Raw genomic sequence first — 56,310 nt, 5'->3', positions numbered from 1 at the left:
CGGTGGCGTCGCGCAGGCCGCCGCGGGACTCCTTGAGGTCGGGTTCGAGCAGGTAGGACAGCTCGCCCTGGCGTTCGGCGCGCTCGGCGCACATCTCGTGCAGGGCGGGGAGCCGTTTCGGGGCCTGGTTGCGCCAGTCGGCGAGGACGGTGCTGCGCAGGCCGGCGGTGAGGGCGGTGTCCCCGGCGATGTGCCGGGCGTCCAGCAGGCCGAGGTGGACCTTCAGGTCGTCCGCGGCGGTGCCGCGGGCCTCCGCCGGGGTGCGTACGGAGTGGTCGAGGGCGAGGCCGAGGTCCCACACCGGGTACCAGAGGCGGTCGGCGAGGGCGGCGGCGGAGCGTGGGGACTCGTGCAGGAGCAGCAGGTCGAGGTCGCTGCGGGGGGACAGCTCGCCGCGGCCGTAGCCGCCGACGGCGACCAGCGCCCAGTCGGTGGCGCCGGTCTCGCGTGCGGCGTCGGTGGCCAGCGCGGCCAGCCACTGGTCGGTGAGGGTGGCGAGGGCGGCGCGGCGCGGCGGCCCGGACCGCCCCTCCTCGGTGAGGAGGCGCAGCCGGGCCGCCGCATAGCCGTGGCCTTCCGCTTCGACGCTGTCGGTCACTCGTGCTCCGCTGTGTCGTGGTCGGGCCGCGGCGCGAGGTGGCCGGGGCCTGCGGCCCGGGGTGCGGTCGGCGGCCGGCTGCCTGGCGCAGCCTGTCCCGCCCGGGGGGCCGGGCGCCGGGGAGCGCCGTGCCCGCCCGCCGCCGATCGCACCCGCGGGTCGTCAGAGCGCGTCGGGGCCGCGCTCGCCGGTGCGGACCCGGACGGCCGTGTCGACCGGCAGGCTCCACACCTTCCCGTCTCCGATCTTGCCCGTCCTGGCCGCCTTGACGACGACCTCGATGAGCTGTTCGGCGTCGGCGTCCTCGACGAGGACCTCGATCCGGATCTTCGGCACGAGGTCGACGGTGTACTCCGCGCCCCGGTAGACCTCGGTGTGGCCGCGCTGGCGGCCGTAGCCGCTGGCCTCGGTGACGGTCAGGCCCTGCACGCCGAACACCTGGAGGGCTTCCTTGATCTCGTCGAGCCGGTGCGGCTTCACGACGGCGGTGATGAGTTTCACGCGTCCACCTTCTTGGTCGCGGCGGCCTGGGTGCCCGCGGGGGCCGCGTGCGAGACGCTGCCGACGCCGGTGAAGTCGTAGGCGGTCTCGGCGTGCTCGGCCTGGTCGATGCCGCTGATCTCGACGTCCTCGGCGACCCGGAAGCCCATCGCCATGTCGATCAGCTTGGCGAGGATCGCGGAGCAGACCAGGGAGTAGCCCAGGACCGCGAAGACCCCGATGGCCTGGATGCCGAACTGGTGCCAGCCGCCGCCGTAGAAGACGCCCTTGACGTCCTGGCCGACGCCGCCGGTGGCCAGCAGGCCGATCAGCAGGGAGCCGACGATGCCGCCGACCATGTGGACGCCGACGACGTCGAGGGAGTCGTCGTAGTTGAAACGGTACTTCAGGCCGACCGCGGCGGCGCAGATGACGCCGGCGATGACGCCGACCGCGATCGCGCCGAGCGGGCTGACCGAGGCGCAGGAGGGGGTGATCGCGACCAGGCCGGCGACGGCGCCGGAGGCGGCGCCCAGGGTGGTGAAGGAGCCGTGGCGCAGCCGCTCGTAGGCCAGCCAGCCGATCATGGCGGCGGCGGTGGCGATCTGGGTGTTGATGAAGACGGTGGAGGCGACGCCGTCGGAGGTGATCTCCGAGCCGGCGTTGAAGCCGAACCAGCCGAACCACAGCAGGCCGGCGCCGAGCATCACCCAGGGCATGCTGTGCGGGCGCATCGGGTCGCGCTTGAAGCCGACCCGCTTGCCGATGACGAGGATCACGCCGAGGGCGGCCGCACCGGCGTTGATGTGCACCGCGGTGCCGCCGGCGAAGTCGATGACGCCCTTCTTGCCGAGCCAGCCGCCGCCCCACACCCAGTGCGCGACCGGGAAGTACACCACGGTCGCCCAGACGGCGATGAACAGCGACCAGGCGGTGAACTTCACCCGGTCGGCCAGGGCGCCGCTTATCAGGGCCGGGGTGATGACGGCGAACATCAGCTGGAACGCGGCGAACGCGAAGACCGGGGTGCCGGTGGCGCCCCACAGGTCGTCCGGTGCGATGTCGCGCAGGCCGAGCCAGCCGGTGCCGCCGAGGAATCCGCCGTGGTCGCCGTCGAACGCGAAACTGAATCCGTATCCGGTCCACAGCAGGGTGATGATCCCGAGGCTGATGAAACTCATCATCAGCATGTTCAGGGCACTCTTCACGCGGACCATTCCGCCGTAGAAGAACGCCAGCCCCGGGGTCATCAGCATCACGAGCGCGGAGCTCAGGAGCAGGAATGCGGTATTGCCGGTGTCGAGCTTGGGCGCGTCCGCGGCCAGTGTGATGATGGCTGGTGCCATCGGCGTCTCCTCGTCATCCGAACGGCCCGTGCGGGCGGTGCAGGGGTGGGCCGGTATGGGCCTAGAGGTTGGCCGAGGCGGGTTTCACCCGATGCCATAGGATGTTTCACCGCAGTGACGAAGAAGTCACCCGTGTTACGCGGAGATGAACCATCCGGGTGTTCGGTGAAGGATGTATACGGGTGGGGAAGCGGATTACGCGGACTCGGCGACTTCCGGGAGTTCCTCGGAAAGCCGCTCGGCGAGCTGAGCCACTTCGGGTACGTCGCCGAAGTCGCGGACGGCGGCATGGGTGGTCTTGCGGATACGGGTGTTCACGCGCTCGGAGCGGACCCGCTTGGCGACGGCGATCGCCTGGTCGGTGTAGTGCGCGGCCTGCTCGGGGTCGCGCATCAGCAGCTGCACGGTGCCCATGCCGACCAGGTTCAGCGCGTAGGCGCGCTGGTGGACGGGGTCGGTGCGGAAGCCCTCTACGGCCTGGCGCATCTCGGGCTGGGCGAGGGAGGCGTACGTCGGGCTGCGGCCGGCGACGTAGGCGAGGTCGCGGTAGGAGTGCGCGTTCTCCGCGTGCAGTTCGGCCTCGGTGAAGAAGCTGATCCAGGCGGGCTCCTCGCCGGGGCGGGCGTCGGTGAAGGTGTCCTCGGCCATCCGGACCGCGCGGTGGCACTTGTTGACCTGGCCCATGTTGGCGTAGGCGCGGGCCTCCAGCGCGTAGAGCATCGACTGGGTGGCGGCGCCGGCCGAGTCGCGGCTGCCGTACTGCGCGAGGTGGATGAGTTCCAGGGCGTCGTCGGGGCGCTCCAGGTGGATCATCTGGCGGCTCATCGAGGACAGCACGAACGCGCCGAGCGGGCGGTCGCCGGCCTCCTTGGCCGCGTGGAGCGCGAGCACCAGGTACTTCTGGGCGATCGGTTGCAGCCCCACGTCGTAGCTCATCCAGCCGGCGAGGGCGGCCAGGTCGGCGGTGACGCGGTAGAGCCGGCGGGTGACGGGCTCGGGGTGCGGCTCCTGGAGGAGGTCGGTCACTTCGTGCAGCTGGCCGACGACGGCCTTGCGGCGCAGTCCGCCGCCGCACTGGCTGTCCCAGTCGCGGAACATCGCCGCGGTGGACTCCAGGAGTTGCAGCTCCTGCTCGGACAGCCGGGCCACCCGGCCGCCGCTCAGGCCCGCGGCCGCTGCGGGCGGGCGGGGCGCGGTGGAGGCCGGTACCAGCCAGCGCTGCATGGATTCGAGCAGGGCGGGTCCCGCGGACAGTGCGAGGGAGGCGCCGAGGAAGCCGCGGCGGCCGAGCATGAGGTCGCTGCGGGAGAACTCGTTGATCAGCTGGACGGTCTGCGGGCCGGCCCAGGGCAGGTCGATGTCGCCGCCGGAGGGCGGCTGCTGGGCCGAGCGCAGCCCGAGGTCCTCGACGGGGACGACGCAACCGAAGCGTTCGGAGAACAGCTCGGACAGGATGCGCGGGATGGGTTCGCGGGGCTGCTCGCCGTCCAGCCACCGGCGAACCCTTGACGTGTCGGTGCTGACGTGGTGGGCGCCCAACTGCCGTGCCCTGCGGTTGACTTGGCGCGCCAGCTCACCCTTGGACCAGCCGCTGCGCACGAACCACGAGGTCAACTGCGCGTTGGGCTGCTTGTCCGCTGTCCCGGTCACCGGCCGCGCCCCCATCCCGCTTCTGCTTCATACGTAACGTATCCCCCGGCCATATGCCGCGGGACCGCAATTGCGGAAACGCCACCATTCGCCACCCCATCGGATGAACTCCGGGGCGTCTGCGAGCGATTCACTTGACACATGCCGCCGGGACCGCCGCCTTGCGCGTGCGTAACCAACGGCCGGCGCGATCCGTTGGAGGGGTCATGGTGTTCACGATCGGCAGCATGCGCGAGACGCGGGAGCAGCGGGCCGTCGTGCGGCACGCCGCACGGGCGGCGGCGCTCCCCGGCGGGTGGAGTGCCGTACGCCGCAGGGCGCGTGCGGCGGTGTGCGGCACCGTCGCCGAGTACACCGGGCTGTGCGGCTGGGCGGTGGCGCCGGGGGCGCGGGCGGGGCGCGGCGGCGAGGTGTGCTCCTGCGGGGACGTGCGGTGCAAGGAGCCGGGCGCGCACCCGCTGGACCCGATGGCCGAGGTCCCGGCCGGGGCGGGGCTCCAGGCGGCCGAGCGGATGTGGCAGCGGATGCCGGGCGCCTCGGTGCTGCTGCCGGTCGGGCGAACCTTCGACATCCTCGACGTGGCCGAACTGCCGGGCCGCCGGGCGCTGGTGCGGCTGGAGCGGATGGGGCTGCACCTGGGGCCGGTGCTGCTGACGCCCACCGGGCGGGCGCGGTTCTTCGTGGCGCCGGGCGCGGCGGCCGAACTGCCGCAGCTGCTGTACCGGATGGGCTGGGACGACGCGCGGCTGGACCTGCGCTGCCTGGGCCCGGGCGACCATGTGGTGGCTCCCCCGTCGGACTTCGGCGGGCTGGGGCCGGTGCGGTGGCTGCGCGAGCCGCGGCTGGACTCGCTGCCGCAGCCGCCGGAGGCCCGCCTCGTGCTGGGCACGCTGGCGTACGTGGCGCACCGCACGCGGGACTGCGGGTAGCCGCGATCGGCCGCGTACGCGGCAGCCGCCCGTCATGTGTAAGGGGCGCCCCTCAGCAGGGGCGCCCCTTACGCGTGCGCCGGGTGGGGTTCCGGCGTCACCATGGCTCGGCTACTCGCCGATCAGCGCGTCGACGAACGCCTCCGGCTCGAAGGGCGCGAGGTCGTCGGCGCCCTCGCCGAGCCCGATGAGCTTGACCGGGACGCCCAGTTCGCGCTGGACCGCGACCACGATGCCGCCCTTGGCGGTGCCGTCGAGCTTGGTGAGCACGATGCCGGTGATGTCCACCACCTCGGCGAAGACACGGGCCTGCACCAGGCCGTTCTGCCCGGTGGTGGCGTCGAGCACGAGCAGCACCTCGTCGACCGGGCCGTGCTTCTCGACCACGCGCTTGACCTTGCCCAGCTCGTCCATCAGGCCGGTCTTGGTGTGCAGCCGCCCGGCGGTGTCGATCAGGACGGTGTCGGCGCTCTCGGCGATGCCCTCCTTGACCGCGTCGAAGGCGACCGACGCGGGGTCGCCGCCCTCGGGGCCGCGGACGGTGCGGGCACCGACGCGCTCGCCCCAGGTCTGGAGCTGGTCGGCGGCCGCGGCCCGGAAGGTGTCGGCCGCGCCCAGCACCACGCTGCGGCCGTCGGCGACCAGCACCCGGGCGAGCTTGCCGGTGGTGGTGGTCTTGCCGGTGCCGTTGACGCCGACGACCAGCACGACGGCCGGGGACTCCTCGTGGCTGTCGGTGTGCAGGGTGCGGTCCAGGGACGGGTCGACCAGCGCGACCAGCTCCTCGCGCAGCAGGGTGCGCAGTTCCTCGGGGGTGCGGGTGCCCAGCACGCGCACCCGGGTGCGCAGCCGCTCGACGAGTTCCTGGGTCGGGGTCACGCCGACGTCGGCGGTGATGAGGGTGTCCTCGACCTCCTCCCAGGTGTCGTCGTCCAGCCGCTCCCGCGACAGCAGGGTGAGCAGGCCCTTGCCGAGCGAGTTCTGCGAGCGGGACAGGCGCGAGCGCAGCCGTACCAGCCGGCCCGCGGTCGGCTCGGGCCGCTCGATGACGACCTCTTCGGGGAGCTGCACCTCCTCGGGGGCCTCGGGCGCGGCGGTCGCGCCGGGGAGCGGGACCTCCTCGATGGTCCGGCGGGGCTCCTCCCGCGGGGGCGCGGCCTCATCCCCGACGTGCGGTTCGGCGGGAGGCTTGGTGATTGTCGGGGTGCTCGGGGGGGACGGCGGCAGCTGCTTCTTCTTGCGGCGGCTGCCGACCACCAGCCCACCGGCCCCGAGGACCACGACCAGGGCAATGACGACGACAAGGATGACGGTTTCCATAGCCCCCCCAGTATCCCTACTCCCGGGTCGCCGCCGTCCCAACCGGCGCGACCCGCGCCGTGGCGGCCCGCAGTCCCTGGTCGGCGAAGGCGATCAGCCACTCGAAGCTCTCGTCGATGTCGGCGCTCCACTGGAAGCCGCCGGCCGCCTGGAGGGTGGCGAAGCCGTGGCAGAGGCTGCGCAGGGTGCGCAGCGCGTGGTCCACGTCCTTCGGCGCGACCGCGTAGCCGCGCAGCACCGCCATGAAGGAGTCGAGCAGCCGCCGCCCCTCGGCGGCCAGCGGGTCGTCCGGGCCGGCGGGTTCCACGCCGACGGTCGCGGCGTACCGACCGGGGTGCGCCACGACGAACGCGCGGAAGGCGCGTGCCGCGGCGGCCAGCGCGTCGCGGCCCGCGTACCCCGAAGCCGCGCTCCCGACGGCGTCCGCGGCCTGGGCCAGCGCCAGGACCGCGATCCGGCGGTTGAGGTCGTCCTGCCCGGCGACGTGCTTGTACAGCGAGGGGGTGCGCACGCCGAGCCGTTCGGCGAGCGAGCCCATGGTCAGCCGGGCCAGGCCCACCTCGTCGGCGAGGTCGGCGCCGGCGGCGACCACGGCCGCCCGGTCCAGTCCGGCCCTAGGCACGGGCGGCCTGCGTCCGCAGGAAGTCCAGCACCAGGGCGGCGACCTGGTCGGGGTACTGGTCGTGCAGGTAGTGCCCGCCGCCCTCGACCATCTCCAGCCGGCCGATCCCGTCCGGCAGTCCGGCCACGATCGCGGCGCCCTCGGCGTGCGGGTCGGCCCAGTCCGGGTCGAGCGTGCCCATGACCACCAGGACGGGCCGGGTGACGTGGGCGAGCTGCTCGCCGGCGTCCGCCGGGGCGGCGCGGCCCATGAGCTGCATCGCCTTCATCCGGCCCGGCTCGCGCATGGTCGCGTCGATCCGGCCGATCCGCTGCTGCCAGTCGGCGGGCTTGGTGGGGGTGGCCAGGTCGAGGTACGCCTTCCACAGCCGCACGCTGCCGAACAGCGCGGCCCCGGCCAGCCGCAGCAGGCCCTGCCGGTAGCGCTTCACCCGCAGGTCGCCCAGTGCGAACGACTGCTTGCGCGTGAACGGCCCCAGTTCGACCACCGCGCTGACCAGCGCGGGCTCCCGCGCGGCGGCGATGGTGGCGGCGCCACCGGAGATCGAGTGCCCGACGATGACGGCCGGGCCGCCCAGGTGCCGGATCAGCGCGAGCAGGTCCCCCGCGATCGCCGCACGGCTCCACTCCGGCCACCGCGTGCTGGACTCGCCGCAGCCGCGCAGGTCCACCGCGGCCACCCGGTAGCCCGCGTCCACCAGCGCGGGAACCACCGCGCGGTACGAGGCGCGGCTGTCCCCCATCCCGTGCGCCAGCACGACCAGCGGGCCGGTTCCGCTCAGCTCGTACGCGATCGTGCCGTCCCCGACGGCGAGGTACTCGGTCATGGCGTCTCCTCCGGCCCAGCGCGGCTAACTCCGTTAGCTAAAAGCTAATCTCATTAACCGAGCTTGTCAACGGCTCCGCCCGGCCGAGCGGGCCCGCGCGGTCAGCCCATCTCCTCCAGGGACTTGCCCTTGGTCTCCTTGACGAAGAGCAGGACGAAGGGGATGGAGACCAGGGCGAAGCAGGTGTAGATGACGTAGGTGCCCGACAGGTTCCAGTCGGCGAGGCTGGGGAAGCTCGCGGTGATGGCCCAGTTGGCGATCCACTGCGCGGCGGCGGCGACGCCCAGGGCCGCGGCGCGGATCTTGTTGGGGAACATCTCGCCGAGGAAGACCCAGACGACGACGCCCCAGGACAGCGCGAAGAACAGCACGAAGCAGTGCGCGGCGACCAGGGCGACGGTGCCTTCGGCGGTGGGGAGGGTCGCGCCGTGCTTGGAGGAGAACGCCCAGGCTTCCAGGGCGAGGGCGACGGTCATGCCGGCGGAGCCGATCAGGGCCAGCGGGCGGCGGCCGATCCGGTCCACGAAGATCATGGCGATCACCGTGCCGATGATGTTCACGATCGAGGTGGTGAAGGAGTACAGGAACGAGCTGCTCGGGTCGATGCCGACGGACTGCCAGAGCGTGGCGGAGTAGTAGAACGCCACGTTGATGCCCACGAGTTGCTGGAACGCCGACAGCCCGATGCCGATCCAGACGATGGGCAGGAAGTTGGGCATCCGGCCGGACCTGGGGTTGAGCAGGTCGCGGAAGCTCGCCTTGTGCTCGCGGCGCATGGCGGTGCGGATCTCGGTGACGCGCGCGTCGAGGTCGGTGTCCTTGCCCTCGACGTCGGCGAGCACCGCGCGGGCCTCCCGGTCCCGGCCGACCGACAGCAGGAACCGCGGCGACTCGGGGATGGCGAAGGACAGCAGCCCGTAGATGACCGCGGGGATGACCATCACCCCGAGCATGACCTGCCACGCCTCCAGGCCGAGCACCGTGCCGCGCTGGTCGCCGTTGGCGGACTGCAGGATGCCGTAGTTGACGAGCTGGGAGATGGCGATGCCCAGCACGATGGCGCCCTGCTGGAAGGACGCGAGCCGGCCGCGGTAGGCCGGCGGCGAGACCTCGGCGATGTAGGCGGGGCCGATCACCGAGGCCATGCCGATCGCGAAGCCGCCGACGATCCGCCAGAACGCCAGGTCCCACAGGGCGAACGGCAGCGCGGAGCCGACCGCGCTGATGGTGAAGAGCACCGAGGAGATCTGCATGCAGCGGATGCGGCCGATGCGGTCGGCGATCCGGCCCGCGGTGGCGGCCCCGATCGCGCAGCCGATCAGGGCGATCGCGATGACCTGGGCGAGGGCCGCGGACCCGATGCCGTACCTGGACCGGATCGCCTCGACCGCGCCGTTGATCACCGAGCTGTCGTAGCCGAAGAGGAAGCCGCCCATCGCGGCGGCGGCGGTGATGAAGATGACGTGGCCGAGGTGTTCGGTCGGCGGCGGGACCCGGCCAGAGGTGCCGGCCGCTGATGCGGTGCTGGTCAAGTTGCGCTCCTGGGGCTCGGCGGCGAGCCCTCACATGAGGGTTCGGATCTTCCAGTGTTGGCCGCCGTTGGAGCGGCCACCACTCGGACGTATAGGCAAACGCTCAGAGATTATGCATACAACTTTCGAACACAAGAAATCAGAAGAGGGCGCAATCGTGCGCACGTTAGCTATCTCACCTGGGAAACCCAGGTGAGATCGGCAAGACGAGTTCAGGTTGTGAAGGTTCAGTCGGCCTTGGCGGCCGTCCGCTTGCCGTCCCGCAGCCGCTGGCTGATCACCTTGGACACCCCGTCGCCCTGCATCGATACTCCGTACAGGGCATCGGCGACCTCCATCGTCCGCTTCTGGTGCGTGATGACGATCAGCTGCGAACTCTCCTGGAGCTCCTCCATGATCCGGATCAGCCGCTGCAGGTTGGTGTCGTCCAGCGCCGCCTCGACCTCGTCCATCACGTAGAACGGGCTCGGCCGCGCCTTGAAGATCGACACCAGCATCGCCACCGCGGTCAGCGAGCGCTCACCGCCCGACAGCAGCGACAACCGCTTCACCTTCTTCCCCGGCGGCCGTGCCTCAACCTCCACCCCTGTGGTGAGCATGTTGTCCGGGTCGGTCAGCACCAACCGCCCCTCGCCGCCCGGGAAGAGCCGGGAGAAGACGCCCTCGAACTCCCGCGCGGTGTCGTGGAAGGCCGCGGTGAAGACCTGCTCCACCCGCTCGTCCACGTCCTTGACCACCTGGAGCAGGTCGGCGCGGGTCTTGCGGAGGTCCTCCAGCTGCTCGGTGAGGAACTTGTGCCGCTCCTCCAGGGCCGCGAACTCCTCCAGCGCCAGCGGGTTGACCTTGCCGAGCTGCGCGTACGCCTTCTCCGCCGCCCGCAGCCGCTTCTCCTGCTCGGCGCGGACGTAGGGCACCGGCTGGTTGCGCGGGTGCGCCGGGTCCTCGGGCAGCACCTCGCCCTCGGCGGGCGGCGACGGCGGCACCGGCAGCCCCGGCCCGTACTCGGCCACGAGCCCGGCCGGCTCCATGCCGTGCTCCTCCAGCGCCTTCGCCTCCAACTGCTCGATCCGCAGCCGCTTCTCGGCGCCCAGCACCTCGCCCTTGTGCACATCCCCGGTCAGCCGGTCCAGCTCCGACTTCAGCTCCCGGCCACGCCGCCGCTCCGCGCCGAGCTCCGCCTCCCGCTCGGCCCTGGCCTGCTCGGCGGCGACCCGCTCGGCCTCCGCCCGGCCCAGCGACACCTGAACGCACGCCAGCAGCCCGCGCGCGCCGGCCAGGACGGCCGCCGCCACCGACGCCTCGTACGCCAGCCGGGCCCGCCGCCGCTCGGCCCGCGCCCGGGTCTCCCGCTCGGCGCGGGCCGCCCGGTACAGCCCGTCGGCCCGCCCGGCCAGACTCCTGACCCGTTCCTCGTGGGTACGCACCTGCAGGCGCGCCTCCATCTCGGTCTGCCGCGCGTTCGCACCGTCGGCCGCAAGCCGGTCCCGGGCGAAGGTGTCCGGCTCCTCCTCGCCCGGCTCCTCCTGCGCCTCGCCCAGCCGGTAGGACAGCTCCTCCAGCTCCTCGCGCGCCGCGGCGAGCGACTCCTGCGCCCGGACCACGGCCGCCGCCGCGCGCTCCGCCTCCCCGGCCGCCGCCCGCGCCTGCCCGCCGTACCGGCCCAACTGCTGCGCCACCGACGACTTCGCCTTCTCCGCCGCCCGGCGCCGCTGCCCCAGCTCGTCGACCTCGCGCGCCGCGGCCGCCCGGCGGTCCCTGGCCGCCTGCTGGCGCTCGGCCAGCTCCGCGCACTGACCCGCCAGCCGCTCCAGCTCCGCGTCCGCCTCGTCGACCTGCGCCTGCACCTCCAGGACGCTGGGCGCCTTCGCCGAACCGCCCTGCGCCATGTGCGCGGCCAGCACGTCGCCCTCGGCGGTCACCGCGGTCAGCTCCGGGTGCGCGGCGACCAGTTCCTGCGCGTCCTCCAGCGTCGGCACCACCACGAAACCGTCCAGCAGCCGCCGTACCGAGGGCAGCAGGCCGGCGTCCCCGGCGACCAGCTCCACCGCGGGCCGCGCCTGCCCGGGCAGCCCCGCCCCCTCCGGCCGCGGCGCCGGCACCCCCGAGCCCGCGACGGCCGCCGCCGTACGCTCCCGGTCGGCATACGGCGCGGCGCCCGGCCGGCCCGGGTCCGCGCGGTTCCCGGCCGCACCGCCGTACGGGGGCGCGCCGGCCGCGGGTGCGGCGGGCCCCGGCCCCGGCCCGTGCTCCGGCCGGGTACGGTCCCCCGCGCTCTGCCCGGGCAGGACCGGATCGGCGCCGCCGGACGGCAGGGCCAGCAGCAGCGCGGCGCGGCCGCCGTCCTCCTTGCGCAGCAGCCGCAGCGCGTCCGCGGCCGCGGCCGGGCCGGTGACGGCGACCGCGTCGGCGGCCGCGCCGAGGGCCGCGGCGAGCGGGACCTCGTACCCCGGGGCGACGTGCAGCAGTTCGGCGGCCGAGCCGAGGACGCCGTCCAGCCCGTCCGGTGTCCCGGCCCGCGCCAGCAGCGCGCCGGTGCCGTCCTTGCGCCGCAGCGAAGGGGCGAGCGCGTCGCGGCGGGCGGCGACGGCGGCGCGGCGGCGCTCCGCGGCGGTGGCCGCCTCCCGGGCGGCGCTGAACTCCTCGTCGGCGGCGGCCTGCGCGGCGCGGGCGGCCTCGAAGCGGGCTTCGAGTTCGCTGTCGTCGGCGTCCAGCCCCTCGACCTGGGCGCGCAGTTCCTCGTACTCGCCTTGCGCGGACTCGGCCCTCTCGCGGGCCTCGTCGCGGGCCGCGGCGAGCCGGCCGATCTCGGCCTCGGCCGAACCGGCCTTGGAGCGGGCCGCGTTGACCTGGGCGGTCAGCCGGGCCAGGCCCTCGCGGCGGTCGGCGATGGCGCGGGCGGCCTGGCGCAGCCGGTTCTCCTCCTCGGCGAGGCGGCGTTCGAGTTCGGCGCGGTGGCCGACGGTGTCCTCCAGGGCGCGTTCGGCCGCGTCGAGCGCTTCGGTGAGTTCGGCCTCCTGCTCCCGGATACGGGCGGCCTCTCGCTCCATGTCCTCCGGGTCGCGGCCGCGCCGCTCCTCGGCGGGCTGGCCGGTGGCGTGCCGGTGGCGCTGCTCGGCCAGCCCGATGGTGCCGCGCACCCGTTCGGTGAGCTGGGAGAGCGCGTACCAGGCGGCCTGCGCGTCGTTGACCCGCGGCGTCAGGGCCCGCACCTGCTCCTCCAGGCGGGCCTCGCGCTGCACCGCGGCGGCGAGTTCGGTCTCGACGGCGGCCCTGCGCTCCTTGAGCGCGGCCTCGTCGGCGACCTCGGCGCGCAGTGCCTCGCGCAGTGTCACCAGGTCGTCGGCGAGCAGTCGCAGCCGGGCGTCGCGCAGGTCGGCCTGGATGACGGCGGCGCGGCGGGCGACCTGCGCCTGCCGGCCGAGCGGTTTGAGCTGGCGGCGCAGTTCGCCGGTGAGGTCGGTGACGCGGGCGAGGTTGGCCTGCATCGCGTCGAGTTTCCGCAGCGCCTTCTCCTTGCGCTTGCGGTGCTTGAGGACGCCGGCCGCCTCCTCGATGAAGGCGCGGCGGCCCATCGGGTCGGCGTGCAGGACGGAGTCCAGCTGGCCCTGGCCGACGATGACATGCATCTCGCGGCCGATGCCGGAGTCGGAGAGCAGTTCCTGGATGTCCAGCAGCCGGCAGGTGTCGCCGTTGAGCTGGTACTCGCTGCCGCCGTTGCGGAACATGATCCGGGTGATGGTGACTTCGGCGTACTCGATCGGCAGCACGCCGTCGGTGTTGTCGATGGTCAGCGACACCTCGGCGCGGCCCAGCGGGGGGCGCCCGGTGGTGCCGGCGAAGATGACGTCCTCCATCTTGCCGCCGCGCAGTGACTTGGCCCCCTGCTCGCCCATCACCCACGACAGCGCGTCCACGACGTTGGACTTGCCGGAGCCGTTGGGCCCGACGACGCAGGTGATTCCGGGTTCGAAGCGCAGCGTCGTCGCGGAGGCGAACGACTTGAAGCCGCGCAGCGTGAGGCTCTTGAGATGCACGCCGGTCGACTCTACCCGGCAGGTGCGGTTTCACCGAGGAATCCGCAGGGCAGATCAGACGTAGAACCGGGGCAACGGGTGATCGTCGCGCATGTGAAGCAGTTGGGACAAAGAGGCGAGGGGCGGGCAGCAGGGCCGGAGGGACATCCCTCCGGGGAACCACGAAGGGACGCCGCACGGGCGTCCCTTGAAGTGCCGTGACCGCGTACTGCCGCGACGGCGCCGACCAGCGGCGCCGCTGCGGACCAGCATGAGTGAGCCAGGCATGGGTAAGTCAGGGCAGCCGCGGGAAGCAGACTGCCGAGGGGACGACGGGGACGGGAGTCCCTGGCCGCCGTCCGGCGACATCGGTGTGGGGGAAGGCCCCGCCACCCGCCGGATCAGGCGAGCGCGGGCTCCGCGCGAGTGACGTCGATGCTGCTGAGCAGCGACTCTTCACGCGATGCGACAGCCAGTGCGTCGTTCTCCGCCTGCATGCGGACGAGTTCGGACTCCAGGTCCTGAACGCGCTGCTGAAGCCTTCGCATCTCGGCGAGGAGTCGCGGGTCGGGGCCGCCGACGTAACCGAGAAGCGCCTTTGCCATGATGAATGGTCCTCCACGCTGAGTGACCGACCGGGGCGGGTGGGTCGTGGTTGAGGGGGGTCGCTCCCGCGCGACTGCCGAAATCGAGGCTGCCGTGCATTCAACGGTGCCACGATGCGCGGGGCTTCCAGCGTCTCACCAAAACGGGAACCGGTCAACACGATCACAGCCCAGCCGTCGGGTCCGCCTCGGAATACACGGCGCCGACCTGCGCCGCGGGCTGCCCGCGTGGTCATCCGCGAGGTCTGACGATCATCCTCGCCCGGGGGCAGCCTGACACGCCGATCGCCGGAAGGCAACGGGTTGTGGTCATCGGATCTCGAAACCCTCGTATCCGCCGCGGGTGACCCCCCAGATTTCGGTCACCCCGTCCACCCGCCCGGGCGTGTCGCCGTGCCGCAGCCACTCCAGCAGCCGCTCGCACCGCTCGAAGCCGCCTTCCGCGACCACCTGCACCCGCCCGTCGGCGAGATTGCCCGCGTAGCCGTCCAGGCCGCCGATCTCCAACGCGGTCGCCCGGGTCCACCAGCGGAAGCCGACGCCCTGCACACGGCCGCGCACCCACGCGGTGAGCCGGACCTCTTCGTTCATACCGGCACGCTATCCCGTCCGCCGCCGCGGGCCCGCCCGAGCGCCGCGGCCCGGCCGGTCCGGCCGCCTGACCACGCAACCTCGTCCGACCCACCCCGCATTCGCTACAGTCCCCCCTCAACAGCTTCACCCGTTCGGAGTAATTCAGGCGAGCAGTGCGAGCAGTGAGGAGTGCGGCGATGGGGCGTCACAGCCGACATGCCGAGCCCGCGGCCCCGCAGCCGGGGCCGCGCAGCCACCGCGGCCCGCGCAGGCACCACCCGGTACGGACCGGGCTGCTGGCGTCGTCGGCGGCGCTCGCGGTGGGCGCGGTCGCCGCGTCCTCCGGGCTGCTGGCGGACCTCGACGGCGAGCTGCGCCACCTCGACGGCGACGGCGCCAGCACCCAGGCGGACGGGACCGGGCCCACCGGCACCGGCTCGCCCTCGTCCCTGACCGGCACCAACACGCCCTCGTCCGACGGCGCCACCACCTCCGCGTCCGGCGCGCCCACCGCGACCGCGACCAGGAGCGCGCCCGCGACCACGGCCCGCGCCGCCACGCCGTCCCGCACGGCCACCACCAAGGCCGCCGCGCCCTCCCCCACCCGCACCACCGCCGCGCCCACCACCCCGGTGCGGACCACCGCCCCGAAGACCGCCGCGCCCACCACCGCGGCCACGACCACCACCGACGCGGTCACCTCCGCCCGGGCCCAGATCCTCACCATGGTCAACGCGCAGCGCGCCACCGCCGGCTGCCGGCCGCTCACCGCGAGCTCCGCCCTGGACACCCTCGCGCAGGACTTCAGCGACGACATGGCCGCCCGCGGCTTCTTCGACCACACCGACCCGGACGGCAACGACCCCTGGGACCGGGCGAAGAAGCTCGGCATCACCGACCTCGGCGGCGAGAACATCGCCATGGGCCAGGCCGACGCCCAGGCCGTGATGACCGCCTGGATGAACAGCCCCGGCCACCGCGCCAACATTCTCGACTGCGACTACAAGACCCTCGGCGTCGGCATCCACTTCGGCACCGGCGGCCCCTGGTGGACCCAGGACTTCGGCTACTGACCGGCCGCGGTTCGGACGCTACGCTGGGCTCATGAGCCAGGTGACGGAGCAGGTGGACGCGTTCGACGTGTTCTCGCGGGACTGCCCGTCACGGCCGACCCTGGAGCACGTCACCGGGCGCTGGGGCATCCTGACGCTGTCGGCGCTCGCCGAGGACACCCTGCGCTTCAACGCGCTGCGGCGCCGGGTGGACGGCGTGAGCGAGAAGATGCTCTCCCAGACGCTCCAGGCGCTGGAGCGCGACGGTCTGGTGATCCGCGACGCGCAGCCGGTCACCCCGCCGCACGTGGAGTACCGGCTCACCCCGCTCGGTCAGGAGACCGCGACCCGGCTGCTCGACCTGATCCACCTGGTCGAGGGCCGGATGCCGGAGGTGCTGGCGGCCCGCGGACGCTACGACGAGGCGCGCGGCGCCGGCTGGCAGCGCGGGCAGAAGTAGCTGGAGCGGTTCATCCACGCCCGGCGCCGGATCGGGGTGCCGCAGCGGCGGCAGGGCTCGTCCTCGCGGCCGTAGGCGTCCAGCGAGCGGGCGAAGTACCCCGACTCGCCGTTCACGTTGACGTACATGCTGTCGAAGCTGGTGCCGCCGGCGGCCAGCGCGTCGCCCATCACCTCCCGCACGTGGGTGAGGAGTTCGGCGGTGCGAGGGCGGGTCAGCGCGGTGGTCGGGCGGTCGTAGTGCAGCCGGGTGCGCCACAGCGTCTCGTCGGCGTAGATGTTGCCGACCCCGCTGATCAGGGTCTGGTCCAGCAGCGCCCGCTTGATCGTGGTCCGCTTGCGGCGCAGCGCCGCGTGGAAGGCGTCGTCGTCGAAGGCCGGGTCGAGCGGGTCGCGGGCGATGTGCGCCAGCGGCTGCGGCAGCTGCTCGGGGTCGCCGGGGACCGTGTCGTGCAGGGAGAGCCCGCCGAAGGTGCGCTGGTCGACGAAGCGGAGGTCGGTGCCCTCGGTGTCGTCGAAGGTGAGGCGGACCCGCAGGTGCTTCTCGGCGCTCGCCTCCTGCGGGCGGATCAGGAACTGGCCGCTCATGCCGAGGTGGGCGACCATCGCGGTGCCTTCCCCGACCGGCAGCCACAGGTACTTGCCGCGGCGGTGCGGGGCGGCGAGGGTGGCGCCGGTGAGGCGGTGGGTGAAGTCGTCCGGGCCGGCGGGGTGGCGGCGTACGGCACGGGGGTGCAGGACCTCGGCCGCGGCGATCGTCCGGTCGGCGGCCCACTTGGCGAGGCCGCGGCGGACGACCTCGACTTCCGGGAGTTCTGGCACGGTGGGGTCCTGACGGCCGGGCGGGATGGTTGCTTCGCCGGGTGCCGGGCCGCTCCCGGAAACGCCGGGCGGGCCGACGGTTCGGTCGGCGCGCCCGGCGTTCGGGAGGGGCTCAGCCCGCCGGCTGTGAGGTGGACGCTTCGCGGATGGAGCGCCAGGCTGCTTCCGCCGCCTGCTGCTCCGCCTCCTTCTTGCTGCGGCCGGTGCCGGTGCCGTACTCGACACCACCGACGCGGGCGGCAGCCGTGAAGGTCTTCTCGTGGTCGGGGCCGGACTCGGAGACGACGTACTCGGGGACGCCGAGCCCTTCGGCGGCGGTGAGCTCCTGGAGCGAGGTCTTCCAGTCCAGGCCGGCGCCGAGGTTGGAGGACTCCTCGATCAGCGGGTCGAAGAGCCGGTGGACGAGTGCCGAAGCCGCGTCGAGGCCCTGGTCGAGATAGACCGCGCCGATGACCGCTTCGAGGGTGTCCGCGAGGATCGATGCCTTGTCCCGCCCGCCGGTTCCCTCTTCACCGCGGCCGAGCCGGATGAACGCGCCCAGGTCGAGCCCGCGGCTGACCCCGGCCAGGGCCCGCGAGTTGACCACCGCGGCCCTGAGCTTGGCCAGTTGGCCCTCGGGCAGGTCGGGGTGGGTGCGGTAGAGGGTGTCGGTGACCACCAGGCCGAGCACGGAGTCCCCGAGGAACTCCAGCCGCTCGTTGGTGGGCAGCCCGCCGTTCTCGTACGCGTACGAGCGGTGGGTGAGCGCACGCACCAGAAGGGCGGGCTCGAGGTGGTACCCGAGCCGCCCTTCCAGAAGCGTGTGGGACGAGGCTTTGTCCGCGGCGGCCTTCTTCGACACCGGGGTGTCGGGCGTGGAGGACGTTGAGGACACTGGGCCTGTCACCTGCCGATCAGACCTCGAGGACCTGACGGCGGTTGTAGGTGCCGCAGCTCGGGCACGCGATGTGCTGGAGCTTCGGCTCGTGGCAGCGCTCGCAGGCCACCAGGCTCACGGGCGCAGCCTTCCACTGCGAACGGCGGTGGCGCGTGTTGCTGCGCGACATCTTCCGCTTCGGAACAGCCACGGCTACTTCTCCTGGTTCTCGTCGGCACCGTCTCCGGTGCCGTTCTGCTGGAAGTCCTGCAAGGCGGCCCAACGGATGTCGGTCGCCTCGTGGTGGTGGTCGGGATCGTCCGCGAGCCGCACCCCGCACTGGGGGCACAGACCCGGGCAGTCCTCCCGGCACACCGGCTGCATGGGCAGTGCGAGCACCACCGCGTCCCGCAGCACGGGTTCGAGGTCGAACAGGTCGTCCTCGAGGTACAGCTCGTCCTCCTCGGAGGCCGCGGCGTCGTCACCGGCTTCGTCCCTGCGGGCGGTCCGGGTGTCGGCGTCGGGGTAGGAGAACATCTCCTGGAACTCCGCGTCGAGCTCGCGCTCCAGCGGCTCCAGGCACCTGATGCACTCCCCTGTCACCGGCGCATGGGCGGTGCCGGAGACCAGCACGCCTTCCATGACCGACTCCAGGCGGAGCTCCAGCTCGACGTCGGCGCCCTCCGGCACCCCGATGACCTCGGCGATACCGAGGTCGACGGGCGCGGAGACCGTGCGGGAGACCTTCTTCATCGCACCAGGACGCCGACCCAGCTCGTGTGTGTCGAACACGAGGGGGTTGCGGTGGTCGAGGCGGGTGTTCAGGGCTTCCTGCTTTCATCGGTACGGCCTACAGCGTTACGCCCGCGTCCGCGCGGTCCCCCTGGAGGGCCCTGGTGGACGGGCAGGCCGAAGCGCCGGTGCGTGACACGGCTGGAGCCCACAGGATACTTGACAGTGCGCCCGGGCCCAAACGCCGGCGGTCGCCGCAGGGGCGGCGGCCGCCCGACGCCGGGGCCGAGGGCGAGGTCAGAGGCCCTGTTCCAGCTCCCGGAGCCGGTTCAGGTCGATCATGCCGGTGTCGAAGAAGCTGGTCTCGTCCAGCGCCGCGGGCTGCGTCCCGGGCTGCTGGCCGTACCCCGGCCCCTGCTGCTGGTACGGGATCTGCGGCTGCCCGCCGTACTGCTGGTCGTAGCCGCCGGCCGGGTCCACCGGGGCGGCGGCCTGGTAGTCGTACCCCTGCTGCGGGCTGCCGTACGGGTCGTAGCCGGCCGGCGCGTACTCCTGCTGCTGGGGCGGCAGGGGCTGCGGGTAGCCGCCGGGCTGGGCCTGCTGGGCGTAGACGTCCTGCTGCGGGTAGCCGTAGGCCGGGTCGGCCTCGTAGGCCGGGTCGGCCTCGTAGCCCTGCTGCTGCTCGGGCTGCTGCGGCGCGGCGGCCGCGGCGGCCGGGGAGTAGCCGTACTGCGACAGGTCGGCCTGGTTGTCGGCGGCCGGCGCGGCCAGGCCCGCCATGAACTCGTCGTCGGACTGCCGGTGCCGCACCTCGCCGCTGCCGTCGGCCGCGTCGGCGGCGGCGATCTGCGCGGCGAGGTCGTCGATCGGGTTGTGCCCGGTGAGCTTGAGCCGGCCGCGGCCGACCGCTTCGAGGGTCTTGCTGAGCACCGCCTCGAAGGCGCGCATCTTGGTGTCGACGTACTCGTCCGCGCGGCGGCGCAGCGTCTCCGGGTCGGTGCTGCGCTCGGGGGCGTCGGGGTCGTCCTCGGCGTAGCCCTGGCCGTCCTCGGCGTACGGGTCGCGGCCGAGCAGCTTCTCGCGGCCGCGGTCCACCGAGCCGATGGTCTTGGTGAGGACCACCTCGAAGTTGGCGAGCTTGCTGTCCACGTAGTCGTCCGCCTCGGCGCGGATCTCGTCGGCCTCGCGGCGCGCCTCGGCCAGGATGCGGTCGGCCTCGTCCTGGGACTGCCGGGCGATCTGGGTGTCCGAGACCATCGAGCCGCGCTCGGCGTGTGCGGACTCGATGATCCGCTGCGCCTCGGCGCGGGCCTGCTCCACCATCTGCTCGCGGTCGCCCAGGAGTTCCTGGGCCTGGGCGAGCGAGTCCGGGAGCGCCGCGGCGACCTCTTCGAGCATCGCGAGCAGGTCGGCCCGGTTCACCACGCAGGAGGCCGACATCGGCATGGACCGGGCTGCGCTGACGGTCGCCGTGATCTCATCGAGCTTCTTCTGGACGTCCACAGCGGCAAAGCCTACTGCTGCCGGAGCCGCGCGGTCAGCGCCCGGAGGACCGGCGGCGGGACCAAGTGGGAGATGTCACCGCCCCATTGGGCGACTTCCTTGACGAGGCTGGAGGACAGGAAGCTGTACTCGGGGTTGGTGGGCACGAAGAGCGTCTCCACGCCGGACAGGCCGATGTTCATCTGGGCCATCTGCAGTTCGTAGTCGAAGTCGCTGACCGCGCGCAGCCCCTTGACGATGGCCGGGATCTCGCGCTGCTTGCAGAAGTCGACGAGCAGGCCGTGGAAGGACTCCACCCGGACGTTGCCGAGTTCCGCGGTGACCTCCTCGATCAGCGCGATCCGCTCGCCGATGTCGAACAGGCCCTGCTTGGACTTGTTGATCATCACGGCGACGTGGACGGTGTCGTACAGCCGGGACGCGCGGGCGATGATGTCGAGGTGTCCGTTGGTGATGGGGTCGAAGGACCCCGGACAGACTGCGCGGCGCAAGAGTGGCTCCTCGCTCTCCGTAGCGGTGACGCTCGGGCTGCGGTTCATGGCGGGTTCATGACTCGTCGGTAACTTCGGCGGCGCGACCGTACCAAAAAGTCGCCTCCCCGTAGGTACGCGAGCGCACCCCGGCGAAGCCGTCGGGCCACTCGAAGGCACCGCCGCGCGTCCTGCGTTCCACGGTGACCAGTGCGTCGGCGGTCAACCAGCCGTTGGCCGCGAGTGTGAGGAGGATCTCCCGCAGTTCGGGGTCCGGCACGTCATAGGGCGGGTCGAGGAAGACCGTGTCGTACGGCGGGCCCGGCGGCGGTCCGGCCACCGCCTTCTCCGCCCGGGCCGGGCGCACCTCGGCGCCGGGCAGCCGCACCGTGGCGGTGTTCTCCCGGACCACCCTGGCGGCCCGCGGGTCGGCCTCCACCAGCAGGACGTGCGCCGCGCCGCGGGAGAGCGCCTCCAGGCCGACCGCGCCCGAGCCCGCGTACAGGTCCAGCACCCTGGCCCCCGCCAGCGGGCCGCGCAGCGACTCCCAGGTGGAGAAGAGCGCTTCCTTGGCCCGGTCCGAGGTGGGGCGGGTGCCGTTGCCCGGGGGGACGGCGAGCCGGCGGCCGCCGGCCGCCCCGGCGATCACGCGGGTCATGACTTGCTCACGGCCCCGACCCTACCGGGCGCCCGGGCCCGCCACGGCGTCAGCCCTTGTCGAGGTACTCCTCGCGGTCGGCGTCCAGCAGACTCTCCAGCGCGCTGCGCAGATCGGGGTGGGCGGCCAGTTCGGGGTCGGCGGCGACCAGCGCGGTGGCCTCGTCGCGGGCCGCCGCGATCACCTCCTCGTCGTCGATGACGGCGAGCACCCGCAGGCTGGAGCGGCTGCCGGACTGGGCCTGGCCGAGCACGTCGCCCTCCCGGCGCTGCTCCAGATCGATCCGGGACAGCTCAAAGCCGTCCAGGGTGCGGGCGACCGCGTCCAGCCGGGTCCTGGCCGGACTGGCCTCATGGGCCTCGGAGACCAGCAGGCACAGCCCGGCGGCGCTGCCCCGGCCCACCCGGCCGCGCAGCTGGTGGAGCTGGGAGACGCCGAACCGGTCGGCGTCCATGATCACCATCGCGGTGGCGTTCGGCACGTTGACCCCCACCTCGATGACGGTGGTCGCGACCAGCACGTCCACGTCGCCGGCGGCGAACCGGCGCATCACGTCGTCCTTGGCGTCGGGGGCCATCCTGCCGTGCAGCGCCTCCACCCGCAGACCGGCCAGCGGGCCCTTGCCCAGCTGGTCGGCGACCTCCAGCACGGCCAGCGGGGGGCGGCGCTCGGCGTCGTCCGGGCCGGGGCCGTCCTTCGGCCCGGCGGCGCCGCCCTTCTTCCCGGCCGGCTTGGCGGCCGCCTTCGCGTCCTCCTCGTCGCCGATCCGCGGGCAGACCACGTACGCCTGGTGGCCCGCCTCGACCTCCTCGCGGACCCGCTCCCACGCCCGCGCCAGGAAGTGCGGCTTCTCGGCCGCCGGCACCACATGGGTGGCGATCGGGGAGCGCCCGGCGGGCAGTTGGTCGAGCACCGAGGTCTCCAGGTCGCCGAAGACCGTCATCGCGACCGTGCGCGGGATCGGGGTGGCCGTCATCACCAGCAGGTGCGGCGGCTGCGCGGCCTTGGCGCGCAGCGCGTCGCGCTGCTCCACCCCGAAGCGGTGCTGCTCGTCCACCACCACCAGGCCCAGGTCGCGGAACTTCACCTTGTCCTCGATCAGGGCGTGGGTGCCGATCACGATGCCCGCGTCCCCGCTGACCAGGTCCAGCAGCGCGGTGCGGCGGGCCGCCGCCCCCATGGAACCGGTCAGCAGCACCACCTTGGTGCCCAGTTCGGAGCCGCCGAGCATGCCGGACTCCGCGAGGTCGCCCATCATCTCGGTGACCGACCGGTGGTGCTGCTGGGCGAGCACCTCGGTCGGCGCGAGCATCGCCGCCTGGCCGCCGGTGTCCACCACCCCGAGCATCGCGCGCAGCGCCACCATGGTCTTGCCGGAGCCGACCTCGCCCTGGAGCAGCCGGTGCATGGGGTGCTCCGTCGCCAGGTCCGCGAAGATCTCCGCGGAGACCGCCCGCTGGCCCTCGGTGAGGGTGAACGGCAGCCGCCGGTCGAACGCCGCCAGCAGCCCGTCCCCGCCCGGCACCCTCGGCAGCGCGGGCAGCGCCGACTCGTCGGCCCGGCGCCTGGCCAGCGCGACCTGGAGGACGAACGCCTCGTCCCACTTCAGCCGCTGCCGCGCCACCTCGATGTCCCGCTTCGACCGCGGCCGGTGCACCTTCTCCAGCGCCTCGGGCAACCCCACCAGGTCGCGCCCGGCCCGCAGTTCCGCCGGCAGCGGCTCCCCGACCCCGGCCCAGCCGATAGCGCCCAGCGAGTCGATCGCGGTGTCCACCGCCTGCGCGATGCGCCAGGACGTGATCTGCTTCACCGCCGGGTACAGCGGGATCAGCCGGTTCGCGAACGCGTCGGCCGCGTCCTTCGCGTCCGGGCCCTCGTCCGCACCCGCGTCGAGCAACTGGTAGTCCGGGTGCGCGAGTTGGCGCGTACGGTTGAAGACCGAGACCTTCCCGGAGAACATGCCGCGCCGGCCCGGGATCAGCCGGTGGGCGTGCGCGTGCGCCGCCTTGCTGAAGAACACCAGGGTCAGCGAGCCGCTGCCGTCGGTCACCACGACCTCCAGCCGCACCCCCGAGCCGCGCCCGTACGTCCGCTTGTCCGCCTTCGCGATCTGCGCGACCACCGTCACGTACTCGTCCACCGGGAGGTCGGCCAGCCGCGTCAGCTCGCCGCGCTCCGCGTACCGCCGCGGATAGTGGTGGAGCAGGTCCCCGGTCGTGTGCAGCCCGAGATGCTCGCCGAGCACCTTGGCCGTACGGTCACCGACGAGCTTGCGCAGCGGGTCGTCCAACGGATTACCAGTCATCCCCGCCTATCCTGCCCCACCGCACCGACAACCCCGCTCAGGCGGGGGCGGGTCCGTCCGCCGGTGCGGGTGCCGACCTTCCCACCGGCCCACCCGTGGGGGCGCCGTTACGTGCGAGCCGTTCTTACGCGGGGGCGCCCGCTCAAGCCCCTTTTTTGCCGCCGCTTCTCCCCCTACCTGCGGCGGGGGGACCCCCACCGGGGGCTTTAACCCGGTGTGGGGGTACCGCCCAGGCGAAGCTCTGGGGGAGGTCGATCATGCTCGGTTCGCTCGTTCCTCGCGAACCTCCGCGTGTTCTCCCTTTCGACACCGGCGCCCCCTTCGGCTCACCGGCTACCACGGGCCGGCCGGGGGTGGGTGGGTGCCCAATCGGGCTGACCTGGCTACTCCACGCCGATGAGGAGGGGGGTGGAGGTGTCGCCGCCTTCGTAGGTGACCGTGTCGACGGCGAGGTGGTGGTCGTGGACGTGGGCGCGGAGGCGGTCGGCGAGGTCCGGCGGAGCCGTGGAGCCGAGGATGAGGGTGACGAGTTCGCCGCCGCCGGTCAGCATGCGTTCGAGGGTGCCGACGGCAGTCTCCGCGAGGTCGGTGCCGATGACGGCGACGTCGTCGTCGATGAGCCCGAGGACGTCGCCGGCCTGGCAGATGCCCGCGGTGGTCCAGGACTGGTGCTCGGCGACGGCGAGTTCGGCGTAGCGGGTGGCGCCGGCGGCCGCGGTCATGGCGACCACGTCCTCGTCGAAGCGGCGGCCCGGCTCGTGGACGGCGAGGGCGGCCAGCCCCTGGACGGCCGAGCGGGTGGGGATGAGGGCGACCCGTACGCCGTCGCCCCGGGCCTGTTCCGCGGCCGCGCCGGCGGTGTGCCGCAGTTCGGCGTCGTTGGGCAGCAGGACGACCTCGCGGGCGTGGGCGCGGCGCACCGCGGCGGCGATCTCACCGCTGGCGGGCCGCTCGCCGGGGCGCAGGGCGACCACCGTCGCGCCGGCCTGGCCGTAGAGCGCGGCGAGGCCGTCGCCGCGGACGAGGGCGACGACTGCGCGTACCGCCCGCTCGCCGCGGGAGCGCCGGGCCTGGTCGCCGAAGTGCGTGACCCTGATCCGGTAGGGCCGCCCGGCGTCGATGGCGGCTTCGACCGCGGCGCCGACGTCGTCCACGTGCACGTGGACGTTCCACAGGCCGTCGCCGCCGACCACGACCAGGGAGTCGCCGAGGGCGTCGAGCCGGGTACGCAGGGTCGCCACGGCGGCGTCGGCCGCCTCCAGCAGGAAGATCAGCTCGAACGCGGGGCCGTCCGGCCCGAACTGCCCGGTCTCGGCGCACGGCTCGGGGGCGGCCGGGACGGCCTGCGCGGGCGGGGCGGCGGTGGCCGCCGCGGTGGACGCGGCGGCAGGGGGCTCACCGGTGACGACCTCGCAGAGCACCGCGAGCAGGGCGACCAGGCCGAGGCCGCCGGCGTCGACCACGCCGGCCCGGCGCAGCGCGTCGAGTTGGGCGGGGGTGGCGGCCAGCGCGGCCGACGCGGCGGCGTGGGCGGCGCGGGCGACCTCGGCGGGGCTGCCGCCCGCGGCGCGGGCCGCGTCGGCCGCGCGGGTGGCCACGGTGAGCATGGTGCCCTCGACGGGCCGGGCGACGGCGTCGTATCCGGCGGCGGCGGCCGCCGCGAGCGCGCGGCGCAGGTCGTCCGCGCAGATCCGCCCGTCGGGCCCGGTGGGCGCGGCGAGCGCCCCGTGCATGCCGCGCAGCAGCTGGGCGAGGATGGTGCCGGAGTTGCCGCGGGCGCCGATGAGGGCGCCGTGCGCCAGGGCGCGGAAGGCCTCGGCGAAGGTCGGCACGGCCTCCTCGGCGCCGCCGCCCGCCGTGTGCGCGTCGAAGACCGCCTCGACGGCCTGGGCGGCCGATTCCACGGTGAGGTAGAGGTTGGTGCCGGTGTCCCCGTCGGCGACCGGGTAGACGTTGATCGCGTCGATCTCCTCGCGGGCCCTGCCCAGCGCCCGGAGCGAGAGCCGGCACCAGGAACGCACCGCGGCCGCGTCGGGCGTGGGGGGCAACAGGTCCTCCTTGCGGGGCACCGGACCCGTGGTGTTCGGCCGGACGTTCCGGTTGTTCGGCCGCCGCGGGGCACGGGGGGCTGCTGGTGAGCGTACTGCCGGGCGGCGCCGCGGCAGGGGCCGAGCACCCGGCGGCGGGCGGGCGGATGCCCGGACCGTGGTAGTTTCGCGGTACGGGAGCGGTCGTTGTATGCTGCTCCGGTTGCCTGGGGTTCTCCCGGGTTTTCTCACCGTGAATGCATCTGAGCATCTGAAGTCTTTGGAGTGACCCGTGGCTGCTAACTGCGACGTCTGCGGCAAGGGGCCGGGCTTCGGCAACAGCATCTCCCACTCGCACCGCCGTACCCCGCGCCGTTGGAACCCCAACATCCAGCGCGTGCGTGCGGTGGTCGGGAAGACGCCGAAGCGCCTCAACGTCTGCACCTCGTGCATCAAGGCCGGCAAGGTCACGCGCTGACCGCAGCGCAGTCCTGGGTGGCCACCTGAAGCCGATCCACCTCGCGGTGGATCGGCTTTTCAGTGTGCCCGCGCGCGCCAGCCGTGGTCGACCGGGCCGATGCCCGCGCCGAGCGGGAAGCCGGCCGCGAGGGCGCCCCTGACGTACTCCTTGGCGCGGCCGACCGCGGTGGGCACGTCGTCGCCGAGGGCGAGGTAGGAGGCGAGGGCGCTCGCCAGGGTGCAACCGGTGCCGTGGGTGTGGCGGTTGCCGTGCCGCGGGGCGCGGTACCAGTGCTCCGCGCGGCCGTCGGAGAGCAGGTCCACCGCCTGCTCGGTGTCGGGCAGGTGGCCGCCCTTGACCAGCACCCAGCGCGGGCCGTGGCCGAGCACCGCGCGGGCCGCGGCGCGCATCCCCTGCTCGTCGGTGACCACGATCCCGGTGAGCCAGGTCACTTCGTCGAGGTTCGGGGTGGCCACGGTGGCCAGGGGCAGCAGTCGGGTGCGGACCACCTCGACGGCCTCCGCGCGCAGCAGCGCGTCACCGTGCTTGGAGACGGCGACCGGGTCGACCACCACGGGTACGGCCGGGTCGAGGCCGGCCAGCAGGTCGGCGACGGTGGCGGCGGTCGCCGCGGAGGAGAGCATGCCGGTCTTGACCGCCTGCACCCCGATGTCGTCGACGACCGCGCGGAACTGCGCGCGGACCGCCTCGGCGGGCAGTTCCCAAGCGCCGTGCACGCCCAGCGAGTTCTGCGCGGTGACCGCGGTGAGCACGCTCATGCCGTGCACCCCGAGCGCGAGCATCGCCTTCAGGTCGGCCTGGATGCCCGCGCCGCCGCCGGAGTCGGACCCGGCGACGGTGAGCACCCGCGGCGGCGCCGGATGGGGCGCGGCCGCGGGGTCCACCGGGTCCACCGAGTCCACCGGGTCAACTGCGGGGTCCGCCGCCGGGTCGTACGCGGTGCCCGCCGCGGGCTCGTCCGTCCTCACTCCCCCGGCCCGAAGTGGTCCCATCCGGCGGCCTTGTCCCACGGCGCGCCGTCGACGGTGACCCGCGGGGTACGGCCGGCCGGCGCGGTGACGTCGCCGATGATCCGCCAGCGGGCCGGGAGTTTCACGTCGCGCGGGAAGGCGGCCACGATGGCGTGGTCCTCGCCGCCGGTGAGCACCCAGTGCAGCGGGTCCACGCCGACGGCCTGGCCGATGTCCGTCATCTGCGCGGGGATGTCGATGGCCGCGGACCGCAGGTCGATGTCCACGCCGCTGGCGGCGGCGATGTGGCCGAGGTCGGCGACCAGGCCGTCGCTGACGTCGGTCATGGCGGTGGCGCCGAGTTCGGCGGCGGCCGGGCCGGCGTGGTAGGGCGGTTCGGGCCGGCGGTGCGCCTCGACGAAGGCGCGCGGCGAGCGGAAGCCGCGGGAGAGCACCGCGAGTCCGGCCGCGGACCAGCCGAGCCAGCCGGTGACGGCGACCAGGTTGCCGGCGCGGGCCCCGCCGCGGGTGACGGCGGCCCGGCTGCGCAGGTCGCCGAGGGCGGTGATCGAGACGGTGATGGTGTCGCCGCGCACCACGTCGCCGCCGACCACCGCGGCGCCCGCCACCTGGCACTCGTCCCGGATGCCGTCCATCAGCTCCACCGGCCAGGTCACGCGCAGGTCGGCGGGCACCACGAGGGCGAGGAGCACCGCGGTCGGCACCGCGCCCATGGCCGCGATGTCGGCGAGGTTCTGCGCGGCGGCCTTGCGGCCGACGTCGTAGGCGGTGGACCAGTCGCGGCGGAAGTGCCGTCCTTCGAGGAGCACGTCGGTGGTGGCCACCACCCGGCGGTCGGGCGCGGCGACCACCGCGGCGTCGTCGCCGGGGCCGATCTGCACCGCGGGGGTGGAGGTGAGGCGGGAGGTGAGTTCCCTGATGAGCCCGAACTCCCCCAGCTCGCCCACAGTCCCCTTCATAGTGTCGTCCCCTCGGTTGTCGGCCGGCGTCCGTGCCCCGGTCCGTTCCACTGCGTTATTCCCGTCAATACAAGGGTCTGGTACCGCGCGGGTCTCCCCGCTGCGCGCGGCGACGCGATAACGTGGCGTCTCCCCTCCCACATGATCCTCGAAGCCGCCCTGGAGGTTCCGTGGTACAGGCGTACATCCTGATCCAGACCGAGGTCGGGAAGTCCTCGGCAGTAGCGGAGGTGATCTCCAAGATCGACGGCGTGATCCAGGCGGAGGACGTCACAGGTCCCTATGACGTCATCGTCCGCGCACAGGCGGAGACGGTCGACGAACTCGGCCGCATGGTGGTGGCCAAGGTCCAGCAGGCCGAAGGCATCACCCGCACACTGACGTGTCCGGTCGTCCATATATAGTCCCCGCCGCTCAAGCCCCCGACGAGCCCCTGGTGCAGGGCTCCTCCCCGCTGTTCCTTATGCTTTCCCGGTGATGTTCCACCGCCGGGTCGTGCTGGTCTCCGTGTCCGCCGCCGCGTGCCTGTCCGCGGCGGCGGTCTACGTGTTCACCGCCTCCGGTAGCGACGACGAGTCCGTCGCCGTACCGGTTCCGAGCGCGGAGGCGGCGGGCTACTGCCGAGCGCTGCACGCGCAGTTGCCGAAGAAGATCGACGGCATGCCCGGGCGCGCGCTCAAGCCGGCGTCCGAGCTCACCGCCGGCTGGGGAGATCCTACGATCGTGCTGCGCTGCGGGGTACCGCGGCCGGCGAACGACGACGACGTGAACACCCCCGGCGCCGAGGTGGGCGGGGTCTCCTGGTCCTGGCAGCAGGACCCGGACGGCAGCGCGCGGCTGACCACGACGCTGCGCAAGGCGTACGTGGAGCTGCTGCTGCCGGCCAGGTACGCCCACGACGCGACGCCGCTGGCGGAGTTGGCGCCCGCCGTGAAGGCGACCATCCCCGCCGGCCTGTGACACGGCGCGGCGGGGACGGCTTCGGCGGCGTTGCGGGCGTACCGGGCCTCGCGGGTTTCGCGGGCTGACCGGCCCGGCGGCGCAGGGGGTCAGCGCAGGCCGGTGGAGCGGCGCAGCGCCGCCTGGATGAGCAGGTCGATCAGCTCGGTGTAGCCGACGCCGCTCTCCTGCCACATCCGCGGGTACATCGAGATCGGGGTGAAGCCCGGCATGGTGTTGATCTCGTTGATCACGAACTCGCCGCTGTCCAGCAGGAAGAAGTCCGCGCGGACCAGGCCCTCGCAGGACGCGGCCTCGAACGCCTCGACGGCCAGGCGCTGGACGCGCTCGGTCTGCTCCGCCGTGAGGGGCGCGGGGACGACGCCCTCGGCGGAGTCGATGTACTTCGCGTCGAAGTCGTAGAAGTCGCTGCTGGCGGCGGGCGGGATCTCGGCGGGCGCGGAGGCGCGCGGGCCGTCGGCGAACTCCAGCACGCCGCACTCGATCTCGCGGCCGCTCAGCAGGGACTCGACCAGCACCTTGGGGTCGTGCCGGCGGGCTTCGGCGAGGGCCGCGTCCAGCCCGTCGGGCCCGTCGACCTTGCTGATGCCGATGGACGAGCCGGCCCGGGCCGGCTTGACGAACAGCGGCCAGCCGTGGACCTGCGCGAACTGAAGCACCTTGCGGCGGGCGGCGGCCGGGTCCTGCGCGAACTCGCGCGGGCGGACCACCGTGTACGGGCCGACCTTCAGCCCGAACGAGGTGAAGATCCGCTTCATGTACTCCTTGTCCATGCCCACCGCGGAGGCGAGCACGCCCGCGCCGACGTACGGCACGCCGGACAGCTCCAGCAGGCCCTGGAGGGTGCCGTCCTCACCGTAGGGGCCGTGCAGCAGCGGCAGGACGACGTCGACCTCGCCCAGTGCCTTGGGCACGGCGCCGATCTCGGTGTAGACGACCTCGCGGTTGGCCGGGTCGACCGGCAGCAGCACCGCGCCGTCGTGGTCGGTGACCTGCTCGACGCTGGGCATGCGCCGGTCGGCGATCGCCATCCGCTCGGGTGCGTCGGCGGTCAGCGCCCAACGGCCCTCGGTGGTGATGCCGATCGGCAGGACGTCGTACTTGTCGCGGTCGATGGCGCGCAGCACGCTGGCCGCGGTCACCACGGACACGCCGTGCTCGGAGCTGCGTCCGCCGAACACGACGGCGACGCGCGGCTTTCGGTGGTAGCCCGGCCGCTCGGAGCGCGGGTCCTGGCTCGGGGGCGTTGGCAGGTTGCTCATGTCGCGTTGACCTTACCGTTCGGGTTTCGCGGAACGTGACATCAACTCCTTGACGGCCACGACGGGAGGCTTCCCGTTGTGCACGATGTCGACCACGGTCTCCGTGATCGGCATGTCGACGCCGTGCCTGCGGGCGAGGTCGGCGACGGACTCGCAGGACTTGACGCCCTCGGCGGTCTGGCTGGTGGCGGCGATGGTCTCCGCCAGGCTCATGCCGCGGCCGAGGTTGTGGCCGAAGGTGTTGTTGCGGGACAGCGGGGAGGAGCAGGTGGCGACGAGGTCGCCCATCCCGGCCAGGCCGGCGAAGGTGTACGGGTCCGCGCCCATCGCCAGCCCCAGCCGGGTGGTCTCGGCCAGGCCCCGGGTGATCAGCGACGCCTTGGTGTTGTCGCCCAGGCCCATGCCGCCGGCGATGCCGACCGCGAGCGCGATCACGTTCTTCACCGCGCCGCCCAGTTCGCAGCCGATCACGTCGGTGTTGGTGTAGGGGCGGTAGTAGGCGGTGTGGCAGGCGGTCTGGATACGGCGGGCGACCGCCTCGTCCCGGCAGGCGACGACCGCGGCCGCGGGCTGGCGGGCGGCGATCTCGGCGGCCAGGTTGGGGCCGGTGAGCACCGCGACGCGCTCGGGGTCGACCTTGGCGACCTCCTCGACGACCTCGCTCATCCGCTTCGCGGTGCCGAGTTCGACGCCCTTCATCAGGCTGACCAGGACCGCGTCGCGGCGCAGCAGCGGCGCCCAGTCGGCGAGGTTGGCGCGCAGCGACTGCGAGGGCACCGCGAGGAAGACGAACTCCGCGCCGGCCGCGGCCTCGGCCGGGTCGGTGGTGGCCGTCACGGTGGCCGGCAGCGTGATCTCGCTGGAGTAGGCGGGGTTGACCCGGGTGGTGTTGATGGCGGCGGTGATGTCGGGCCGGCGGCCCCACAGCGCGACCTCGCAGCCCGCGTCGGCGAGCACCATCGCGAACGCGGTGCCCCAGGACCCGGTGCCGTACACGGCGCAGCGAGCGGTCACGCCGCCCCCTTGCCGTGGCCGCCCTGGCCGCCGCCGGTGTCGGCGCCGCCCGTGCCGTCGGCGGCCGTCGCGTCGTTGTCCTTGTCGGAGGCGGCAGAGGCGGCAGAGGCCGTGGTTGCGGCGGACGCAGTGGCCGCGGCGGGCGCGGCGGCGGATGTGCCGGCGCGCTCCGCGTCCTTGGCCGCCTTGCGCGGGTCGTACAGGCCGTCCGGGGCGGGGATGCCGCGGAGTTCTGCGAGGAGGTGCTTCACATCGGTCATGATGGCCCCGGTCACCTCGCGGAGCACCTCGGCGGTGGGCTCCTTGCCGTGCCAGGCGCTCAGGTCGACCGGCGGCCCGACCAGCACGCGGTGCGTCTTGCGAGGCCAGAAGCTCGGCTTCTTCGCGTACGGCGGCAGGAATTCGTTGCCGCCCCACTGGGCGATCGGGATGACGGGGGCGCGGGTGAGCAGCGCGACGCGGGCGACGCCGGTCTTGCCGACCATCGGCCACTGGTCGGGGTCGCGGGTGAGGGTGCCTTCGGGGTAGAAGGCCACGCACTCGCCCTTGTTGACCGCCTCGACCGCCGAGCGGTACGCGGCCGCCGCGTCGGCGCTGGCGCGCACCACGGGGATCTGCCCGGTGCCGCGCATCACCGCGCCGACGAAGAACGGCTTGAACAGCGACGCCTTCGCCAGGAAGCGCGGAAGACGACCGGTGTTGTACTGGAAATGCGCGTACAGCAGCGGGTCGAGGTAGGAGTTGTGATTCACCGCCGTGAGGAATCCCCCCTCGGCCGGAATGTTCTCCTTTCCGCGCCAGTCCCGCTTGAAGAGCACGGTGAGCGGGGGCTTGGCGATGGCGGCCGCCAGGCGGTACCAGAAACCGATTCTGCGGCGGGACACCCGGGACTCCTCTTCGTTGCCGTTGGCGCCGCTCAGGGATCGCGGCTACCGAGAGGTTAACGCCAGCGCCCGGCAGCCGAGGGAGCACCTCTGCCACCTGCGGCGGCCGTGCCGGGGGGAGCGGCCGCACAATGGACGGCGTGGATGACGCGAGGTGGTCGCTGGTGGTTCCGCTGAAGCCGCTGGCGGTGGCCAAGAGCCGGCTGGCGGGCGCGGGTGCGGTGCGGCCCGCGCTCGCGCTGGCGTTCGTGCTGGACACGGTGGGTGCCGCGCTGGCGTGCCGGGAGGTGCGGGACGTCACGGTGGTGACCGACGACCTCACCGCGGGGGCGGAACTGGCCGGGCTCGGGGCGTTCGTCGTGGCGGACTCCCCGGCCGCCGGGCTGAACGCGGCGCTGCGGCACGGCGAGGCGGCGGTCAGATCCCGCAGGCCGCACGCGCCGGTCGCGGCGCTGAACGGCGATCTCCCGGCCCTGCGGCCCGCGGAGCTGGCGCAGGTGCTGCGGGCCGCCGCGGGAGCCTGTGAGCGGGCGTTCCTCGCCGACGCGGCCGGTACGGGGACAACGTTGCTCGCGGCTCCGCCGCGGGTGTCCCTCTCCCCCGGCTTCGGCGGGGCCTCCCGCGCCCGCCATCTCGCCTCCGGCGCCGCCGAGATCACCCTCCCCGCGGCGCCCTCGGTCCGCCAGGACGTCGACACCCCGCAGGACCTCGCGGTGGCGCTGGCGCTGGGCGTGGGCCGGTTCACCGTCGCGGCCGCGGCGGCGCTGACCTTCGAGGGCAGCTGAGACCGGTCCGGGCGGCGTCTAGGCTTGGGCGCATGCAAGCCACCGCGTTCACGTTCGATGCCGAGAGCCGCACGGGGAGCGTGCTGCTGGATGACGGCACCCCGCTGGAGTTCGGCGCCGCGGCCTTCGACGCGGGGCAGTTGCGGCTGCTGCGCCCGGGCCAGCGGGTGCGCATCCGCACCGAGGGCACCGGCGCGGAGCGCCGCGTGACCTTCCTGACCCTCCAGACCTTCCCGGACCCGGCGGCGCAATAGCGCGGGCCGGGCACCCCGTGGGAGAGGGGCCCGGCCCGGCGCGGTGGAGCAGGTCGATCAGTGGTGCGGCGAAGCGGCCGTATCACCTGGCGGCGGTGCGCTTCGCGGTCTTGCGGGCGGCGCGCTTGGCCGGCGCCTTCTTCGCGGTGGCCTTCTTGGCGGGGGCCTTCTTCGCCGCCGCCTTCTTCGCGGTGGTCTTCTTGGCCGCCGACTTCTTGGCGGTGGTGGTCTTCTTCGCGGTGGCCTTCTTGGCCGCGGTGGTCTTCTTCGCGGCCGCGGTCTTGGCGGTGGCCGCCTTGCGCGCGGTGGTCGCCTTCTTCGCGGCGGCCTTCTTCGTGGCGGTGCGGGCGGTGGTCGAGGCACCGCCGCTCAGGCTGCCCTTGGGCGCCTTCTTGACCGAGACCTCGCCGCCTCGCGGAAGCTTCTTCGACCCGCTGACCAGGTCCTTGAAGCCCTGCCCCGCACGGAACCGCGGCACGGAGGTCTTCTTGACCCGGACCCGCTCCCCGGTCTGGGGGTTGCGAGCGTAACGGGCGGGACGCTCGACCTTCTCGAACGAACCGAACCCGGTGACCGAGACCCGGTCACCGGAGACCACCGCGCGGACGATCGCGTCGAGAACCGCGTCAACCGCGTCCGCGGCGGCCTGCCGGCCGCCCACCTTGTCGGCAATCGCTTCTACGAGCTGCGCCTTGTTCACGTCTTCCCCTTCGGAAACTTGCCCGGCGAATGAGTACGGGCTGATTTCGCACGCTAGGCGGATATATACCGCAAATCAAATACGAAACGGGCGAATCACCCTTGTGCCGCAACGAACTCGGTGCTCCACGTGATCAGTGATCGGGGATTCCGAGGTCGTCCAACTCAGCCGTTAACACCTCCAGGCGCCGTGCCGCGTCGGCGAGATCGTGCTTCGCCACCGCGGTCACCGCGAGCAGTCGCCGGGTCAACTCCCGCCTTGTCCCGTCCGGGACTTCGGGATGGGCGACGCGCGTGTGCGCCTGCTTCAAACGCGCGGCGAGGACCCCGTAGAGCTCCAGTTGGCCGTCGCGTTCCATGCGTCGATTGTGCCATCTGCGGCGAGTTGCGGCGCATGACAGGGCCAACCGGGTGTTCCGCGGCTGGTTTTCCGTACCCATGGCGGGGTGGCGTCCGGCTCGTCCGGACACGCGAAAGCGCCCCCCACGAGGACGTGGGGGGCGCTTGCGCCGGCGGTGGCGGCGGCGCGGGCGTGCGGCCGCCGAAGGGCGTCAGACCCTTGCGGTGCTGGGCTTCCAGGACGGCCGGGTGCTCTCGAACGCGGCGATGTCCGCTTCGTTGGCGAGCGTCAGGCTGATGTCGTCCAGCCCTTCCAGCAGCCGCCAGCGGGCGTTGTCGTCGAGTTCGAACGGCGCGACCAGCTGCCCCTGCGGGCGGTCGGCGCGCACCTGCCGGGCGACCAGGTCCACGGTGATCTCCGCGGTCGGGTCGGCCTCGGTCAGCTGCCACAGCTCCTCGACGACCTCCTGCGGCAGCACCACCGTCAGCAGCCCGTTCTTCAGCGAGTTGCCGCGGAAGATGTCCGCGAAGCGGGACGAGATCACCGTCTTGAAGCCGTAGTTCTGCAAGGCCCAGACGGCGTGCTCGCGGGAGGAGCCGGTGCCGAAGTCGGGTCCGGCGACCAGGACCGTGGCGCCCGCGTACTGCGGCGCGTTGAGCACGAACGCGTCGTCCTTGCGCCAGGCCTCGAACAGGCCGTCCTCGAAGCCGTTGCGGGTGACCTTCTTCAGCCAGTGCGCCGGGATGATCTGGTCGGTGTCCACGTTGCTGCGGCGCAGCGGCACGGCCCGGCCGGTGTGGGTGGTGAAGGCTTCCATGGCTGCTCAGGCTTCCTTCGAGGCGGAGGGGGCGGGGGCGTCGGACAGGTCGGCGGGCGAGGAGAGGCGGCCGGTGACCGCGGTGGCCGCGGCGACCTGCGGGGAGACCAGGTGGGTACGGCCGCCCTTGCCCTGCCGTCCTTCGAAGTTGCGGTTCGAGGTGGACGCGGACCGCTCGCCGGGCGCGAGTTGGTCGGGGTTCATGCCCAGGCACATCGAGCACCCGGCGTGCCGCCACTCGGCGCCGGCCGCGGTGAAGACCTTGTCCAGGCCCTCCTCGACGGCCTGGAGCGCCACGCGCACCGAGCCGGGGACGACGAGCATCCGCACCCCGTCGGCGACCTGGCGGCCCCGGACGACGCCCGCGGCGGCGCGCAGGTCCTCGATCCGGCCGTTGGTGCAGGAGCCGACGAAGACGGTGTCCACGGCCACCTCGCGCAGCGGCTGCCCGGCGGTCAGGCCCATGTACTCCAGGGCCTTCTCCGCGGCGAGCCGGTCGCTGGCGTCGGCGAACGACGCCGGGTCCGGCACCGACGCGCTCAGCGGCGCGCCCTGGCCGGGGTTGGTGCCCCAGGTGACGAACGGCGCCAACTCGGCCGCGTCGATCCGCACCTCGTGGTCGAAGACGGCGTCCTCGTCGGTCCTCAGCGTCTTCCAGTACGCGACGGCCGCGTCCCAGTCCTCGCCCTTGGGCGCGTGCGGACGGCCCTGGAGGTAGTCGAACGTGGTCTGGTCCGGGGCGATCATGCCCGCCCGGGCGCCGGCCTCGATCGACATGTTGCAGACGGTCATCCGGGATTCCATCGACAGCTTCTCGATGGCGCTGCCGCGGTACTCGATGACGTAGCCCTGGCCGCCGCCGGTGCCGATCCGGCTGATCACCGCGAGGATCAGGTCCTTGGCGGTGACGCCCTCGGGCAGCTCGCCGTCCACCGTGACCGCCATGGTGCGGAACGGGGCGAGCGGCAGCGTCTGGGTGGCCAGCACGTGCTCGACCTGCGAGGTGCCGATGCCGAACGCCAGCGCGCCGAACGCGCCGTGCGTGGAGGTGTGCGAGTCGCCGCAGACCACGGTGGTGCCCGGCTGGGTCAGGCCCAACTGCGGGCCCACCACGTGCACGACGCCCTGCTCGACGTCGCCGAGCGGGTGCAGCCGCACCTCGAACTCCGCGCAGTTCTTGCGCAGCGTCTCCAACTGGGTCCGGGAGACCGGGTCGGCGATCGGCTTGTCGATGTCGAGGGTGGGGGTGTTGTGGTCCTCGGTGGCGATGGTGAGGTCGGTACGGCGCACCCGCCGGCCGTTCATCCGCAGCCCGTCGAACGCCTGGGGGCTGGTCACCTCGTGGATGAGGTGGAGATCGATGAAAAGCAGATCGGGTTCGCCTTCGGCGCGGCGGACGACATGGTCGTCCCAGACTTTCTCCGCGAGTGTCCTACCCATCGCTGTCCCTCCGGCCCGCGTCGTCGCGGGGCCTACATAGGTGTTGGTGCTGCGCTGTGCGTCCAGCGTGACGCGTTCCCGGGAAAATTGAACTTGCGTTTCACACTCTGAGACGCGAGTATCGTTGCATGGACAACTCTAGCGGCGTCGGCGTTCTCGACAAGGCGGCTCTGGTGCTCAGTGCGCTGGAGTCGGGCCCGGCCACCCTGGCCGGGCTTGTCGGTGCCACGGGCCTGGCCCGCCCCACCGCGCACCGCCTGGCGGTGGCGCTCGAACACCATCGCATGGTGGCTCGCGACATGCAGGGCCGCTTCATCCTGGGCCCGCGCCTGTCGGAGCTGGCCGCCGCGGCCGGCGAGGACCGGCTGCTGGCCACGGCCGGGCCGGTGCTGACGCATCTGCGCGACGTGACCGGGGAGAGCGCCCAGCTCTACCGGCGCCAGGGCGACATGCGGATCTGCGTGGCCGCGGCGGAGCGGCTGTCCGGACTGCGGGACACCGTGCCGGTGGGCTCCACGCTGCCGATGAAGGCCGGCTCCGCCGCGCAGGTGCTGATGGCCTGGGAGGAGCCCGAGCGGCTGCACCGCGGGCTCCAGGGCGCCCGGTTCACCGCCACCGCGCTGTCCGGGGTACGCCGCCGGGGCTGGGCACAGTCGATCGGCGAGCGCGAGCCCGGGGTCGCCTCGGTCTCCGCGCCGGTGCGCGGGCCGTCCAACCGCGTGGTGGCCGCCGTGTCCGTCTCCGGGCCGATCGAGCGGCTCACCCGGCACCCGGGCCGGATGCACGCCCAGGCCGTCGTGGAGGCCGCCGGGCGGCTCAGCGAGGCCCTGCGCCGCTCCGGCTGAGCCCGGGGAGACCGGGAGACCGGGAGACCGGGGGACCGGGGGAACCGGAGAGACCTGGGGACACGGACACACGAAGAAGCCCGCCGCGTTTCGCGGCGGGCTTCTCGTCGTATGTGGCGCCGCTTCCGGCGCTGTCGCTTCGATGCGTACCCCCGACCGGATTCGAACCGGCGCTACTGCCTTGAGAGGGCAGCGTGCTAGGCCGCTACACAACGGGGGCCCTGGCGATCCTCGCGTCGTCCGCACCGGGCGCGACCCGGCGGGGACGGAATGAAAGGATCTGTACCCCCGACCGGATTCGAACCGGCGCTACTGCCGTGAGAGGGCAGCGTGCTAGGCCGCTACACAACGGGGGCTCGCACTTGTGAAGTGCTGCTGGGGTACCAGGACTCGAACCTAGAACAACTGAACCAGAATCAGCCGTGTTGCCAATTACACCATACCCCACCAAAACGCAACCCCGGTAAGGGATCTTGTTCGGTTTGCGTCTCCGTTCCGGGCTTTGCCCTGTCCGGCGGCGCAGGAAGAACATTACCCGATCCGGGACGGCGCTCCAAAACGAGTATCGCCAAGTCCCCCCGGAACCGGGCCGGTGCGCCGTCAGGACGCACCGGCGGCCCCGCGCGGCACTAGCGCAGTCGGGCCATCAGGGCGTGCTCGACGAGCGTGATCAGCGCGCTCTTCGCGTCGCCGCGGTTGCGGGCGTCGGTGGTGATGATCGGCGCCTCCGGGCCGATCTGGAGCGCCTCGCGCACCTCCTCCGGCCCGTACGGCTGGTGGCCGTCGAAGCCGTTGAGCGCGATCACGAACGGCAGTCCGCTGTTCTCGAAGTAGTCGACCGCCGGGAAGCAGTCCGCAAGTCTCCTGGTGTCCACCAGGACGATCGCGCCGATCGCGCCGCGCACCAGGTCGTCCCACATGAACCAGAACCGGTCCTGCCCGGGCGTGCCGAACAGGTAGAGGATCAGGTCCTCGTCGAGCGTGATGCGGCCGAAGTCCATCGCCACCGTGGTGGTGGTCTTGTCCGGCGCGTGCGTGAGGTCGTCGATGCCGGCTGACGCGGAGGTCATCACGGCTTCGGTGCGCAGCGGGTTGATCTCCGAGACGGCACCGACGAACGTGGTCTTGCCCACGCCGAATCCGCCCGCCACCACGATCTTCGCGGAGGTGGTGGCGCGGGCCGGACCGCTAGAGCTTCCGAAGTCCACTGAGCACCCTTTCAAGCAGTGTCACATCAGGCTGGCCGCCCGCGGCCTCGTCGCCGCCGGGCTGATGGATCGCGACGAGTCCGGCCTCGGCCAGGTCGGCGACGAGAATGCGGACCACCCCGAGCGGAATGGTCAGCAGCGCGGAGATCTCGGCAACCGACTTGACCTCGCGGCACAGCAGGCAGATCCGCTGGTGCTCGGGGAGCTGCCCGCGCAGCCGCTCCGGGTCGGCGGTGGTACTGACCAGCGCCTCGATGGCGAGCTGGTAGCGCGGCCTGGTCCGGCCGCCGGTCATGGCGTAGGGGCGGACCAGTCCTGAGGGCGTGCGTGAGCGGCCGGTGTCGTGCCGGTCCGGCTGCCCGCCGTGGCCCTGGCGTTCCTGGCCGTACTCCTGGCCGTAGTCCTGGCCCTGGTGGCCGTGGACCTGGTGCGCCTGGACCTCCTGGTGGCCGGGCGCGCCCGGGACCCGGCCCTGCGGTGGCGGGGCCTGCGGTGGGGCGTACGGCTGGATGCGCGGCTGGCGGTAGGGCGTGCCGGGCTGCCCGGGCCGCTGCTCCGGCTCGGGCTCGGCCGGGTAGCCGTACGGCTGGCCCGGCTGCTGGTGCTGGTTGCCGTACGGGTCTCCACCGGGGGAAGTGCTCACTGGTCCTCCTCCTGAAACGGCCGCGCGGCCGCCTGAGCACCTGGCAGGTGCCCGGGCCGGCCCGCGGCCCATGCATTAGTTGAGCAGGCTGCCCTGAAGTTCGGCCCGGAGGTCGGGGGTGAGGACGGCGCCCGCCCGGTCGACGAGCAGGGCCATCTCGTAGCCCACCAGGCCGATGTCGCACTCCGGATGCGCCAGCACCGCCAGCGACGAACCGTCCGACACCGACATGATGAACAGGAAACCCCGCTCCATCTCCACCACCGTCTGGTTCACACTCCCCCCCTCGAAAATCCGGGAGGCACCAGCCGTCAACGACGTCAACCCCGAGGCCACCGCCGCCAACTGATCCGCACGATCACGCGGAAAACCATCAGACATCGCGAGCAGCAGGCCGTCGGCGGAGACCACCACCGTGTGGGACACCCCAGGGGTGTTGTCCACGAAGTTGGTGATCAACCAGTTCAGATTCTGTGCCGCCTGGCTCATCGGACTCAACTAGCGCTCCTGGTTCTGGGGGCCGCCGAATCGGCTGTCGGTGGCCTGTCCGTTCGTGTCAGCTCCAGCAGTGCGCCCTTGCTGGACGCCACGTCGCAGATTACTCAACCTGCCGCGTACGTCCTCCGGTGCGCGGGAGACCTGTGGGCCGCCCTGCGGGGTCTGTGCCGCGGCACCCGGGACCAGGTTGGCCTTGGGTACCCGCCGGGGCAGACCGGAAGGGGTGACTCCGCCTGCCTTCGGCTCGCGGACCGACTCGGCCCGCTGCCAGTGCTCGTCGTTCGTCGACCGCCAGCCGTCACCGTCCGGCTGGGGTTGCTCCTGGGGGTCGGTGGACTCGTCGTCGGGCTGCTCCTGCCGGATCGGCCCACCGGGCTGCCGGTCGGGCCGCGGGTCGTCGGACGGGGCGGGGTGCCGGCGTTCGCGGCGCGGGAGGCCGGCGTCCGTCAGCGAAGGCGAGACTACGCTCTCGGAGGGGCCCTCGGGGAGCGGCGGAACGGATTCCGTTACCTGGGGTGCGTCCTGCGGCCATCCCTCCTGAGCAGGGCTGTAACCCGCGTCGGGCGCGAAGTGGCCGCCCGGTCCGGCTTCCTGGTACGGCTCGGCGTACTGCGACGGCCCGCCGTAGGGCGCGGCCGGGTCGTAGGTCTGGCCGGAAACCGTCCCGTACGGCTGCTCGAAGTAGCCGTTCTGTTCGGCGTACCCCTGCTGCCCGTCGGTGTACCCCTGCTGCTCGTAGCCGGGCTGGAAGCCCTGCTCATACGGCTGCTGCCCGTAGGAAGGGGCGGCGTCGGGGCCGTAGCCCTGGGCGTACTGGGCGGTGGGGTCCTGTGCATAGGGCTGGGCGAAGTCGGCCGATTCCGTTCGCTGCGGCGGGAGTTGGCCCAGGTGGGGGTCCTGGGTCCCGGCGGCGCCGGCCTCCAGCCGGGCGCGGCGCTCCTCGCGCAGTTCCTCGCGTTGCAGCGAGCGGCCGACCGGGTCGAGCGGGTGGGGGCCGGTCTCACCCGCTCGGTCGTAGCGGGAGTCGTCGAAGCCGAGTTCGGCGGCGGTGCGCTCGCCGGTGACCTGCGGGTGGGCGTCGCCGATGCGGTCGGCCAGGTGCTCGGGGACGATCCGGGAGACGGTGAAGTCGGTGTCGTCGGCGACCGGGTCGCCCCCGCCGCCGCGGGTGATCGCCTCGGGCAGCATCACCAGCGAGGTGGTGCCGGCCTGCTCGCCGGAGGGGCGCAGCTGGACCCGGATGCCGTGCCGCAGCGACAGCCGGCCGACCACGAACAGGCCCATCCGCTTGGCGATCTCCACGTCGACGGTGGGCGGGTCGGCGAGCTTGTGGTTGATGTCGGCGAAGTCCTCGGCGGTCAGGCCGATGCCCTTGTCGTGGATCTCGATCATCAGGCGGGTGTCGGGCAGCCGGGTGGCGGTGACCCGCACCTTGGTCTGCGGGGAGGAGAAGGTGGTGGCGTTCTCCAGCAGTTCGGCGAGCAGGTGCACCAGGTCGCTGACCGCGCTGCCGTGGATGTCGGTCTCGGGTATGCCGACCAGTTCGATCCGGTCGTACGCCTCCACCTCGGAGGCGGCCGCGCGCAGCACGTCGACCAGCGGTACCGGCTGGTTCCACTGGCGGTCGGGCTCCTGGCCGGCGAGGACCAGCAGGTTCTCGCCGTTGCGCCGCATACGGGTGGCCAGGTGGTCCATCCGGAAGAGGTTCGCCAGCTGGTCGGGGTCGGCCTCGTTGTTCTCCAGCTCGGTGATCAGGGTCAGCTGGCGCTGGATGAGGCCCTGGTTGCGCTGCGAGAGGTTGGTGAAGATCGCGTTGACGTTGCCGCGCAGCAGCGCCTGTTCGGCGGCGAGCCGGACCGCCTCGCGGTGCACCTGGTCGAAGGCGCGGGCCACCTCGCCGATCTCGTCGCGGGTGGTGATCGGGATCGGCGCGACCTGGGTGTCCACCCGGCCGGGGTCGGTGCGGGAGAGCTGGTCGACCAGCGCCGGCAGCCGGGTCTCGGCGATGTCGAACGCGGCGGTCCGCAGCCGCCGCATGCTGCGGGACATCGCGCGGGCCATCAGGGCGGCGACGATGAACGCGATGATCAGCGCGACCAGCACGAGCGCGGAGTTGATGAAGACGTCGCGCTTGGCGTGGGCGGCCACCCGCGCGGAGTCGGCGGCCGCCTGGTCGGCGAGCTGGGTCTCGACCGAGCGGTAGGCGTCGAACGAAAGTGTGGCGGCGGACAGGTAGGACGCGGGGGTGACGCCCTCGGCGTTGAGCCGGGTGACGGTGTAGGCCGGGTCGGTCAGGTCGGTGACCATCCGGGTCAGGTCCGGCGGCACGATGTACGCGGTGTGGTTCGCCTTCGCCTTGCTCAGCGCGGCGGTGACCTGGGCCTGGCCCTTCTTCACCGCGGCGTCCTGCGCGGCCTTCAGCCGGGCCTGGTCGGCGGTGCTGCCGCCGCCGTCGTACTCCTCCAGCGCGATGCCCTCCAGGTACTGGTAGGAGCCGAGCGCGGTCTTCTGGAGGGCGAGTTCCTGGGAGGTGGGGTGCTTCTCGACCAGGATGTGGGTGCCGATGGCGCGGGTCAGCGACTCGGCGGCCTTGGCGAGCGAGACGGCGTACAGGGTCCGGCCGTAGGAGGCGCTGTTGCCGGTGCCGAAGCCGAGTTCGTTGGACAGCTCGCTCAGCGGGTGCTGGATCTTGACGTACCACTCCTCGGTCTGCACGCCGGAGAGCTGGCCGGTGAAGGCGGACTTGCGCAGGGAGGACAGCTGCGGCTCGACGCTGCGGAAGCTGGCCATGCGGCGCCGGAGGTCGGCGCCGTCGGGTATGCCGACCGCGGCCTTGTCGAAGGCGCGGGCGGCGGCGTCGGTGGCGGCGTACGCGGCGGACACGCTCGACGCGGTGCGGTGGCCCTCCAGCAGCGGGACCACGGTGGTGTCGCGCTCGTTCTCCAGCGCGTTGCTGTAGGTGGCGGCGGCGCGGACCAGTTTCGCGGTGCGCACCGCGTCGTCGGCCTGCTGCCAGGTGGTGACGGAGCTGTTGACGCGGAAGCCGCCCAGGACGAGGGCGACGAGCACCGGTATCAGGAGGATCGCGTTCAGCCGGGTGGCCATCCGCCAGTTGCGCATGCCGAAGCGGCGCCCCGGCCCCGGCAGGTCCTCGGCCACCGGCTCCAGGGTGCCCCCGGTGCGCTGCGGCGGAGTGAAGTTCCCCCGCGGGCCCCGGTCGGCACCCGCCTCGACTCGCCTCGTATTCCTCACTGGACCAACAACCTCTCGGCGACGACGCGACAACGACGGCCGTTCCCTGCGCTTCCTGCGCTTCCCGCACTCAGGTCTGCGCATTCCAGCACGCCATGCAGGTGCACGCCAAACGTCCGGAAACGTCCGGCGTCCGGCGGATCACGCCAGAAGGCTAGAGATAAAAAGGGCATAAGTCCAAAGGCCGAGCAAACCATATGACAGACGTACACGCGGCGGCACTGATCGAGCGCGAGCCGTGTTCGCCACCTGAAGGAAACTCTCTCGAAATGTTATGGAAGGCCGAGGGCCCGCTATGTCGTGTGACATAACGGGCCCTCGGCCTTGCGTCGGCGGTGTCCGCCCGCAGCTGCGCGCTACTTCAGGCGGGCCAGCAGCGCGTGCTCGACCAGCGTGATCAGCGCGCTCTTCGCGTCGCCGCGGTGCCGGGCGTCGGTGGTAATGATCGGCGCCTCGGGGCCGATCTGCAACGCCTCGCGCACCTCCTCCGGCCGGTACGGCTGGTGGCCGTCGAAGCCGTTGAGCGCGATCACGAACGGCAGTCCGCTGTTCTCGAAGTAGTCGACCGCCGGGAAGCAGTCCGCCAGGCGTCGGGTGTCGACCAGCACCACGGCGCCGATCGCGCCGCGCACCAGGTCGTCCCACATGAACCAGAACCGGTCCTGGCCGGGGGTGCCGAACAGGTAGAGGATCAGGTCGTCGTCGAGCGTGATGCGGCCGAAGTCCATCGCCACCGTGGTGGTGGTCTTGTCCTGGACGTGGCTCAGGTCGTCGATACCGGCCGACGCCGAGGTCATCACGGCCTCGGTGCGCAGCGGGTTGATCTCCGACACCGCACCGACGAACGTGGTCTTGCCCACGCCGAAGCCACCCGCCACCACGATCTTCGCGGAGGTGGTCGACCGCACCGGCGGCGCAGCGTACGCCGCCTGCTGCGGTTGCGGCCTAGAGCTTCCGAAGTCCACTGAGCACCCTCTCAAGCAATGTCACGTCTGGCTGGCCGCCCGCGTCGCCGCTGCCGGGCTGGTGGATGGCCACCATGCCGGCCTCGGCGAGGTCGGCCACGAGAATCCGGGCCACCCCGAGCGGTATCGCGAGCAGCGCCGAGATCTCGGCCACCGACTTGATCTCACGCGTCAGATGGCAGATCCGCTGGTGCTCGGGAAGGAGTCCCGTGTACTGCGCCGGGTCGGCGGTGGTGCTGACCAGGGCCTCGAGCGCGAGCTGGTAGCGCGGCCGGGTGCGGCCACCGGTCATGGCGTACGGCCGCACCAGCGGCTGGTCGCCTTCCACCCCGTACGGCGCATGGTGGGACGCGCCGTACGGGCCCGGCGAGGCGGGTGGCGGGGTCATGAGGGTCCTCCGTGTCCGGGCAGTGCTCTTGCTGGTGCGGAAGTACGGGAACGATCTGTTGTGCGGGTGAACAGCGGGCGGGCGGTACTCAGTTGAGCAGGCTGCCCTGGAGCTCGGCGCGGAGGTCCGGGGTGAGGACGGCGCCCGCCCGGTCGACGAGCAGGGCCATCTCGTAGCCCACCAGGCCGATGTCGCACTCCGGATGCGCCAGCACCGCCAGCGACGAACCGTCCGACACCGACATGATGAACAGGAAACCCCGCTCCATCTCCACCACCGTCTGGTTCACACTCCCCCCCTCGAAAATCCGGGAGGCACCAGCCGTCAACGACGTCAACCCCGAGGCCACCGCCGCCAACTGATCCGCACGATCACGCGGAAAACCATCAGACATCGCGAGCAGCAGGCCGTCGGCGGAGACCACCACCGTGTGGGACACCCCAGGGGTGTTGTCCACGAAGTTGGTGATCAACCAGTTCAGATTCTGTGCCGCCTGGCTCATCGCACTCAACTAGCGCTCCTGGTTGTTCATGCCGAAACCACGGCCGTCGGTGGTACCGGTACCGCCGGCCTGGCGGCCCTGCTGGATACCCCTGCGGAGGTTGGTCAGACGTCCGCGCACGTCGTCGGGGGCGCGGGAGACCTGCGGGCCGCCCTGGGGGGCCTGCTGGGGGGCCGCGCCGCCCGCGACGAGATTCGCCCGGGGAACGCGCCGCGGCAGACCGGAGGGGGTGACCCCGCCCGCGGTGGGTTCCCGGATGGCCTCGGCCCGCTGACGCAGCGCGTCGTTGGGCGAGGTGCGCCAGTTCGGCGTCTCGCGCGGCAGCGGCTGCGCCGCGGGCGCGGACGGCGCCTGGGCGCCGTTCTGCGCGCCGCCGGGCGCCGCCGGGCCGCCGGGCGCCGAGGTGGCCTGGACGGCCGGCTGCGGGCCGCCGGACAGCCGCTGCGGGCCGCCCGCCGGGGCCGGCCCGGGCCGGTCGGTGCGCGGGCGCTGCGGCGGCGCGGTGCGGCCCACCGGGCGGGGCGGCGGCGCCTGCTGGCCGCGCAGGCCCTGCTCGACGTGGATCTGCTGCATCCGCTCGGCCTGGCCGGTGCGGAACCAGTCGGACTCGATCGACGAGAAGATCGGCGTCGGCTCGTCGCCCCGGGTCGGGGCCGGCGGCAGCGCCATCGGCTCGGCCGGGCCGGGCAGTTGCGGCTCCTGGCGCGGCACGGGCAGCGGACCCAGCTCGTCCTGGAACGGCGACTGGGGCACCGCCGGGTACGACCCGCCGGTGTCGCCGTGGCCCGGCACCGGCAGCGCGCCGGTGCTGTACGGGTCCTGCGGCTGCTGCGCGGGGCCGCCCTGGCCCTGGCCGCCCTGCGGGCTCCAGCCGGGGGTGCCCTGCGGCCCGCGCGGGCCGCGCTGCGGCAGCCCCCCGGCCGGTGCGGGGCCGGGCTGCTGCGCCGGGTACGCCCCGGAGCCGTCCTCGGCGCGCACGGCGGGGAACTGGCTGGTGTCGCCCGGGCCGCCAGGACCGCCCGGCGGGGGGAAGGCACCCGTGTCACCGGGACGACCGGCACCCTGGCCCTGCGGCAGGCTGCCGTCGCGCACGGCGGGGAACTGGCTGGTGTCGCCAGGACCGCCCGGCAGGGGGAAAGAGCCGGTGTCGCCGGGAGCGCCGGGCACCTGGAAGGCACCCGTGTCACCGGGGCGGCCGACGCCCTGGCCCTGCGGCGGGTTCTCGTCACGGATCGGCGGGAACTGCGCGGTGTCGCCAGGACCACCCGGCAGCCGGAAGGCACCCGTGTCACCCGGACGACCCGCACCCTGACCCTGCAGGCCGCTCTCATCCCGCACCGCCGGGAACTGACCGGTGTCACCCGGACCACCCGGCAACCGGAAGGAGCCCGTGTCACCCGGACGACCGGCACCCTGGCCCTGCGGCGGGTTCTCGTCACGGATCGGCGGGAACTGCGCGGTGTCGCCGGGGCCGCCCGGCAGCCGGAAGGAGCCGGTGTCGCCGGAGTTGGCCTGGGGGGCGCGCTGGCCGCGCTGCGGGAGGCGGCCGCGGGAGCCGTCGCCCTGGCCGCCGGCGGCGGGGCCGTCGGCGCGGACGGCGGGGAACTGGCCGGTGTCGCCGGGACCGCCAGGACCACCCGAGGCGGCCGCGGGGGTCGCCCCGGGGCCGCCGGAGCGCTGCAAGGGGCCGGGGCGGCCGCCGAAGACGTCGGAGCGGAAGCCGTTGGGGCCGGTGTTCTGCGGCTGCGGGGTCGGGAAGCCGCCGGGGCCGGACGGCCGGCCGGAGCCCTGGTCCTGACCCGCACCCTGCCCCGGCCGGCCGGGACCGGACTGCTGGGGCTGCGGGCGGCTGCCGGGGCCGGACTGGTCGAAGGCGTCGAACGCGGGCGCCTCGACCTCCTCGTGGCCGCGCGGGGTGTCCTCGCCCAGGCCCTGCTGCTGGTTGCCCTGCGCGGCCCAGCGCGGGCCGCCACCGGGACCGCCGGGGCCGGCGTTGCCGCCCGGGCCGCCGGAGGCGCCCGGCTGCCGGCCGGGCAGCGCGGGGCGCGCCCCGCCCTGGCCGACCTGGGCCGCGCCGCGGCCGCCCTTGCCGGCGTTGCCGAACGCGTTCGCGATGCCGGTGGCGGCGCTGCCGCCCGCGGCGCCCGCGGGGCGCGCCCCGGGAGCGGCGCCGCCCTTCGCGTTGGCGCCGCCCTGCGTGACGTCGACCGGCAGCATGACCAGCGCGGTGGTGCCGCCGGAGTCGGAGGGGCGCAGCTGGATGCGGATGCCGTGCCGCAGGGACAGCCGGCCGACCACGAACAGGCCCATCCGGCGGGAGACCGCGACGTCCACGGTCGGCGGGTTGGCCAGCCGCTCGTTGATGTCGGCGAGGTCTTCGGGGGACAGGCCGATCCCGGTGTCGTGGATCTCGATCAGCACCCGGCCGTCGGGCAGCGAGTGGCCGGTGACCCGCACCTTGGTCTGCGGGGAGGAGAACGACGTCGCGTTCTCCAGCAGCTCGGCGAGCAGGTGCACGAGGTCGTTGACGATCCGGCCGGTGACCTCCGCCGAGGGCACCGACGTCAGCTCGATCCGCTCGTACTGCTCCACCTCGGACGCGGCCGCGCGCAGCACGTCGACCAGCGGGACCGGGCGGGTCCACCGGCGGCCGGGCTCCTCGCCGGCGAGGACCAGCAGGTTCTCGCCGTTGCGGCGCATACGGGTCGCGAGGTGGTCGAGCTTGAACAGCGACGAGAGCTGGTCCGGGTCGGCCTCGCGCGACTCCAGTTCGGAGATGAGCGACAGCTGGCGCTGGATGAGGCCCTGGCTGCGGCGCGAGAGGTTGGTGAACATCGCGTTGACGTTGCCCCGCAGCAGCGCCTGTTCGGCGGCGAGCCGGACCGCCTCGCTGTGCACCTCGTCGAACGCGCGGGCCACCTGGCCGATCTCGTCGCGGCTGTTGATGCCGATCGACTCGACCGAGGTGTCGACGTCCTGCGGGTCGGTGTCGGAGAGCTGCTTGACCAGTTCGGGCAGCCGCTTCTGGGCGACGTCCTGGGCGGTCTGCTGGAGCCGGCGCAGCGAGCGGACCATCGAGCGGCCGACGACGAACGCGCCGACGACGGCGACGCCGAGCACGAGCAGGATGATCGCGCCGGAGATCAGCGCCTCGCGCTTCGCCTCGCTCTGGAGGTGCAGCGACTTCTGCTGCATCTCGCTGAGCAGCGAGCGCTCGATCTGGTTCATCGCGTCGATCTTGGTCTTCGCCGCGTCGTCCCAGTCCAGGTACGAGCTGTTGATCTTGGTGATCGCGCTCTGCGAACTCGCGATCCGCTCACGCTCGTTGTCGTGGGCGGCGATGGTGTCGTTGTCACCCTGGATCGGGCGCAGCAGCGAGGCGGCGTCGGTGCCGTAGACCTTCATGAAGCGGGTGATCGCGGTGTTCTCGTCCGCGGCGGACCACTTCACCGACTGGTACTCGTCGGCGTTGAGCTTGCCGCCGCTGGCGAACGCGGCGCTGATCACCGCGCGCTGCATCGACTCGTACTCCTTGGCGGAGGAGAACGCCGACAGGGCGCGGGTCGCCTTGATCATCTCGGAGTTGCTGGTGGCCTGCGCCATGTCCTGGGAGAGCGACAGCAGCGAGGTGACCAGGCCGTCGTACTCGGAGACGGTCTGCGCGATGCCCGACTGGGAGGTGTATGCCTCGCTGCGGATCTCGTTGAGGTTGGCGAGCTGGCCGCCGATGGCGACCAGGGTGGCGCGGACTCCGCTGAAGACCGGGTCGTCGTCCGAGATGCCGTCGGTCGCCTGCTCGTAGAGCTTGAGGTCGCGGTCGGTGGCCTGCCGGGAGGCGGCGACCGCATCGTTGTTCTTCTGGTTGGCCGACAGCGGGCCCGCCGAGCTGTCGCGCTCCTCCTGGAGCGCGGCGGCCAGGTTGGTGGCCTGCTCGGTGATGTCGGTCAGGGTCTTCATGTGCTCGAGCTGGTGGATGTTGTCCAGCGAGTTGTTGATGCGCAGGCCGCCGAGCGCGGAGGCAGTGACCACGGGGAGCGCGAGCAGGGAGATGAGTCTGGTGCTGATGCGCCAGTTGCGCATGGCTATTCGGGGGCCGGGCTTGCCGTCGAGGCCGGTGATCTTGCCGGCTTCCAAGCCGCTGGGCATGCTCATCCGCCCGGGGGCCGCAGTGGTACCCGGCGTGGCGGTTCCGGAGTCGGCGGCGGCCTTGGAGCCGTTGCCGGCCCCGCCGGGCTGCTCCGATTCGCCCGCAGCGCCGCTGTCCCTCTTGAAACGTCCCTGCACTAGCGTCGCAACCTCTGGACCAGGCGTCCCCCGCCGTGAGGCTGCGGGGACGGTGTCGAGTCATGGGGGCTCGGGCCGACCCGGGTCACGGGACGGCTGGTGTGCCCTTCACCGCCGCACGGTGTTCCGTCCGCGCCCCCTGCGCGCCGGTTCGTTGTGATGCAGCGGTTCGGGGAATTCCAGCACAGTGCCTGATCTCGCAACAAGGCCCGTTGCCGACCTGTTGGAATGCGTCACCGATCGCGACGGACCATGCACACTGCGTCGAGCGTCAGGGCGGTGATATGGGGCGAATACGGGCCGCTCGCGTAACCGCACGGAGGGGTGTCAGAGCGTGCCCGTCACACCACGCGACGGACTTTTCCCGGCCTTCACGGCTTTTGCGGCTTTCCTGCTACCGAGTCGGTTGTCCGAAAGGCGTGGTATGCGGTGGAGTTCGTGAGCAAAATCACACACCGTCAGATGTCTGCGCCCGGCTGCCGTGGGAAGAGCCCCCACTAATCTGGTGCTTTATCCGGGAGGCGGCTGTGTGAGCCGCCGTGTCCCGCTCCCCCGTCGAGACCCGAGGTCCCCACAGATGATCGCCAACCCGCGGCGCACCACTCTCGCGCACCTGAAGGACGCGTCCGAACTCCTCGGCTCGCCCGCCCCGGTGGCGACGGCGGACACCGAGGCCGCGGAAGCGGCGGCAGCGGCCGTGCTGCCGCGGACCACCGCGAACCCGCGCCGTACGAAGCTCAACGAGCTGCCGAAGCCGCGCATCGCCCCCTGAGCGGCACTGACCTGCGGCGATCGCCTCGGTCCGGTGGGAGGCGGCCTGTCCGGCGGGAGGCGGCCCGGCCGCTAGGGTGAAGGCATGCGCATCGTCAGGTTCTCCATCGACGGCAACGTGGCGTTCGGAGCGGTCGAGGGCGACCCGGCCGGCGGTCCCGAGGCTCTCTCCGTCGACATCATGAAGGGCGTGCCCTTCGCGGACTTCGAGCTGTCCGGCACGAAGGTCCCGCTGGACAAGGTGCGGCTGCTGCCGCCGGTCCTGCCCAACAAGGTGGTCGCCATCGGCCGCAACTACGCGGCCCACGCCGCGGAACTGGGCAACGAGGTGCCGGACGCGCCCTGGGCGTTCTTCAAGCCCTCGACCTCGGTGATCGGCCCCGGCGACCCCATCGTGTACCCCTCGTTCTCCCAGGAGGTGCACCACGAAGCGGAGTTGGCGGTCGTGATCAGCCGGCTGTGCCGGGACGTGCCGCGGGAGCGGGTCAAGGACGTGATCCTCGGCTTCACCTGCGCCAACGACGTGACGGCCCGCGACACCCAGCGGTCCGAGAAGCAGTGGGCGCGGGCGAAGGGCTTCGACTCCTCCTGCCCGCTCGGCCCCTGGATCGAGACCTCGATCGACCTGGAGGCGGCCGGCGACCTCGCGATCACCGCGACCGTCAACGGCGAACTGCGCCAGGCCGGCCGCACCCGGCAGATGCTGAACTCGATCGAGGACCTGATCGTCAACATCACCGAGGCGATGACGCTGCTGCCCGGCGACGTCCTGCTCACCGGCACCCCCGCGGGCGTGGGCCCGCTGCTCCCCGGCGACGAGGTCGCCGTCACCATCGAAGGCATCGGCACTCTCACCAACAAGGTGATCTCGCGTGGCTAGCGCAACTCCTGCACCCTCCGCCCCCGCTTCCGGCGGCTCCTCCGACTCCGGCTCCGGCTCCGCCGTCCGCGTCCGGTTCTGCCCCTCCCCCACCGGCAACCCGCACGTCGGGCTGGTCCGCACCGCGCTGTTCAACTGGGCGTTCGCCCGGCACCAGCAGGGCACCCTGGTCTTCCGCATCGAGGACACCGACGCGGCCCGCGACTCCGAGGAGTCCTACCAGGCGCTGCTGGACTCGATGCGCTGGCTCGGCCTGGACTGGGACGAGGGCCCCGAGGTCGGCGGCCCGTTCGCGCCCTACCGGCAGTCCCAGCGGATGGACGTCTACGCCGACGTGGCGCAGCGGCTGAAGCAGGCCGGGCACGCGTACGACTGCTACTGCACCACCGAGGAGCTGGAGGCCCGCCGCGAGGCCGCCCGGGCCGCCGGCCGCCCCTCCGGGTACGACGGCCACTGCCGGGACCTCAGCGCCGAGCAGACGGCCGCCTACCGGGCCGAGGGCCGCGCCCCGATCGTGCGCTTCCGGATGCCGGACCACCCGATCACCTTCACCGACCTGGTCCGCGGCGAGCTGACCTTCACCCCGGAGAACGTGCCGGACTACGGCATCGTGCGGGCCAACGGCGCGCCGCTGTACACCCTGGTCAACCCGGTGGACGACGCGCTGATGGAGATCACGCACGTGCTGCGCGGCGAGGACCTGCTCTCCTCCACCCCGCGGCAGATCGCGCTGTACGGCGCGCTGATCGAGCTGGGCCTCGCCCGGTCCGTGCCCGCCTTCGGCCACCTGCCGTACGTGATGGGCGAGGGCAACAAGAAGCTCTCCAAGCGCGACCCGCAGGCGTCGCTCAACCTCTACCGGGAGCGCGGGTTCCTGCCCGAGGGACTGCTCAACTACCTCTCGCTGCTTGGCTGGTCGTTCTCCGCCGACCAGGACGTCTTCTCGATCGAGGAGATGGTGGCGAAGTTCGAGATCTCCGACGTCAACGCCAACCCGGCGCGCTTCGACCTGAAGAAGGCCGAGGCGATCAACGCCGACCACATCCGGCGGCTGGGCGTGAAGGAGTTCACCGAGGCGTGCGCGCCCTGGCTCCAGGCGCCGTTCGCGCCCTGGGCGCCGGAGTCCTTCGACGAGGCGGCGTGGCAGGCGATCGCGCCCTACGCGCAGACCCGGGTCACGGTGCTCTCCGACATCACCGCGAACGTGGACTTCCTCTTCCTCGACCAGCCGGTCGACGATGAGGCGTCCTGGGCGAAGGCGATGAAGGAAGGGTCCGACGCGCTGCTGCGCACGGCCCGGGAGCAGCTGGCCGCGGCGGACTGGTCCGCCGCGGAGTCGTTGAAGGAGGCGGTGCTCGCGGCCGGCGAGGCGCACGGCCTCAAGCTCGGCAAGGCGCAGGCTCCGGTGCGGGTCGCGGTCACCGGCCGCACCGTCGGGCTGCCGCTGTTCGAGTCGCTCCAGGTGCTGGGGCGCGAGCGCACCCTCGCGCGGATCGAGGCTGCGCTGGCGAAGCTGGCCTGACCCTCCGGGGGGGTGGTCCCTGTCGGTTCCGGGACCACCCGCCGGTGGTGGGCTGGTCGCGCAGTTCCCCGCGCCCCTTGATATGCCCGGGTTCCTCCGGGGCAGGCCCGGTGGTGGCCGCACTTACCCAGGGGCGCGGGGAACTGCGCGGCCAGCCACCGCGGACCGCAAGGTCCCGTGGCATCACAGGACGGGGCACCGCGGAGGGCCGGCTAGCCCTGCCAGGAGTGGGGCGCGCGGAAGCCCGGGGTGCGCTCGAGGCGGCGCCAGCCGGCGATGGAGCGGGGGGTGGGCGCGGCCGGGGCGGCGGAGCCGCCGGCGGCGGCGCGGGCCAGCAGGAGCGCGGTCAGTGCGGCGACCTCCTCGGGTGCCGCGTGCCCCTTCTCGACGCGCACCAGCGAATCGGTGGGAGTGCTCACGATGGTCTCCAATAGGTGGGCCGCCTGGGCGGTCCTGGTCGGGGAGGTCACTGCGGGGGGTTGCCGTGCTTGCGGGACGGCAGGTCGGCGTGCTTGGTGCGGAGCATCTCCAGCGAGCGGGCGAGCACCTCGCGGGTCTCGGCCGGGTCGATGACGTCGTGCACCAGGCCGCGCTCGGCGGCGTAGTACGGGTGCATCAGCTCGGCCTTGTACTCCTTGACCATGCGGGCGCGCATCGCGTCGGAGTCGTCGGCTTCGGCGATCTGCCGGCGGAAGATCACGTTCGCGGCGCCCTCCGCGCCCATGACCGCGATCTCGTTCGTCGGCCAGGCGAACGTCAGGTCCGCCCCGATCGACTGGCTGTCCATCACGATGTAGGCGCCGCCGTACGCCTTCCGCAGGATCAGCGAGATCCGCGGCACCGTCGCGTTGCAGTACGCGTACAGCAGCTTCGCACCGTGCCGGATGATCCCACCGTGCTCCTGCGAGACGCCGGGCAGGAAGCCGGGGACGTCCAGGAGGGTGATGATCGGGATGTTGAACGCGTCGCACATCTGCACGAAGCGCGCGCCCTTCTCGGACGCCTCGATGTCGAGCACGCCGGCGAGCGAGGCGGGCTGGTTGGCGATGACGCCGACCACCTGGCCGTCGATCCGGGTGAGCGCCACGATGAGGTTGGTGGCCCACCGCTCGTGGATCTCCAGGTACTCGCCGTCGTCGACGATCTCCTCGATCACCTTGTGCATGTCGTACGACCGGTTGCCGTCGGCCGGCACCAGGTCCAGCAGCACGTCGCCGCGGCGGTCCACCGGGTCCTGGTTCTCCGCGGCGGGCGGGTTCTCCCGGTTGTTCTGCGGCAGCAGCGACAGCAGGTAGCGGACCTCCTCCAGGCAGGTCTGCTCGTCGTCGTACGCGAAGTGCGAGACGCCGGAGACCGCCGAGTGGACGTCGGCGCCGCCCAGGCCGTTCTGGGTGATCTCCTCGCCCGTCACCGCCTGCACCACGTCGGGGCCGGTGATGAACATCTGCGAGGTCTCCCGCACCATGAACACGAAGTCCGTGAGCGCCGGGGAGTAGGCCGCGCCGCCCGCGCACGGGCCGAGCATCACCGAGATCTGCGGGATGACGCCGGAGGCCCGGGTGTTGCGCTGGAAGATGCCGCCGTAGCCGGCGAGCGCCGAGACGCCCTCCTGGATACGGGCGCCCGCGCCGTCGTTGAGCGACACCAGCGGGGCGCCCGCCGAGATCGCCATGTCCATGATCTTGTGGATCTTCTGCGCGTGGGCCTCGCCCAGCGCGCCGCCGAAGATCCGGAAGTCGTGTGCGTACACGAACACGGTCCGGCCGTGCACGGTCCCCCACCCGGTGATCACGCCGTCGGTGTAGGGCCGCTTCGCCTCCAGCCCGAAGCCCGTGGCCCGGTGCCGCCGCAGCGACTCCACCTCACGGAAGGAGCCTTCGTCGAGCAGCAGCTCGATCCGCTCGCGCGCGGTCAGCTTCCCCTTGGCCCGCTGCGCCGCGGTGGCCTTCTCGCTCGGCCCCCGCTGCACCTCCTCGCGGATCGCACGAAGCTCCTCGACGCGCCCCCGGGCGTCGTTCGCCGTGACGGGCAGCTCTTGCGATGTGGTCATGTACCGACAGTACGAGCGTCAAGGGCCGGAAGGCGCCATCAACTTCGTACAGTGTCCAACGGCTCAGCCTGGTGGGTCCCGACAGACGGCGAGGTGGGGCGGGGTCCGGCGGCCGGTGCCGGGGCCCGCCCCACCGCGCGGTTGCGCGCCGCCGCGGGTGGCCCGGGGGTCAGCGGGCGGCGACCGCGGCGGCCAGCGCCAGCACCCGCCGGGCCTCTTCGACGTGCAGGTTCTCGATCATCCGGCCGTCCACGGTGACCACGCCGCGCCCCTGTGACGTGGCCTCTTCGAAGGCGGCGATGATCCGTTCGGCGCGCTCGACCGCCGCCGGGTCGGGCGCGAAGATCCGGTTGCAGGGTTCGAGCTGCCTGGGGTGGATCAGGGTCTTGCCGTCGAAGCCGAGCTGCCGCGCCTGGCGGGTCTCGGCCTCGAAGCCGGCCGTGTCCTGGACGTCGTTGTAGACACCGTCCAAGATGACCTTGCCGGCCGCGCGGGCGGCGAGCAGGGCCAGCGAGAGCCCGGTCAGCAGCGGGGCCCGGCCGGGCACGTGCTCGGCGTGCAGTTCCTTGGCGAGGTCGTTGGTGCCCAGCACCAGGACGGTCAGCCGCGGGGACGCCTCGGCGATCGCCCGCGCGTCCAGGAGTGCGGCGGGCGTCTCCAGCATCGCCCACAGCGCGGTGTGTTCCGGCGCGCCGGCCGCCTCGAGCGCCGCCACGACCTCCCGTACGGTCCGGGCGGAGTCCACCTTGGGAACGACGACCGCGTCCGGGCCCGCGGCCGCGGCGGCCGCCAGGTCGTCGGCGTGCCAGGCGGTGCCGGGGGCGTTGACCCGGATGGCGACCTCGCGCGGGCCGTAGGCGCCGCTCGCGGCGGCGGCCGCGACCCGCGCGCGGGCCTCGGCCTTCGCGTCGGGGGCGACGGAGTCCTCCAGGTCGAGGATGAGCGCGTCGGTGGGGAGGGTCTTCGCCTTCTCCAGGGCGCGCTCGTTGGCGCCGGGCATGTAGAGCACGGAGCGGCGGGGGCGCGGCGCGGCGGCGGGCGCGGCGGGGTCGGCGGCGGTGCTCATCGGGCGGGCTCCTCGGTGGCTGCGGTGTCGGCCGCGGCGGCGTAGGCGGCGGCGAGTTCGGGGTCGCGGGCGGCCAGGGTGTCCGCGAGTCCGGCGACCACCTGGCACTGCTTGTACGTCGCGTCGTCCTGCATCTTGCCGTCGATCATCACCGCGCCGGTGCCGTCGCCCATCGCCGCGATCACCCGGCGGGCCCAGGCGACGTCCTCGGGGGCGGGCGAGAAGACCCGCTTGGCGATGTCGATCTGCACCGGGTGCAGCGACCAGGCGCCGACGCAGCCGAGCAGGAAGGCGTTGCGGAACTGGTCCTCGCAGCCGGTGACGTCCTTGATGTCACCGAACGGCCCGTAGTACGGCAGGATGCCGTTCGCGGCGCAGGCGTCGACCATCCGGGCGATCGTGTAGTGCCACAGGTCCTGCTGGTAGGTGGGCCGGGGGCCGTCGCCGCCGGGGCCGGGGTCCGCGCGGACCAGGTAGCCGGGGTGGCCGCCGCCGACGCGGGTGGTCTTCATCCGGCGGCTGGCGGCCAGGTCGGCCGGGCCGAGCGACAGGCCCTGCATCCGGGGGCTGGCGGCGGCGATCTCCTCGACGTTGCCGACGCCGGCCGCGGTCTCCAGGATGGCGTGCACCAGGATCGGCCGGTCCAGCCCCGCCTTCGCCTCCAGTTGGGCCAGCAGCCGGTCGACGTAGTGGATGTCGTGGGCGCCCTCCACCTTCGGCACCATCACCACGTCGAGGCGGTCGCCGATCTCGGGGACCAGGGTGAGCAGGTCGTCCAGCGCCCAGGGCGAGTCGAGGCTGTTGATCCGGGTCCACAGCTGGGTGTCGCCGAAGTCGGTGGCCCGGGCGGTCCGCACCAGGCCGGCCCGGGCCGCCTCCTTGCGGTCGGCGGGGACGGCGTCCTCCAGGTTGCCCAGCAGGACGTCGACGGCCGGCGCGAGGGAGGGCACCTTGGCCGCCATCTTCTCGTTGCCCGGGTCGAAGAAGTGGATCATTCGCGAGGGGCGGAACGGCACGTCCCTGACGGGCGTGGGCGCCCCCACGGCCAGCGGGCGGAAGAAGTCCTTCGCCGAGCGCATGCGATCTCCCGGTGGTGTCGGGTCGAGGGTGTGGCGCTCACCCTACGACCGCGGGCACCGGACGGTTACCCGTCAGTAGGTGTGCCGTTGGTCACCGGGGTCCAGCGCAGCGT

At 72.8% G+C, this 56,310-nt stretch carries 54 protein-coding genes and 3 tRNA genes (2 of these 57 running past the window's edge); 12 read left to right on the top strand and 45 right to left on the bottom strand.

The genetic code is table 11. The features are described from left to right. From AC3EVP_RS17290 to nsdA, 4 genes are all read right to left on the bottom strand, one after another. On the bottom strand, positions 1-598 hold the beginning of the coding sequence (locus AC3EVP_RS17290; RefSeq protein WP_435130830.1) for a [protein-PII] uridylyltransferase. 1,835 nt of this gene lie to the left of the window's left edge; only the first 598 of its 2,433 coding nucleotides appear in the window; the start codon lies at positions 596-598; its stop codon lies off the left edge, out of view. A 162-nt stretch (positions 599-760) separates the two neighbouring features. Further along, positions 761-1,099: a P-II family nitrogen regulator gene (locus tag AC3EVP_RS17285; RefSeq protein WP_435130828.1), complete on the bottom strand. Its 339-nt coding sequence runs from the start codon at positions 1,097-1,099 to the stop codon at positions 761-763. Continuing rightward, complete coding sequence (locus AC3EVP_RS17280) at positions 1,096-2,424, bottom strand: ammonium transporter (protein ID WP_335981585.1); 1,329 nt, start codon at positions 2,422-2,424, stop codon at positions 1,096-1,098. The genes AC3EVP_RS17285 and AC3EVP_RS17280 overlap by 4 nt, the downstream gene beginning before the upstream one ends. A gap of 195 nt (positions 2,425-2,619) precedes the next feature. Next, positions 2,620-4,089, bottom strand: coding sequence for a transcriptional repressor NsdA (gene nsdA / locus AC3EVP_RS17275; RefSeq protein WP_435130827.1), 1,470 nt, complete (start codon positions 4,087-4,089; stop codon positions 2,620-2,622). A 191-nt stretch (positions 4,090-4,280) separates the two neighbouring features. On the opposite strand from nsdA, the gene AC3EVP_RS17270 reads away from it, so the two are divergent. Beyond that, positions 4,281-5,003: a bifunctional DNA primase/polymerase gene (locus AC3EVP_RS17270; protein ID WP_335981589.1), complete on the top strand. Its 723-nt coding sequence runs from the start codon at positions 4,281-4,283 to the stop codon at positions 5,001-5,003. A 111-nt stretch (positions 5,004-5,114) separates the two neighbouring features. On the opposite strand, the gene ftsY is transcribed toward AC3EVP_RS17270, so the two are convergent. From ftsY to AC3EVP_RS17235, 7 genes are all read right to left on the bottom strand, one after another. Beyond that, positions 5,115-6,323 (bottom strand): signal recognition particle-docking protein FtsY, encoded by a 1,209-nt coding sequence (gene ftsY / locus AC3EVP_RS17265; protein WP_335981591.1) that lies wholly within the window; start codon positions 6,321-6,323, stop codon positions 5,115-5,117. A 16-nt stretch (positions 6,324-6,339) separates the two neighbouring features. Beyond that, complete coding sequence (locus AC3EVP_RS17260) at positions 6,340-6,915, bottom strand: TetR/AcrR family transcriptional regulator (RefSeq protein ID WP_435130948.1); 576 nt, start codon at positions 6,913-6,915, stop codon at positions 6,340-6,342. Positions 6,916-6,937: 22 nt separating this feature from the next. Beyond that, positions 6,938-7,771: an alpha/beta fold hydrolase gene (locus tag AC3EVP_RS17255; RefSeq protein WP_435130825.1), complete on the bottom strand. Its 834-nt coding sequence runs from the start codon at positions 7,769-7,771 to the stop codon at positions 6,938-6,940. A 101-nt stretch (positions 7,772-7,872) separates the two neighbouring features. Beyond that, complete coding sequence (locus AC3EVP_RS17250) at positions 7,873-9,303, bottom strand: sugar porter family MFS transporter (protein ID WP_435130823.1); 1,431 nt, start codon at positions 9,301-9,303, stop codon at positions 7,873-7,875. Between the two features lie 227 nt (positions 9,304-9,530). Then, positions 9,531-13,337 (bottom strand): AAA family ATPase, encoded by a 3,807-nt coding sequence (locus tag AC3EVP_RS17245; protein ID WP_435130821.1) that lies wholly within the window; start codon positions 13,335-13,337, stop codon positions 9,531-9,533. Between the two features lie 380 nt (positions 13,338-13,717). Continuing rightward, a complete protein-coding gene (locus tag AC3EVP_RS17240) occupies positions 13,718-13,921 on the bottom strand; it encodes a hypothetical protein (RefSeq protein ID WP_335981598.1) in 204 nt (67 codons plus the stop codon). A gap of 309 nt (positions 13,922-14,230) precedes the next feature. After that, complete coding sequence (locus tag AC3EVP_RS17235; RefSeq protein ID WP_335981600.1) at positions 14,231-14,512, bottom strand: acylphosphatase; 282 nt, start codon at positions 14,510-14,512, stop codon at positions 14,231-14,233. Between the two features lie 179 nt (positions 14,513-14,691). Between AC3EVP_RS17235 and AC3EVP_RS17230 the strand changes: the two genes are divergently transcribed. Both AC3EVP_RS17230 and AC3EVP_RS17225 read left to right on the top strand, forming a co-directional pair. Continuing rightward, entirely contained in the window at positions 14,692-15,567 is an 876-nt protein-coding gene (locus AC3EVP_RS17230) for a CAP domain-containing protein (protein ID WP_435130819.1), read from the top strand. A gap of 31 nt (positions 15,568-15,598) precedes the next feature. Next, positions 15,599-16,006: a winged helix-turn-helix transcriptional regulator gene (locus tag AC3EVP_RS17225; RefSeq protein ID WP_435130817.1), complete on the top strand. Its 408-nt coding sequence runs from the start codon at positions 15,599-15,601 to the stop codon at positions 16,004-16,006. Here the strand turns inward: AC3EVP_RS17225 and mutM are convergent. From mutM to AC3EVP_RS17180, 9 genes are all read right to left on the bottom strand, one after another. Next, positions 15,961-16,827 (bottom strand): bifunctional DNA-formamidopyrimidine glycosylase/DNA-(apurinic or apyrimidinic site) lyase, encoded by an 867-nt coding sequence (gene mutM, locus AC3EVP_RS17220; protein WP_335981605.1) that lies wholly within the window; start codon positions 16,825-16,827, stop codon positions 15,961-15,963. The two genes, AC3EVP_RS17225 and mutM, sit on opposite strands and share 46 nt — an antisense overlap. 112 nt (positions 16,828-16,939) lie before the next feature. Further along, positions 16,940-17,701 (bottom strand): ribonuclease III, encoded by a 762-nt coding sequence (gene rnc / locus AC3EVP_RS17215; protein WP_335981608.1) that lies wholly within the window; start codon positions 17,699-17,701, stop codon positions 16,940-16,942. Positions 17,702-17,720: 19 nt separating this feature from the next. Further along, a complete protein-coding gene (gene rpmF / locus AC3EVP_RS17210) occupies positions 17,721-17,894 on the bottom strand; it encodes a 50S ribosomal protein L32 (RefSeq protein ID WP_069465182.1) in 174 nt (57 codons plus the stop codon). 2 nt (positions 17,895-17,896) lie between these two features. Beyond that, complete coding sequence (locus AC3EVP_RS17205) at positions 17,897-18,508, bottom strand: YceD family protein (RefSeq protein WP_435130945.1); 612 nt, start codon at positions 18,506-18,508, stop codon at positions 17,897-17,899. A 204-nt stretch (positions 18,509-18,712) separates the two neighbouring features. Continuing rightward, positions 18,713-19,918: a F0F1 ATP synthase subunit B gene (locus AC3EVP_RS17200; RefSeq protein ID WP_435130814.1), complete on the bottom strand. Its 1,206-nt coding sequence runs from the start codon at positions 19,916-19,918 to the stop codon at positions 18,713-18,715. 11 nt (positions 19,919-19,929) lie between these two features. Then, positions 19,930-20,409: a pantetheine-phosphate adenylyltransferase gene (gene coaD, locus AC3EVP_RS17195; RefSeq protein WP_435130813.1), complete on the bottom strand. Its 480-nt coding sequence runs from the start codon at positions 20,407-20,409 to the stop codon at positions 19,930-19,932. 55 nt (positions 20,410-20,464) lie between these two features. Then, positions 20,465-21,046 (bottom strand): 16S rRNA (guanine(966)-N(2))-methyltransferase RsmD, encoded by a 582-nt coding sequence (rsmD, locus tag AC3EVP_RS17190; RefSeq protein ID WP_435130811.1) that lies wholly within the window; start codon positions 21,044-21,046, stop codon positions 20,465-20,467. A gap of 49 nt (positions 21,047-21,095) precedes the next feature. Further along, complete coding sequence (recG, locus tag AC3EVP_RS17185) at positions 21,096-23,351, bottom strand: ATP-dependent DNA helicase RecG (protein WP_435130809.1); 2,256 nt, start codon at positions 23,349-23,351, stop codon at positions 21,096-21,098. Between the two features lie 383 nt (positions 23,352-23,734). Then, complete coding sequence (locus tag AC3EVP_RS17180) at positions 23,735-25,399, bottom strand: DAK2 domain-containing protein (RefSeq protein WP_435130807.1); 1,665 nt, start codon at positions 25,397-25,399, stop codon at positions 23,735-23,737. Positions 25,400-25,670: 271 nt separating this feature from the next. Here AC3EVP_RS17180 and rpmB point away from each other — a divergent pair, with 271 nt between their 5' ends. Further along, positions 25,671-25,856: a 50S ribosomal protein L28 gene (gene rpmB / locus AC3EVP_RS17175; protein WP_093737864.1), complete on the top strand. Its 186-nt coding sequence runs from the start codon at positions 25,671-25,673 to the stop codon at positions 25,854-25,856. 59 nt (positions 25,857-25,915) lie between these two features. On the opposite strand, the gene thiD is transcribed toward rpmB, so the two are convergent. Both thiD and AC3EVP_RS17165 read right to left on the bottom strand, forming a co-directional pair. Beyond that, a complete protein-coding gene (thiD, locus tag AC3EVP_RS17170; RefSeq protein ID WP_435130943.1) occupies positions 25,916-26,704 on the bottom strand; it encodes a bifunctional hydroxymethylpyrimidine kinase/phosphomethylpyrimidine kinase in 789 nt (262 codons plus the stop codon). 119 nt (positions 26,705-26,823) lie between these two features. After that, positions 26,824-27,789: a thiamine-phosphate kinase gene (locus AC3EVP_RS17165; RefSeq protein ID WP_335984322.1), complete on the bottom strand. Its 966-nt coding sequence runs from the start codon at positions 27,787-27,789 to the stop codon at positions 26,824-26,826. A 170-nt stretch (positions 27,790-27,959) separates the two neighbouring features. On the opposite strand from AC3EVP_RS17165, the gene AC3EVP_RS17160 reads away from it, so the two are divergent. Both AC3EVP_RS17160 and AC3EVP_RS17155 read left to right on the top strand, forming a co-directional pair. Then, a complete protein-coding gene (locus AC3EVP_RS17160; RefSeq protein ID WP_202236430.1) occupies positions 27,960-28,193 on the top strand; it encodes an Lrp/AsnC family transcriptional regulator in 234 nt (77 codons plus the stop codon). 73 nt (positions 28,194-28,266) lie between these two features. Beyond that, the gene (locus AC3EVP_RS17155; RefSeq protein WP_335984326.1) at positions 28,267-28,749 is read left to right on the top strand and encodes a DUF3515 domain-containing protein; all 483 of its coding nucleotides are present in this window, start codon (positions 28,267-28,269) and stop codon (positions 28,747-28,749) included. 89 nt (positions 28,750-28,838) lie between these two features. On the opposite strand, the gene AC3EVP_RS17150 is transcribed toward AC3EVP_RS17155, so the two are convergent. From AC3EVP_RS17150 to AC3EVP_RS17140, 3 genes are read right to left on the bottom strand one after another with little or no spacing between them, the layout of a single operon-like run. Then, positions 28,839-30,011, bottom strand: coding sequence for a D-alanine--D-alanine ligase family protein (locus AC3EVP_RS17150; RefSeq protein ID WP_435130804.1), 1,173 nt, complete (start codon positions 30,009-30,011; stop codon positions 28,839-28,841). Between the two features lie 12 nt (positions 30,012-30,023). Further along, the gene (locus tag AC3EVP_RS17145) at positions 30,024-31,025 is read right to left on the bottom strand and encodes an NAD(P)H-dependent glycerol-3-phosphate dehydrogenase (RefSeq protein ID WP_335984319.1); all 1,002 of its coding nucleotides are present in this window, start codon (positions 31,023-31,025) and stop codon (positions 30,024-30,026) included. Beyond that, a complete protein-coding gene (locus AC3EVP_RS17140) occupies positions 31,022-31,909 on the bottom strand; it encodes a lysophospholipid acyltransferase family protein (RefSeq protein WP_435130803.1) in 888 nt (295 codons plus the stop codon). The genes AC3EVP_RS17145 and AC3EVP_RS17140 overlap by 4 nt, the downstream gene beginning before the upstream one ends. Positions 31,910-32,040: 131 nt before the next feature. Between AC3EVP_RS17140 and cofC the strand changes: the two genes are divergently transcribed. After that, positions 32,041-32,694: a 2-phospho-L-lactate guanylyltransferase gene (gene cofC / locus AC3EVP_RS17135; protein WP_435130801.1), complete on the top strand. Its 654-nt coding sequence runs from the start codon at positions 32,041-32,043 to the stop codon at positions 32,692-32,694. Positions 32,695-32,726: 32 nt separating this feature from the next. Then, positions 32,727-32,948, top strand: coding sequence for a hypothetical protein (locus AC3EVP_RS17130; protein WP_335984314.1), 222 nt, complete (start codon positions 32,727-32,729; stop codon positions 32,946-32,948). A gap of 82 nt (positions 32,949-33,030) precedes the next feature. On the opposite strand, the gene AC3EVP_RS17125 is transcribed toward AC3EVP_RS17130, so the two are convergent. The 4 genes from AC3EVP_RS17125 to leuC all read right to left on the bottom strand — a co-directional run bounded on the left by AC3EVP_RS17125 (position 33,031) and on the right by leuC (position 36,244). Then, positions 33,031-33,648, bottom strand: coding sequence for an HU family DNA-binding protein (locus AC3EVP_RS17125; RefSeq protein WP_335984312.1), 618 nt, complete (start codon positions 33,646-33,648; stop codon positions 33,031-33,033). A gap of 133 nt (positions 33,649-33,781) precedes the next feature. Next, positions 33,782-34,006: an SCO5555 family protein gene (locus tag AC3EVP_RS17120; protein ID WP_335984310.1), complete on the bottom strand. Its 225-nt coding sequence runs from the start codon at positions 34,004-34,006 to the stop codon at positions 33,782-33,784. 192 nt (positions 34,007-34,198) lie between these two features. Further along, positions 34,199-34,804, bottom strand: coding sequence for a 3-isopropylmalate dehydratase small subunit (leuD, locus tag AC3EVP_RS17115; RefSeq protein WP_335984308.1), 606 nt, complete (start codon positions 34,802-34,804; stop codon positions 34,199-34,201). 6 nt (positions 34,805-34,810) lie between these two features. Beyond that, a complete protein-coding gene (gene leuC, locus AC3EVP_RS17110; RefSeq protein WP_335984306.1) occupies positions 34,811-36,244 on the bottom strand; it encodes a 3-isopropylmalate dehydratase large subunit in 1,434 nt (477 codons plus the stop codon). 128 nt (positions 36,245-36,372) lie between these two features. On the opposite strand from leuC, the gene ndgR reads away from it, so the two are divergent. Continuing rightward, positions 36,373-37,089 (top strand): IclR family transcriptional regulator NdgR, encoded by a 717-nt coding sequence (gene ndgR, locus AC3EVP_RS17105; RefSeq protein ID WP_335984305.1) that lies wholly within the window; start codon positions 36,373-36,375, stop codon positions 37,087-37,089. Positions 37,090-37,236: 147 nt separating this feature from the next. Here the strand turns inward: ndgR and AC3EVP_RS17100 are convergent. From AC3EVP_RS17100 to AC3EVP_RS17050, 11 genes are all read right to left on the bottom strand, one after another. Beyond that, positions 37,237-37,309: transfer RNA gene (locus AC3EVP_RS17100), tRNA-Glu, on the bottom strand. A gap of 63 nt (positions 37,310-37,372) precedes the next feature. Beyond that, positions 37,373-37,445 (bottom strand) — tRNA-Glu (locus AC3EVP_RS17095). A gap of 19 nt (positions 37,446-37,464) precedes the next feature. Further along, positions 37,465-37,536 (bottom strand) — tRNA-Gln (locus tag AC3EVP_RS17090). 182 nt (positions 37,537-37,718) lie between these two features. Beyond that, positions 37,719-38,297: a GTP-binding protein gene (locus AC3EVP_RS17085; RefSeq protein WP_202236420.1), complete on the bottom strand. Its 579-nt coding sequence runs from the start codon at positions 38,295-38,297 to the stop codon at positions 37,719-37,721. Beyond that, the gene (locus tag AC3EVP_RS17080; protein WP_435130798.1) at positions 38,278-38,940 is read right to left on the bottom strand and encodes a DUF742 domain-containing protein; all 663 of its coding nucleotides are present in this window, start codon (positions 38,938-38,940) and stop codon (positions 38,278-38,280) included. Before AC3EVP_RS17080 ends, AC3EVP_RS17085 begins: the two co-directional genes overlap by 20 nt. A 75-nt stretch (positions 38,941-39,015) precedes the next feature. Then, entirely contained in the window at positions 39,016-39,429 is a 414-nt protein-coding gene (locus tag AC3EVP_RS17075; RefSeq protein WP_037917495.1) for a roadblock/LC7 domain-containing protein, read from the bottom strand. 9 nt (positions 39,430-39,438) lie between these two features. Next, positions 39,439-42,558: a sensor histidine kinase gene (locus AC3EVP_RS17070; RefSeq protein WP_435130940.1), complete on the bottom strand. Its 3,120-nt coding sequence runs from the start codon at positions 42,556-42,558 to the stop codon at positions 39,439-39,441. A gap of 488 nt (positions 42,559-43,046) precedes the next feature. Then, positions 43,047-43,655, bottom strand: coding sequence for a GTP-binding protein (locus AC3EVP_RS17065; protein ID WP_435130796.1), 609 nt, complete (start codon positions 43,653-43,655; stop codon positions 43,047-43,049). Further along, entirely contained in the window at positions 43,636-44,043 is a 408-nt protein-coding gene (locus AC3EVP_RS17060; protein ID WP_435130794.1) for a DUF742 domain-containing protein, read from the bottom strand. The genes AC3EVP_RS17065 and AC3EVP_RS17060 overlap by 20 nt, the downstream gene beginning before the upstream one ends. Before the next feature lie 88 nt (positions 44,044-44,131). Then, on the bottom strand, positions 44,132-44,545 hold the full coding sequence (locus AC3EVP_RS17055; RefSeq protein WP_037917495.1) for a roadblock/LC7 domain-containing protein: 414 nt from the start codon (positions 44,543-44,545) through the stop codon (positions 44,132-44,134). Positions 44,546-44,554: 9 nt separating this feature from the next. Further along, entirely contained in the window at positions 44,555-48,829 is a 4,275-nt protein-coding gene (locus tag AC3EVP_RS17050; RefSeq protein ID WP_435130793.1) for a sensor histidine kinase, read from the bottom strand. A 577-nt stretch (positions 48,830-49,406) separates the two neighbouring features. Between AC3EVP_RS17050 and AC3EVP_RS17045 the strand changes: the two genes are divergently transcribed. From AC3EVP_RS17045 to gltX, 3 genes are all read left to right on the top strand, one after another. After that, complete coding sequence (locus tag AC3EVP_RS17045; protein WP_335974183.1) at positions 49,407-49,601, top strand: hypothetical protein; 195 nt, start codon at positions 49,407-49,409, stop codon at positions 49,599-49,601. A gap of 84 nt (positions 49,602-49,685) precedes the next feature. Continuing rightward, entirely contained in the window at positions 49,686-50,480 is a 795-nt protein-coding gene (locus AC3EVP_RS17040) for a fumarylacetoacetate hydrolase family protein (protein ID WP_335974187.1), read from the top strand. Then, the gene (gltX, locus tag AC3EVP_RS17035; RefSeq protein ID WP_435130791.1) at positions 50,473-52,002 is read left to right on the top strand and encodes a glutamate--tRNA ligase; all 1,530 of its coding nucleotides are present in this window, start codon (positions 50,473-50,475) and stop codon (positions 52,000-52,002) included. The genes AC3EVP_RS17040 and gltX overlap by 8 nt, the downstream gene beginning before the upstream one ends. Before the next feature lie 212 nt (positions 52,003-52,214). Here the strand turns inward: gltX and AC3EVP_RS17030 are convergent, their stop codons facing one another. The 5 genes from AC3EVP_RS17030 to AC3EVP_RS17010 form a co-directional block, all read right to left on the bottom strand. After that, a complete protein-coding gene (locus AC3EVP_RS17030; protein WP_435130936.1) occupies positions 52,215-52,424 on the bottom strand; it encodes an acyl-CoA carboxylase epsilon subunit in 210 nt (69 codons plus the stop codon). 44 nt (positions 52,425-52,468) lie between these two features. Continuing rightward, a complete protein-coding gene (locus AC3EVP_RS17025; protein WP_335974194.1) occupies positions 52,469-54,052 on the bottom strand; it encodes an acyl-CoA carboxylase subunit beta in 1,584 nt (527 codons plus the stop codon). Positions 54,053-54,221: 169 nt separating this feature from the next. Beyond that, positions 54,222-55,118 (bottom strand): HpcH/HpaI aldolase/citrate lyase family protein, encoded by an 897-nt coding sequence (locus tag AC3EVP_RS17020; protein ID WP_435130790.1) that lies wholly within the window; start codon positions 55,116-55,118, stop codon positions 54,222-54,224. Further along, positions 55,115-56,197: an HpcH/HpaI aldolase/citrate lyase family protein gene (locus AC3EVP_RS17015; protein ID WP_435130789.1), complete on the bottom strand. Its 1,083-nt coding sequence runs from the start codon at positions 56,195-56,197 to the stop codon at positions 55,115-55,117. The genes AC3EVP_RS17020 and AC3EVP_RS17015 overlap by 4 nt, the downstream gene beginning before the upstream one ends. A 65-nt stretch (positions 56,198-56,262) precedes the next feature. Beyond that, positions 56,263-56,310, bottom strand: partial view of a GNAT family N-acetyltransferase gene (locus AC3EVP_RS17010; RefSeq protein WP_435130788.1) — the final stretch only. 450 nt of this gene lie beyond the right edge of the window; 48 of the gene's 498 nt are visible here — the last part of the coding sequence; the start codon falls outside the window, past its right edge; the stop codon is at positions 56,263-56,265.

Source organism: Actinacidiphila sp. bgisy144 (assembly GCF_057708105.1).
This window is presented reverse-complemented; position numbering and strand designations above follow the sequence as displayed.

Excerpts from the sequence above, each read along its gene's own strand:
- AC3EVP_RS17150 (WP_435130804.1), bottom strand. The coding sequence starts at position 30,011 with ATGAGCAACCTGCCAACGCCCCCGAGCCAGGACCCGCGCTCCGAGCGG.
- ndgR (WP_335984305.1), top strand. The coding sequence starts at position 36,373 with ATGGACAACTCTAGCGGCGTCGGCGTTCTCGACAAGGCGGCTCTGGTG.
- AC3EVP_RS17120 (WP_335984310.1), bottom strand. The coding sequence starts at position 34,006 with ATGGAACGCGACGGCCAACTGGAGCTCTACGGGGTCCTCGCCGCGCGT.
- cofC (WP_435130801.1), top strand. The coding sequence starts at position 32,041 with ATGGACGGCGTGGATGACGCGAGGTGGTCGCTGGTGGTTCCGCTGAAG.
- leuC (WP_335984306.1), bottom strand. The coding sequence starts at position 36,244 with ATGGGTAGGACACTCGCGGAGAAAGTCTGGGACGACCATGTCGTCCGC.
- rsmD (WP_435130811.1), bottom strand. The coding sequence starts at position 21,046 with ATGACCCGCGTGATCGCCGGGGCGGCCGGCGGCCGCCGGCTCGCCGTC.
- AC3EVP_RS17225 (WP_435130817.1), top strand. The coding sequence starts at position 15,599 with ATGAGCCAGGTGACGGAGCAGGTGGACGCGTTCGACGTGTTCTCGCGG.
- nsdA (WP_435130827.1), bottom strand. The coding sequence starts at position 4,089 with ATGGGGGCGCGGCCGGTGACCGGGACAGCGGACAAGCAGCCCAACGCG.
- recG (WP_435130809.1), bottom strand. The coding sequence starts at position 23,351 with ATGACTGGTAATCCGTTGGACGACCCGCTGCGCAAGCTCGTCGGTGAC.
- AC3EVP_RS17280 (WP_335981585.1), bottom strand. The coding sequence starts at position 2,424 with ATGGCACCAGCCATCATCACACTGGCCGCGGACGCGCCCAAGCTCGAC.
- AC3EVP_RS17155 (WP_335984326.1), top strand. The coding sequence starts at position 28,267 with ATGTTCCACCGCCGGGTCGTGCTGGTCTCCGTGTCCGCCGCCGCGTGC.
- AC3EVP_RS17055 (WP_037917495.1), bottom strand. The coding sequence starts at position 44,545 with ATGAGCCAGGCGGCACAGAATCTGAACTGGTTGATCACCAACTTCGTG.
- AC3EVP_RS17230 (WP_435130819.1), top strand. The coding sequence starts at position 14,692 with ATGGGGCGTCACAGCCGACATGCCGAGCCCGCGGCCCCGCAGCCGGGG.
- ftsY (WP_335981591.1), bottom strand. The coding sequence starts at position 6,323 with ATGGAAACCGTCATCCTTGTCGTCGTCATTGCCCTGGTCGTGGTCCTC.
- AC3EVP_RS17040 (WP_335974187.1), top strand. The coding sequence starts at position 49,686 with ATGCGCATCGTCAGGTTCTCCATCGACGGCAACGTGGCGTTCGGAGCG.
- AC3EVP_RS17060 (WP_435130794.1), bottom strand. The coding sequence starts at position 44,043 with ATGACCCCGCCACCCGCCTCGCCGGGCCCGTACGGCGCGTCCCACCAT.
- AC3EVP_RS17235 (WP_335981600.1), bottom strand. The coding sequence starts at position 14,512 with ATGAACGAAGAGGTCCGGCTCACCGCGTGGGTGCGCGGCCGTGTGCAG.
- AC3EVP_RS17240 (WP_335981598.1), bottom strand. The coding sequence starts at position 13,921 with ATGGCAAAGGCGCTTCTCGGTTACGTCGGCGGCCCCGACCCGCGACTC.
- AC3EVP_RS17045 (WP_335974183.1), top strand. The coding sequence starts at position 49,407 with ATGATCGCCAACCCGCGGCGCACCACTCTCGCGCACCTGAAGGACGCG.
- AC3EVP_RS17130 (WP_335984314.1), top strand. The coding sequence starts at position 32,727 with ATGCAAGCCACCGCGTTCACGTTCGATGCCGAGAGCCGCACGGGGAGC.
- leuD (WP_335984308.1), bottom strand. The coding sequence starts at position 34,804 with ATGGAAGCCTTCACCACCCACACCGGCCGGGCCGTGCCGCTGCGCCGC.
- AC3EVP_RS17165 (WP_335984322.1), bottom strand. The coding sequence starts at position 27,789 with ATGAAGGGGACTGTGGGCGAGCTGGGGGAGTTCGGGCTCATCAGGGAA.
- AC3EVP_RS17070 (WP_435130940.1), bottom strand. The coding sequence starts at position 42,558 with ATGCGCAACTGGCGGATGGCCACCCGGCTGAACGCGATCCTCCTGATA.
- AC3EVP_RS17075 (WP_037917495.1), bottom strand. The coding sequence starts at position 39,429 with ATGAGCCAGGCGGCACAGAATCTGAACTGGTTGATCACCAACTTCGTG.
- AC3EVP_RS17025 (WP_335974194.1), bottom strand. The coding sequence starts at position 54,052 with ATGACCACATCGCAAGAGCTGCCCGTCACGGCGAACGACGCCCGGGGG.
- AC3EVP_RS17015 (WP_435130789.1), bottom strand. The coding sequence starts at position 56,197 with ATGCGCTCGGCGAAGGACTTCTTCCGCCCGCTGGCCGTGGGGGCGCCC.
- AC3EVP_RS17020 (WP_435130790.1), bottom strand. The coding sequence starts at position 55,118 with ATGAGCACCGCCGCCGACCCCGCCGCGCCCGCCGCCGCGCCGCGCCCC.
- AC3EVP_RS17270 (WP_335981589.1), top strand. The coding sequence starts at position 4,281 with ATGGTGTTCACGATCGGCAGCATGCGCGAGACGCGGGAGCAGCGGGCC.
- AC3EVP_RS17255 (WP_435130825.1), bottom strand. The coding sequence starts at position 7,771 with ATGACCGAGTACCTCGCCGTCGGGGACGGCACGATCGCGTACGAGCTG.